This window comes from Lysobacter antibioticus, assembly GCF_000731095.1.
Lineage (GTDB): Bacteria > Pseudomonadota > Gammaproteobacteria > Xanthomonadales > Xanthomonadaceae > Lysobacter > Lysobacter antibioticus_B.
Window position 1 is genome coordinate 1 of the sequence record NZ_JMTZ01000030.1, and the last position, 53,949, is coordinate 53,949.

A 53,949-nucleotide genomic window follows, 5' to 3' on the forward strand; every position below is an offset into this window, starting at 1 on the left:
CGTTGTCGTTGGTCACCGTCTTGACCAGGGTCAGCGTCGCCGCCTGGTCGTCGTTGTTGATGGTGCAGGTCGCGGTATCGCCGAAGGCGAGCGTCAGGCTGTTCGAAACGACCGGGGCGCCGCCGTTGACGACGCAGCTATAGGTGCTGGCGGTGTAGCCGCTCGGACCGCCGGTTTCGGAGAGGGTGTAGCTGCCCGGGCTGACCGGGGCATTGGTGACGGCGGTGGCGCCGGTGGCGCCGCTGATGTTGGTCGGGCCAGCCGCCTCCAGCGTCCAAGCCGTAGCAACCGCGGTGCCGCCGTTGTCGTTGGTGACCGTCTTGACCAGGGTCAGGGACGCCAGGATCGAGTCGCTGTCCGTCGCGCTGTTACACGGGGGATTGGCGACGTTACAGGTCGGATCGGTCACCCCGGTCGGGGGCGTCACGCTCGCGGTATTCACGGCCTGGGCATGCACCGGGTCCGCGGACAGCAGAAGGGAGGCCGCTAGCGCGACCGGCATGATCATGCGACGGCTGAACGCTGTCGCGAGGGCTTGGAATTTGGCGATCACGCTGTTTGCTCCCCGGTTGCCGTCGTGCCGAGCTCGTTGGCACGCGACGTGTTGCTAGCTAAGTGCTCGAAATGCTTCCCGGCCCCGACTACCCCTGTCGCCCGATCTGGCGCGACTGCTGCCTGCGTTACGTCGCAGGCGGCCATTGGACTCATCCTTCACATAAATGAATGGATGAGCCCCGATTGAAGAGAAGAACGGACACGGACATGCTCAGTGCGGCTGCAAAAACTGTGCCAGCCGTCTCACTTTTATGAAATCTGAAGATCTCAAAAAGCGGCTTGGTCTGGATGTGCCCCAAAGCGTCACTTTGGTTACTAGCGGCGCCAGTTGGCGCCAGCAGGGGCAAAGCGGATGGGAGAGCTATGTCTCCCCCGCGGCTGCAGCAGAGCGGCCGGCCGCGCTTGGGCCGGCCTGCGCCGTTGATTGTTTCAAATGAAACTTTTGTCTCGGTCCCGCGTCGAGCCATATCCCTCTCCCCTCTGAGAGTCCTATCGCTACAACTCGTTAAAGCCCCAACCCCTGTCCGCAGACGGGACCGATCTCGATGAAATCAGCCCTTTCGATAGTTAGTGTGCTTCCCGCTTGCGTTTAACAATCCACTAACCTCATCGCCCATTAATGTGACGATAAACACAGATTGCTCCGGAGTCACGGAATTTCGGTGACCGCCTGTCGGTTACATGCTTAGTTCGCTGAACCTCTATCAATAACTGAATGAGACGCCTGAACGGTTCAGCGAATGCCCGGGAAGAACCGGAGCGGCCTTGGAGATCGCGACCGCTAACCAAGCCCCGCCGGCGGCCCACGGCCAAGCCGCCCCGGCGGACTCGGGCAGCCAGTGAAACTTGAGGTGTCGGTCATGGCGTAAGCGGGCCGGTCCGACGGCCTCGGTCTCCGGCGGCAGCGCCTCTCAGGGCCGCTACGATCGCGACCCGACCGCAGTCTGCGAATGCCGAAGAGCGCACCCGTCGGCCGGCTGAAGTCGCCCTGGCCGGGAATCGCGCCCATAAAAAAGGGCGGCCCGAGGGCCGCCCTTCACACAACGCAGGAGATCCTGCACCCCGATAGGCGGTATCAGCCGCCGTTCTTGGCGCCGCCATTGGATTGGACCTTGGCGACGTAAGCCTTGTATTCGTCAGGCGTCAGCGCGCCGTTGGCATCGGCATCGGCCTGCTCGAAGACCTGACCCAGCGCCGGTACGGCAGCGGCCTCGGTCTTGCTCAGGTTGCCGTCCTTGTTGCCGTCGACGTCGGCCCAGCTTTTCTTCTGCGGGGCGGCGGCGGTCGGCTGGGCGGCGGAAGTCGCTGCTGCGTCCTGTGCACCGGTGGCCGCGGCGGCGGCGTCCTCGGTCGGCGGCGTCTGCGCGGCGGTCGTGGACTGTGCGAACGCGAGCGGCGCGGACAGCGAAGCGACCAGAGCCAAGGTACCGATCAGCGACTTGCGGGAAATCTGGTTCATGAATGTCTCCTGGAATGAGTTTGCTGTACTGCGCGGTCTCGACTGCCGGTGGCGCTTACCGCACGAGTCCACCTTGCCGCCGCGCTTCTGAACCGATCGGCGTCCGCAAGCGTTAAAGCTACGTTGGCTTAACCACAAGCGCGGCCGATGCCGTTAGGCCGTCGGCGAAGTGAGTTGCCGGAACACGGCAAAACGTGACCTGCAGCGCCAATAGACGGCGCGACGACGGCGCGCATTCGCTGAACACAACACAACCTTTACGAATGCGCAGGTCAACGCGATCGATGCGCTCTTCGCGCAGCCGCGCATTCATCGTTCAAGATCGGATTTATAGGCGGCGCAAAGCGCAGGCCGCGATGTCTCTATGCAGTCGCTGCGACGAAACGCAGCTCGCGCTGTGCCTGACTCGGTGCCGCCACGCTCAAACACAGCTCGGCCTCGCGCTCCAGGGCCTCGCGATCGGCGGCCTTGAGTGGCCTGAACGGGGCAATGCTCAAGGTCGCCGAGCGGGCGTCGCGCTGCAGCTTCCAGGTACCGGCGACGAAGCCGTCGACGAGGATCGTCGCCGCGACCAGGCCGTTGCGGGTGAAGATCGCGCCCCGCAAGGATTCGTCGAAGATGCGCGAACGCTCGGCGTGCGAGAGCAAGACATTGTCGAACTCGGGCAGCAACCGCGCCGGCGCCGGCGTAGTGAGGTCGGGACGCAGCGCATCGGGCAGGTCGAACAACTCGGTGCCGGCCTCGTCGCGAAACACCCGCAAGCCGGGGCGCAGGCGTTCGAGGCGCTCGCGCGTCGCCGTCAGCCCGGACCAAGTCGTCGCATCGCGTGCGCTGGCCGGGCCGAAGGCGCCGAGATAACGCAACAGCATCGCGTCGATCGCCGCCTCGTCGGCGTTGTCGTCTATCGACGCGCCCAGCCAATCGATCGCGGTGGCGAAACACGCGGGCTTATGCGAGTCCCACAGGCCCGCCGGGGGCACGTGCACCAAAGGCTCGGCGCCGCGCACCAACGAAGCCAGTGCGTTGGCGTCGTGATCGGGCCAATGCGCACGCAGCGCCTCGCCCAGCGCCGTCGCGCTGAGCGGCTGCGCGCGCAAGGCCTCGAAGCCGGCACGCCGCAACGTCGCCAAATCCAAACCCTGCAAAGCCCGCGCATGACCGCTCTGCAACGACAGCCGCTGCAACACCGGCTGCAACACCGGGCGCAGTCTTCGATAGTCCTGCGCGCTGACCAGATGCAAGGTGCCGCGCATCATCGTCGCGCGCACCACTTCGCGGGCCTGCATCGCAGCGGTCAGATCGTCCAGGGCGAAATCGCGCAACCGCGTCCACAGCCCCAGGTAAGGCGGATTGGGCGCCTGCGCCTGCAGGCCGAGCAGGCGCTCGACCATCGCCGGCACGGATTCGCGGCTGCGTTCGAGCAAGGACTGCCGCCCCAACAGCGCGCGGTTCAGCGCACGTGCGCTCAATACCTCGGCGGCAGCCTGCCTGGATTTGCCCGAACTCGCCGTCGCGACGCGTTTCGCGCTCGGCATCGTGGTCAAACCCCGCTCGAACGATGAACCGAGCGCATTGCCCCTCGCAGCGCCAAGGGCATTACGCCTCGTCTTCCGCGTAGACCGCCACGTGCGGCTGGCCGTCCTCGTCGAGACTGACCGCGACCACGATCGGCCGGCAGCAGACTTGGCAGTCTTCGATATAGCGCTGGTCGCCGGCGGAATCGTCGATGACCAGATCGATCGGCTCGCCGCAGTAAGGACATTGGACTTCGACGCTCGGCAACATGGCGATGCCCCGGTGACGGACTGCGCATAGCATGGTGCCGGGGCGATTCCTGCGTCCAGTGATTCCTCGTTCCTGACTGCGCCAGCGCATCGCGAGCGACCGTTCGTCGCCTGCGCCCGCGCGCTCACTCTGGACTAACCCGGCGCGGCGGAAGCTGATGACAATACGGCCCGGGCTGGCAGCAGCCTCTTGCCGGGCCGATGCGATCGGCGCCCTCGGGCGCCCCATGACGGCATGCGCCCATCAAGGCGAACCGTCCGCATCCGGAGATGCGACATGAAGACCCGCCACGTGTTCAGCACGCCCGACCTCGCCACCGCGCAAGCCGCCATGGATGCAGCGCGCGAAGCCGGCGTGCACGACGACGACATCCTGCTGATCGCGCGTTCCGACATCGAACTCAAGTCGATTCCGAACGATCGCAAGGAAGCCGATACCGACCTGATGTCGGCGGCGCTGCGCGGCGCCGGCTACGGCGGTGCCACCGGTTTGCTGGCCGGCTTGCTCGCGGTCGTGATCAGTCCGATCGGCCTGACCATCGCCGGCGCGGCGGCGGCCACCGTGGCCGGCGCCATGGTCGGCTGCTGGGCCTCGGCGTTGATGGGCTCGGCCCTGCCCGACCCGATACGGCGCAAATTCGACGCGCATATCCAGCAAGGCCGCATCCTGGTGGTGATCGACGGCGACCGCGACCTGCTGCTGCAAGCCGAGGCGCGGGTGCTGCGCAACGCCGTCGGCGCCGAACTGCTGCCCTTCGATTCGCTCAAGGCGTTCGCCTGAGCTCCAGTTCGCCGCCGCAGCGGCGGCGCGCTCACGACTTCGTAGCGTCCAGGCCTCATTGCCTGCGTGATCGCGTTTGCGAATCGCGGCGCCGCCCTTGCGTGCGCCGCGAACTGCCGATCCGGTCGCAAGACCGGCGGTTCTTCGATGGCACTCTCGGCCGGCCTCAAACCCACGCCTGCCGGACATCGGAGACCCACCATGAACCGCTCGATGCTCTCTCTCGTTTGCTCCACCGCGCTGCTCGGCGCCTTCGCCGCGCCCGCGGCCTGTGCCCTCGACCGCGCCAGAGCCGACAACGCCAGCGCGACCAGCGCGGCCGAATCGACCAAGGCGCTGCCGTTCACCGCGACCGAAGTCGCGCGCTTCAACGAACCCTGGGCGATGACCTTCCTGCCCGACGGCCGCCTGCTGGTCACCGAGAAGCGCGGCGTGCTCAAGCTGCAGACCATCGGCGGCAGCGCGCGCACCGTCAGCGGCGTGCCCACGGTCGCCTATGGCGGCCAGGGCGGCTTCGGCGACGTGATCCTGCATCCGCAGTACGCGACCAACAAATACATCTACATCAGCTACGCCGAACGCGGCAGCACCAGTGGCACCGCCGGTGCCACGGTCGCGCGCGCCAAGCTCAACATCACCTCGACCAGCGCTTCGCTGAGCGAACTGCGGGTGATCTGGCGCCAGCCGAAAGTCAGCGGCAGCAATCACTACGGCCACCGCCTCGCGTTCGGCCCCGATCGCAAGCTGTGGATCACCTCGAGCGAGCGGCAGAAGTTCGATCCGGCCCAGGACCTCAATTCCCCGCTCGGCAAGGTCATCCGCCTCAACGACGACGGCAGCGTGCCGACCGACAATCCCTTCTACGGCCGCGGCGGCGTCGCCGCGACGGTGTGGTCCTACGGCCATCGCAACCTGCTCGGCATCGCCTTCGATGCACAGAGCAAGCTGTGGATCCACGAGATGGGGCCGAAAGGCGGCGACGAAATCAACCTGATCGAACGCGGTTCCAACTACGGTTGGCCGCTGGTGTCGCAGGGCGATCACTACGACGGCACGCCGATCCCGCGCCACAGCACGCGCCCGGACCTCAACGCGCCGGAAGCCTGGTGGACGCCGGTGATCGCCCCGGCCGGCTTCGTCATCTATTCCGGCACCCGCTTCCCGGCCTGGGCCGGCAACGGCCTGATCGGCGGCCTGGCCTCGCAGGCCCTGATCCGCGTGCGCTTCAGCGGCAACACCGCCGCCGAAGCCGAGCGCTATCCGATGGGCAAGCGCATCCGCGAAGTCGAGCAAGGCCCGAACGGCGACGTCTGGCTGCTCGAAGACGGCACCAATGCGCGCCTGCTGCGGTTGACCCCGCTGTAAGCCCAGGCGCCGTGCCGTGGCCCTCTCCCGAACGCGGGAGAGGGCCACGGCCTTATTGCGCGGCCTTCAACACCGGCTTGCGCGTGCCCAGGGCGAGTTGATAACGCTGGTGCAGGGCCTGCACCTTGGCGATGTATTCCTGGGTTTCGCGATACGGCGGCACGCCGCCATAGCGCGCGACCGTGCCGATGCCGGCGTTGTACGCGGCCGCGACCAACATCAGATCGCCCTTGTAGCGCCGCATCAGGGCCTTGAGGTGGCGGGCGCCGGCGTTGATCGATTCGGTCGACGAGAACGGGTCGAGCACGCCATATTCCTTGGCGGTCTCCGGCATCAGTTGCATGACCCCTTGCGCGCCCTTGGACGAGACCGCCTTGGCATCGAAGCCACTCTCGGCATGGGCGATCGCGCGCAGCCAGGCATCGTCGACGCCGCTGGCCTTGGCCGCGGAACGGAACTGCGCCGGGAATTTATCGAGCTGGGCCTTGCCGACCTTGCCCAGGCCCGGATGCGCCGGCTCGCCGGGCGGCGTTTCCACGGTGAAACCCATCACCCGCACCGAACCGGGCAGCTTGCGCGTGCTGTACACGGTCTTGCCGTCCTGCTGGCGTTCGTAGAGGTTGCCGTTGATCACGCCCATCTCGCCCCACAGATTGGGCAGCTTGGCGGCGTTGTCGTCGAACTCCTTGGCGACGCAGCGCGAACCGGGTTCGGGCGCGGTGGCGAGGCTGACGGTGCCGTCGCGCACGCAGCGATACACGGTGCGCGCCTGCGCCTCCGCGGCCAGCGCGAACAGGACGACGGCAGCGACGACACGCAGGGCGGCGGACGGACGGGTGTTCATTCGCCGCGATTCTAGGCCCGCCGGCGGCCCGCGCCAGCGCCGAAGGTCAGGGCGGCGGCGCTGGGTTCACGATTGCCAAGATCGCGTTCAGCCACGAAAGCGGCTCGAACCCGGATCGCCCCTGGCGACCAGGCCGGCGCAACAGAAAGGGCGGCCTCGCGGCCGCCCTTCTGCGTTGGCTGGGGACGGCCATCGCTCGCGATGGCCGTCGTCCTGGAATCAGGTGCCCGAACCGTCTCCGCTCGCCGACGGAGCGGCCGCATCGGCCGGGGCGGCTTCGGCCGCCGGTGCGCTCGATGCCGCCGGCGCGTCGGTGGTCTCGCCCTTGCTGGCGCAAGCGGCCAGGCCGAGCACGCTGATAGCGGCCAGGCCGTACAGTGCGGTGCGAATGGTGGTCTTCATGGATGCGGTTACCTCCGGTGTCGTGTGAATCGAATCGATCGGATCGGTTGGATCGTCGTTGCTGCAACGCGTGCCGTGGTTCGTAGGCACGGACTGCACACTGCGGTCATCGCCATGAACGAAAACGCGCCGCGAAGTCCGCCGGCTACGTTTCTTTAACCAGCCCGCCGGCGATACGCGTTAGGCGCGGCCCGATGAACCGGCGAAAACGTGCGTCAGGCCTCATTCGTGCCTTCGGCGATCGCGCGACCGCGACTGAACGCAACAAAACGTTTACGAACCGGGCGCGCATTCGGCGCAGCTCGACGCTCCTCGATCGCATGGCGACGTTCGCACGCATCGGCCGGACCCCGCTGCGACCCGGCCCAGCCTGCTTATGCGCTTCGCTCCGGCCCACATGCCGCAGTGCGGATTGAAAGCGGCAGGCCGCAGGCACTAAGGTGCGACGAGATCGGCGCCGCATGCGGTCCGCCGCACCGCCACCGAGCGAGGGGAACCACCGTTTGAGCCAGCCGACGCCGCACGCGCCCGTTTCGTCCTCGCCCGCCGCCGCGGCCCCTGCTCCGGACGACGGTCGCCCCGGCACCGTCCGCGCCGTCAGCCGTTGGCAGATCGTCGGCCTGTCCATCAACGACGTGATCGGCAGCGGCATCTATCTGTTGCCGGCCACCGCCGCCGCCCTGCTCGGCCCGGCCAGTCTGTGGGCAGTGTTGCTGGCCGGATTCGCGGTGGCCCTGCTGGTGCTGTGCTACGCCCAGGCGGCGAGCTATTTCGACCAACCCGGCGGCGGCTATCTCTACGCCCGCGAGGCTTTCGGCCCCTTCGCCGGTTTCGAGGTCGGCTGGATGCTGCTGGTCACGCGCATCTCGACCGCGGCCTCTCTGAGCAACGGCCTGGCCGAGGCGGTCGGGCTGTTCTGGCCGGCGGCGAAAGGCGGGGTCGCCCGCGTGGCGGTGGTCGCCGGCTCGCTCGGCCTGTTGGTGTTGATCAACGTCATCGGCGTGCGCACCGCGGCGCGGGCCGGCGTGGCCCTGGCGATCGGCAAGCTGCTGCCGCTGCTGTTGTTCGTCGCCATCGGCGCGTTCTATTTCGATGCTTCGCTGTTGTCCTCGGACACGCCGATGCCGATGGATCACCTCGGCGAGGCGGCGCTGTTGTTGCTGTTCGCCTATGCCGGCTTCGAAAACCTGCCGGCGGCCGCCGGCGAATACCGCAATCCGCGCCGCGACGTGCCGTTCGCGCTGCTGACCATGATCGTCCTGGTCACCATCATTTATTTCACCGTGCAGTTGGTCGCGCTGGGCACCTTGCCGGGCATCGCCCAGTCGTCGAGCCCGCTCGCCGAAGCCGCCGCGCATTTCAGCGGCACCGGCTTGGCGCTGGTGCTGACGGTCGGCGCGGCGATCTCCATCCTCGGCACCAACAGCAATACGGTGATGATGGGCCCGCGCTATCTGCTGGCCTTGTCCAAGGATGGTTACGGGCCGCGCGCCCTGTCGGCGATCCATCCGCGCTTCCACACGCCGGCGCGTGCGGTGGTGCTGCTGGGCGTGGTCGCGCTGGCGCTGGCGCTGACCGGTTCGTTCCAGCAACTCGCCCTGCTCTCGGTGGTGGCGCGCCTGTGCACCTACATCGGCACCGCGGTGTCGGTGCTGGTGCTGCAGAAGCGTCATGGCAAGAGCGAAGGCGCGCTGCAACTGCCAGGCGGCCCGATCATCCCGATCGCGGCGATCGTGCTGTCGCTCGGCCTGCTCGCCAGCGCCAGCACCGCCAACCTGATCGCCGCGGCGATCGCGCTCGCGGTCGGCGCGGTGATCTACAAGTTCCGGCGCAAGCCCGAGGCCTGAGCCGCAGACATTGCACGCCGGCGGTTCGCCGCCGGCACGCCGCAGCGGCACCGGGAGGGGGCATCCGAAGCAGCGCTTGACCTCGACATTACTTGAGGTTTTAAGCTGCCCGGCATGTTCCCCAACCACCGACCTGCATGCATCCCAACATCAAACTCGCGCTGATCTACGGCAGCGCGCGCGAGGGCCGCTTCTGCGACGTCGTCGCCGAATGGACCCAACGCCATATCGACCGATACGGCGGTTTCGAAACCGTACCCATCGATCCCGCCGACTGGCCCTTGTCGGGTCGCGTCCTGCGCCAGGACGAAGCGCAACTGCAACAGTTGCGCCAGCGCCTGCACGCCGCCGATGCCTTCGTCATCGTCACGCCCGAATACAACCACGGTTACCCGGCGCCGCTGAAGGCGCTGATCGATGCCTGCTACGAACCCTGGCAGGCCAAGCCCGTCGCCTTCGTCAGCTACGGCGCCAGTTCGGGCGGCCTGCGCGCGATCGAGCAACTGCGCCAGGTCTTCGCCGAGCTGCACGCGGTGACCTTGCGCGACAGCGTCAACCTGGTCAGCGCCTGGCGCCAGTTCGGCCCCGACGGCGAACTGCACGAACCGCTCGCCGCGGGCAAGGCCATGACGACCATGCTGTCGCGGCTGAGCTGGTGGTCGCAGGCGCTGCGCGATGCGCGTTCGGCCACGCCGTACGAAGCCGCGGCCTGAGCTCGCTTATTGCAACGGCGGCGCCGGCGGCGGCGCGGGCGCGGGCGCGCCGTCCGGCAACTGCATGAGCTGGCGTTGCAGATCGAACAGGATCGCGGCATCGCCCGGCTGCCATTCGCGCGCTTCGTTGCCGCGGAAACGGCGATGGAACGCCGCCAGCGCCGCCCCGGGGTCGCGCAGGTCGTAGCCGACCAAACGCAACGCCGCCCAAGCATCGAAACCCGCGGGCGGTTCTGCAGGCATGGCGCGCGGCCACAAGCCGAAGCCGGCCTCGGCCAGGCGCCGCCACGGAAACAGCACGCTCGGGTCGGTCTTGCGCGTCGGCGCGAGGTCGCCGTGAGCGACGATCGCATGGCGTGGAATGTTCAGGCGCCGGGTCAGGTCGTCGAGCAGGCGCAGCAGGCTGTCGATCTGGGCCTGCTCGAAAGGTTCGCTGCCGTCGTTGTCGAGTTCGATGCCGATCGAGGCCGAATTGAGATCGTTGATCTCCCCCCAACTGCCGGCGCCGGCATGCCAGGCGCGCATCGTGTCGGCGACCAGTTGATAGATGCGTCCGTCGGCGCCGATCAGGTAATGGGCGCTGACCCGCCCCTGCGAGTTGCGCGTCTGCAGGGTCAGCAAGGCGCGCTCGGCGCTTTCCATCTGGGTGTGGTGCAGCACGATGAGCTGCGCGCCGCGCTCGTTGTAGTTAGGCGAAGCCTTCCACTGCGCGAGCGGATTGTGCGGCGGCGCGGTCGCGCAGGCGCCCAGGGCGAGGATCAGCGCTGCGGCGCACGAATGCAGCGGACGACGATAGGGCATGGACACGCGGTGGCGCTCGTGAGGCGATCGATGCGCCGATGATCGCGCGAGCCGGCAATCGCGGGCAAATGCTCGCGAGTGCGGCAAGATCGCGCCTTAGGCCGATTCGACCGCCTATTCATCCGCTGCGGCCTGCGCTTTGGTGACGCGCTCGCCAAAACGCCGGTACACGGGCGCCTACAGTGGCCGCCGGCATGGGCACTCCCCGCGCCCCGGCGCCGCCGGACCAGCGTGCCGCGCGGCGCCGGACGATTCGTCACGACCATTCGCCACGACAGGAGGATCACGCATGAAGCGCAAAGGTTTCGGACTCGTCGCCGCATTCGCCTTGGCCGCGTTCGGCTTCGGTTTCGGCATCGCCCAGGCGGCCTCGTCGGCGCCGGCCGACCAGGCACTGTGCAGCTACAAGATTTGTCAGGACCGCTGCGGCGGCATGCCGGGTTGGTACCCGGGCAATGGCCAGCCCTGTCGTTGCTGCGATTGAGCCGCGATAGCGACTAAAGCAGGCGATTGACGCAGGCGCTTGCCGCGCGGGTCGATCCGCGCGGCAAGCGGCCGATTACATCGTCGGCCGGCCTTGCTGGCGCAGCAACTCCGGATCCTGGCCGCGGGCCTCTTGTTCCTTGTGACGCTGCGATGCGGTCTTGCACACGCGCTCGACCCGGTTGCTGCCGATCGGCCGCACGCGCTCGCAAATCAACTTCTCCTCGTCGCTGCGCGCGGCCTGCGCGATCCAGGCCAGGTCGCCATGCGCACTCTCGCGTTCGCTCTCGCTGAGGTCCTCGTAACGACGGCCTTCGAGCAGCTTGACCAAGCGCTCCTGGCGCGTCGTCAGTTCCCTACGGGCATTCGCGTCGAGGCCGCCATAGGCGCCCTTGCCGGTCTCGACTTCGGTGCGAATCTGCTTTTGCTGCTCCAGCACGCCCTGTACTTCGAACGGTGCCCGGTCGGGCGAAGCCGTGGCCGTCGCGCAAGCCGCGGCCAGAATCAAGGTCGATAGAATCTTTCGCATGGTCCCTTATGCCTCGTCGATAACGGCGCGGACGCCGCGGGGCGACGAACCGTCCGGTTCGCCTTCCCTGTCATGGATGGTCGATGCCGGCGCCATCGCACATCGACGCCCGGCGTCCCGATCCTAATCGGGACGCCGGGCACACTCCATAGACTTTCGACCTAGGCGATTGTCCTAATCGGGCGGTTCGTCCGAAGATCCCGGCCGGCTCAGGGCTTCAGCCAGTTGTTCGACACCGCCAGCATCGACAGCAGCTTGACGCTGTCGCCGTAGTAGTCGCTGGGGCCGCTGGAGACGGTGTAGCTCCACAGCTTGTCGAGCCAGGCCTGGGCATTCGGGTCGACGGTCGCGGCGACCGCGAACGGCGCGGTGAAGAACATGCTGTTGTAGTTCTCGACCACCTGGCCATCGAGGCGATAGCCGCTGCGCACGCGGTTGGGATCGTTGCCGGCCTTGACCCGGATCCACTGGCTCAGCTTGCGCGCGGCGCTGCGCGAACGGCTGTCGCCGCTGACCGCGGCGTCGATGCCGATCCGCCACGGCACCCGTCCGGCGTTCCAGGAGTAATAGCCGTCGGTGTCGGCTTCGAGGAAGTTCGCCGGCGCCGGCTTGGCGGTCGTGTTGGTGTTGACGATGAAGTCCGGCACCAGGCCGGTGTTCGGCGCGTAACTGGTCTGCATCGTCGACAACAGGTTCTGGTGTGCGCCGAGCACGCCGGTCCAATAACTGTCGCCGAGCTTGCTGGCGAAGGAGCGGAAGTGGCCGAGCATCCAGTCGGAACTGCGGGTGGCGTAGTAATGCTTCGGCGTGTCGGTGCTGACCCAGTCGCCCAGGTTGACCAGCTTGGTGGTGGGATTGACGTTGCTGCGGCGGATCGCGGCGATCACCTTGCGCGCTTCGGCGGCGTAGTTGATCGCGCCGCTCGAACCCCATTGCAAGTCGGCCAGCAGCAGGGCGTAGGCGATGTCGAGATCGCCGTCGGTGGCCGAGTCCGGGTCGAGGATGTTGTTGCAACTGGCGTTCTGCGCCCAGGCCAGCAGGTCGCTGTCGTTGGAACTCGGATGGCCGCGGTTGTAGCGGTGCAGGCCGTCGAACAAGGTCTGTGCCTGCGGGTCTTCGCCGGCCATCATCACCGTGATCAGCATGCCGTAGCCCTGTCCCTCCGAGACCACGTAGGCGTCCTCGGTAGCGGCCTTGACCCGATACTCGCCGGCCTTGCAGGCCGGAACGAGGTAGCGCTGCTTCCAGGTGCGATAGAACGAGGCCGTGGACTGGTCGGCCGCGGCGCGGCCGACGCTCGGGCTCAGGGTGCCGCTGGCATAAGCCTGGCGATGACTGCCGAACGGGAAGTTGGGTGCGGCCGCGGCCGAGAACGCGGCGGTGGTGGCGACGGCGAGAGCGAGCGATTGCAGACAGCGTCGCAGCGAGGTGTGGCGCGTCGTCTTCGTGTGCACTGACATGGGTGTCTCCGAAGGTGGGGAACGAAGGCCTGGCGGGAACCGCGCGCGCACTTCGCCATTCGCCGCTCCGATTCGACGGCGCGGCATGGCTGGTGTTCGATGAACGGATCGAGTGCGGGCGCGGCGGCGTTACGCGTCCGACAACGCGCGATGCACCGCGCCGGACGCAGACCGAGGCTAGCGCGCGGTGCAGCGCAGCATTCGTTCAGACGTGACCGCGCGCGTGAATGCGGCGGGCAGGCTTCGCAGATCGACGATCGTCGTAGGCCTAGAGATAACTCAGCCAGCGATCGCGGCGCCGCGCCTTGACCCCGGCGAACCAGCGCGACAGCGGATACAGCGCCGCCAGCACGCCCAGCCACAGCCCGAATACCGCCGGCAGGCTCACCCCCCAACCCGATTCGGCGATGCGCCCGGCGTTGCCGAGAATGCCGACGAACACCGCCGCCGGAATGCCGCTGGCGACGCCGACCAGCAAGGCCAGGCCGTGCACGAGATAGATATGCAGCAGGTAGGTGAACAAGGGCGTGCGGCCGAATGCGAGCAGCACGCGCCGCAGCCAACCCGCGCAATGCTCCAACGCCAACATCGCCAACAGCGATACGCCGAGCGTGACCAAGGCATACAGCAGCGAAGGCGGGTACTTGGAAACGTTGACGAAGGCCATCGCATCGAAGAGCGGGTCGGCCTGGCGCTGCCACGCCGAGGGATCGCCGAAGCCGATGCCGGCACGCAGGATCGCGAACGCCGCCAGCATCGCCAGCGCGAGCGCGGCGACGACGCGCCGGCGCCGCGGCGCATCGAACAAGAACAGCGGGCCGAGGCCATAGCCGAGGCAGAGGATGCCGACCCAGGGCAGTGCCGGATAGGCGACGAAGCCTTCGAGGCCGGGCACCGCGCCGGGCCGCATCGCCAAGGTCCACAGCGGCGCCAGCGCCCCCCATCGGCTCGGGTCGAATCCCGCCAGCAAACCGTGCCCGGCGATGATGACGATGCCAAGCGCAAGCACCGCCGTGCGCGGCAGCCAGATCAAGGCCGCCATCGCCACCATGCCGACGCCGATCGCCCAGATCACCTGCAGGAACAGGAACGGCCAGACGAAGTTGAAGCCGAACACGATCACGGTCAGTTCCAGCACGATCAGCCACAGGCCGCGGCCGAGCAGGAACCGTGACTGCGCCGGACGCGGATAAGCGCCGCCGGCCTGTTGCAGGAAGATCGACACGCCGGCTAGCAGGACGAAGCTGGGCGCACACAGGTGGGTGACCCAGCGTGTCGCAAACAACAACGGCGTGGTCTTGGCCAGGTCGGTCGGACTGAACACGAACGCCTGCCAGTGGAAGTAGTCGCGCACGTGGTCGAGCACCATCAACGCGATCACCAGACCGCGCAGGGCATCGACCATGTCCAGGCGCGCTGCGCCGAGGCGGGGCGGGCCGAGAGCGGACGAGGGCGAATCGGCATCGGGCCGATCCGATGCGGCGACGGTAGACGGCGTACTCGGCATGGCGGCGGCTTCCGATGGCCTGGCCGCGAGCATAGCGCCTGCGCGGGCCCGCCACCGGCACCGGCCGCACCGTTACCGCGGCCCTGGCCGGCGCCATCGCGGCGCCGGCCAGACCGGTTTACTCCTTGCGGATGGCGTGGCCGCCGAATTCGTTGCGCATCGCCGCCAGCAGCTTGTCGGCGAAGGAGTCCTTGTCGCGCGAGCGCAGGCGTTCGAGCAGCGAAGCGGTGATCACCGGCGCCGAGACGTTGAGATCGATCGCCTCGGCGACGGTCCAGCGGCCTTCGCCCGAGTCCTCGACATAGGGCGCGATGCCGTCGAGCGAAGGGTTCTTGGCCAGCGCGTCCGAACTCAGGTCGAGCAACCACGAGCGCACCACGCTGCCGTGCCGCCAGATCTCGGCGATCTGGTGCAGGTCCAGGCCGAAGTCGGCCTTGTGCCCCATGATCGCGAAGCCCTCGGCATAAGCCTGCATCAGACCGTATTCGATGCCGTTGTGGACCATCTTGGTGAAGTGGCCGGCTCCGCTGGGCCCCACCCGGCCCCAACCGCGATCCGCGGCCGGCGCCAGCGTCTCGAAGATCGGACGCAGGCGTTCGACCGCGGCTTCGTCGCCGCCGATCATCAGGCTATAGCCTTCCTTGAGGCCCCAGATGCCGCCGCTGGTGCCGGAGTCGACATAGTGCAGACCGTGCTCGGCGAGTTGGGCGGCGCGCCGCATGCTGTCCTTGTAGTTGGAGTTGCCGCCGTCGACCACGCTGTCGCCGGGGGCGAGCAAGGGCAGCAGTTCGGCCAGGGTCGAGTCGACCACTGCGCCGGCCGGCACCATCAGCCAGACCGCGCGCGGCGCCGGCAAGGCCGCAACCAGTTCGCGCAGGGAAGCAGTCGCCTCAATGCCGCGCGTCACCGCCTGCTCGCGCGCCGCCGGACCGGGGTCGAAACCGACCACTCGATGTCCGCCGCGCACCAGTCGTTCGGCCATGTTGGCGCCCATGCGCCCCAGACCGACCATGCCCAGATCCATGATGTCTCCTTTGTTGTATTCGGACGGCAGGCGCCGCAATCCATCGGGTTCCGGTGCGCGTTGGCGACCGGGTCGACGCCATTGTCGCGTCTGCGATGCAAATCGGGTGTGATCGCCTAGAAGATGGACGCAAAGCGAAACGTCGCAATCGCAGCATGCGCAACGCTCCGGTCCAGCATCGACACGACCTGGCGCCGACACGAACCTCGGCGCCTCATCGATCGCATCGGCCCGATCGCGCCGCCGATGCGGCGATCTAGTCCTTGCCGGTCTTCGCCCGCTGGCGCATCTGCATCGCCTCGAACACCGCGATCGCCGGCGCGCTCGGCTGGTCGACGGGGATGTCGTGCGAGCTGTTCTCGATGATGACCCGCTTGCCCAGGCGCGTGGTGCCGATCAAGGCGGTGTGGGTCTGCTCGCGGGCCGCGCTGAGGGACTGCTGGTCTTTCGGCGAGGCGCCCGGATAAGGCCGGTCGGCGCTCAACACGATCACCGGCTTGCCGTCGTGGCGTTCGCTCTTCGGCACCGGCCCGTCGTACAGCGCGCCGCGGTGTTCCGAGGCCGAGATCAACCCGGCCCAGAACGCCGGCTTGGAACGCCAGGCGAGGATCGCCGCATTCAAGCGTTCGCTGTAGTTCGGATTCGGCCCACGCAGACAGGACTTGAGTTCGGCCGGCGGCGTCGCGGTCAGCCGACCGTCCCGCGCGCCCTGTTCGCAGCTGCGGTACATCGCCAGCATCTTCGGCGCGATCTCGGCTTCGCGTTGGGCATAGCCGGGGGAAAATTCGGCGACGTTCTGCACCGGCGGGTCGACCAGCACCAGCGCCGCCACCTGCTTGGGATAGCGCTCGTCGAAACGGCGCACCACCTGACTGCCATAGGAATGGCCGATCAGGATCAACGGTGTATCGAGGTCGGCCGCCTCGATCAAGGCATGCAGGTCGGCGACGTCGGCATCGAGATCGCGCGGCAGCGGGCCGGGGTCGCTGTAGCCGACGCCGGCGCGGTCGTAGGCGCAGACGCGGTTGCGTTCGGCGATCAGCGGCTGCGCCTTGGCCCAGGACAGCGAATCCGCAGCGAAACCGGCGTCCAACAGGACCGTCGGCTCGCCCTGACCGCTGCAGCGCAGATTGAGATGGCGCCCCTTGCCGATGTCGACCCGCTGCGCGGGTTCGGCGTAGGCGTCCAAGGCCAGATCCGGAACGGCTTTCGCTGTCGGCCCGGGCGGCGCATCGGCCGCGCCGGCCGCCCAGGCCACGGTCGCCAGCAGCGCCGTCGCCAGCCTGCCGCAGGTCTTGTTCGGACTGCTCATTACCGCCCTCGCCTTCGGTCAATGAAGCGGCGATGGTAAGCAGGAGTGCGCCGCAGCGAGATGGGGGCCGCGGCGGCCGAGACAGATGCGATTCAGTTCCGCAGCACTGCCCGGATGCGCCGACGGCAGCTGCAAAAAATATTTTCGCGAACGTGTCGATCCGGCGGTCGCCGGTTCGTCGTCATTACAAGAGCGCGGCTTCGCAACACGCTACGACACCGGACGGCCGCCGCTTCCCATAACGACATCCCCAGGAGATACCCCGATGCGCTTCATGATGCTGATGATTCCCAAAGGTTACGAATCCGCCGCAGCCGGCACCTTGCCGAGCGCAGAAGCGGTCGAGGCGATGATGGCCTACAACCGCGAATTGCAGGAGGCCGGCGTGTTGATCGCGCTCGACGGCCTGCACCCTCCGTCGATGGGCGCGCGGGTCAGCTTCGCCGGCGGCAAGCCCAAGGTCACCGACGGCCCGTTCCCGGAAGCCAAGGAAGTGCTGGGCGGCTACTGGATGATCGATGTCGCCTCGCGCGAAGAAGCGATCGCCTGGGCCACGCGCTGCCCGGGCTCGGACAACGAGACCATCGAAGTGCGTCAGGTCCAGGAGATGGAAGATTTTCCCGAAGACGTGCAGCAGGCCGCCGCAGGCTTCGAGCAGTTGCAGAATCGCGGCATCCTGAGCCCCATCCCTTCCCTCTAAACTTAAGCAGACACCCGCATGTTCAAGATCATCTTGCTCGTCATCGTCGTACTCGTCGTCGTGTTCGCCATCATCGCCGCCCTGCAGCCATCGAAGTTCCGCATCGCCCGCAGCATCGTCGTCGATGCGCCGCCCGCCGTGGCCTTCGCCCAGGTCGAGGATTTCCGCATATGGCCGGCGTGGTCCCCGTACGAGAAGCTCGACCCCAACCTGCAGCGTCGTTACGAAGGCCCGGCCATCGGCGAAGGCGCGATCTACGATTGGGCCGGCAACAAGGACGCCGGCGAAGGCCGCGCGACTGTACTCGAAAGCCGGCCCGGCGAACGCATGCGGATCCAGCTCGCGTTCCGCAAGCCCTTCCAGGCCACCAACCTCGCCGAGTTCGCCTTCAAGCCGGTCGGCGACAAGACCGAGGTGACCTGGTCGATGAGCGGCGAGAAGAACTTCATGTTCAAGGCGGTGGGCTTGCTCATGAACATGGACAAGGTGCTCGGCGCTCAGTTCGAGGACGGCCTGAGGCAACTCAAGAGCATCGCCGAAGGCCAGGCGCGCGCCTGAGCGCGCCAGTCCGGCAACGGATTACCCACGAAGGCCGCCGCGATGCGGCCTTCGTCGTTTCGCGCTCCGATCAGGCGATCTCGCGACCCGCGCCGGCTTGCCAGATCCGGTACCAGTCCTCGGCATCGAGCTCGATCGACAGCGCCGCGACCGCATCGCGCAGGCCCTGGACGCGGCCGCTGCCTGTGATCGGCCACGGCCGCGACGGATGCCGCAGCAACCAGGCATAGGCCATCGTCGCCACCGAGGCGCCGTAGCGTTCGCCGAGCGCGGCCAACACCTCGTGCACGCGTACGGCCTGGGCATCGCCCTGGCTGAACAAACGCCCGCCGCCGAGCGGCGACCAGATCATCGGCCGCATTCCCAGGGTCTGGCATTGGTCGAGCGTGCCGTCGTCCAGCGCCGCCAGATGCAGCGGCGAGAGTTCGACCTGGTGCGTCGCCAGCGAATGCCGCGAATGCAGCAGCGCCAGTTGCGACGGCGAATGATTGGACACGCCGACCTGCAGGACTTTGCCGGCCGCCTTGAGCTCGTCGAAACAACGGCCGAGCGCATCAGCGTCCATCAACAGGTCGGGGCGGTGGATCAACAACAGGTCGAGGCGATCGGTGCGCAGCGCGCGCAATGAATTCTCGACCGAAGCAATCACGTGCTCGGGCGAGGTGTCGTAGGACTTGACCCGGTGCGACGGGCGTTGCGCCGAAGTCAACTTGATTCCGCACTTGCTGACGATCTGGATGCGCTCGCGCAATCCGGGATTCGCCGCCAGGGCCTCGCCGAACAAGGCCTCGACGCCGTAGTCGCCGTAGATGTCGGCGTGGTCGAAGCTGGTGATGCCGAGATCCAGGGCCGCGCCGATCCAGTGCAGGCGTTGCTGGACGTCGAAATTCCACTCGGCCATGCGCCAGGCGCCGGCGACGATCGGAGACAGGAACGGATCCGGATGGGACATGGGCGGGGGCCGAAGTCGAAAGACCCCAGTCTAGGGGGTCGCCCGCGGCGGCAGAAGTCCGCACCGCCTCGGCGATCAGGCCGGCTGCCGCTCGACCAGTTCGCCCGCGCGCGCATGCACCTCGTCGAACACCGCCTCGAGACCCGGGTGGACACCACGCACGCCGGCGACGACCTGCGCCGACCAATCGAAATAATCCTGCTTGCGTTGCGCCGGCCAATCCGCCGGCGGTTGCGCGAGCAGATCGCGCAAGTTGCAGATCTTGTCGGCCAGCTTGATCAGCTGGGCCTCGCGCGACAGCTGCGGCGCGTGCTCGATCTGCAGGCGCTTGCGCTCGGCCTTGGGCAGCGACTTGTCGTCGCTGACCTCGAGCACGATGGCGGCGATACGCGCGCCGAACGCCGCTTCGATCTCGGCCGCGCTGGTCTGCGTGTCCTCGACGGTGTCGTGCAACAAGGCCGCGCACAAGGCGTTCGCGTCGTCGACGCCGCCTTCGTTGGCCAGCACGTCGGCCAGGGCGATGGGGTGATTGATGTAGGGCGAGGCCTCGGCATCGCGGCGGCGTTGATGGCGGTGGCGCTCGGCCGCGAAGGCGGCGGCGCGAATCAACAATCCATGGGTCGTGTGCATGAGCTGCTCCTTGCAGGTCTCCGCCCAGCGGCTCGCGCCACGCAGCATCGGCTGCGCGGCGGGAATCGGAAAGGGGACGGCGACGGGTCGTTCGCGGGCTGCGAACCGGCACGGCCGCTGCGGCCATTATAGACCGCCGCAGCCGCGCCGGTCCCGGCGCAATGTTTCCGCTGAGAAACGCTTGCGCGCCCTCGCTGCGCTTACGTAGCCGCGACGGCGGCGAGCGCCTCGATCTCGAACAGCATGCCGTCCAGCGCCAGTCTCGGCACCGGAATCAGGGTGCAGGTCGGGCGGTGCTCGCTGCCGAAGGCCGCGGCCAGTTCGGCGCCGAACGTATGCAGGCGCGCTTCGCTGTGATCGACGATCAACACGGTCAGCTTGACCACGTCCGACGGCGATGCGCCGGCCGACCTCAACGCGATGACCAAGTTGTGCATGGCCTGGCGCACCTGCGCCTGGAAATCGTCGGCGAGCGCGCCGTCGGCGGTTTCGCCGCCCTGCCCGGCGACGAACACCCAGCGCACCGCGCCGGCGACTTCGGCCACGTGCGAGTAACCATTGGGGGCGGGATCGTAGAGACCGGCCGGGTTGCTGAGGATCAGGACCGGCTTCGGGTTTGCAGCGTTCATTGCGATTCCTTCGATGTGGGGTTATCGAGCTGCGGTCGATCGCCGTCATATTCAATACGACGGTCAGTGCGGCGCTTCGACTCGCTCTCTAGCTCACGACGATTCACTGCATCGGTCTGTGACATCCGCCGGCTCGGCTGGTCTCGTCAGCGTGGCCATCGGCCTGCATCGATGGCTGGATGCAGACGAAGCCCGCGCCTTCTTTGCTCCCTTTGGTAACGGGGCCACGCCCGAAGCGCACGAAGCCCGGCACGCCGGCGCGTGGGGATTTGCTTCAGCCGATGAGGCGACAGAGAGAGCAAGAGCAAATCCCCCCGCCCCCCTCAACAAAGGGGGAGTGCGGTGTGGATCGGGCAGCGTGGCGTCGGGCAGGAGCCTGCGTCCCGACGAAGGTTTCAGGGCCTGTCGCCGACATTCAGCGCAAAGCCTTCGTCTAGCCAACCGGTGATTCCGCCGGCCATCAGCTTGACCGCCAGGCCCAGCTGAGCGAGGCGCACCGCCGCGCGCGCCGCGCCGTTGCAATGCGGCCCGGCGCAATAGACCACGAACAGGGTCGAGGGCGGGTACGCGCTCATCTTCGAGGCGATGATCTTGCGGTGCGGCAGGCTGATCGCGCCCGGCAAATGGCCTTTCGCGTAAAGCGCGGGGCTGCGCGCGTCGATCAGGACGAAACCGGGCGCGCCCGATTGCAAGGCTTCGTGGGTATCCCAGCAATCGGTCTCGAAGGCGAACTGCGATTGAAAGTGCTGCAGGGCCAGCTCGGACGCAGCGGCAGGGATCTCGGTGACGGCGTTGCGCATGGCGGGTTCCGGGAAACGATGGGAGGAGGTGCAGCCATTGTCGGCGCGGCCGGCTCCGGCCACTATTGGCAGGAATGCCAAGCATCGATCAAATCATGCCGAAGTCGACACCCCGCCCCGGCCCCACCAACCCGCGCGTCGCCGTGCTCGCCTACGACGGCCTGTGCGCGTTCGAATTCTCCTGCGCCGCCGAGGTGTTCGGTTTGGCGCGGCCAGAACTCGGCGCGGGCTGGTACCGCTTCGAGACCTGCGCCGCGCAACGCCGCCCTTTGCGCGGCCAGTACGGGCTGAAGATTTCCGCCGATGGCGGACTCGACCGCCTGGTGCGCGCCGGTACGGTGATCATTCCCGGTTGGAGTTCGATCGATGCCGCGGTGCCGACACGCATCGTCGAAGCGCTGCGCGAAGCCCATGCGCGCGGTGCGCGCCTGCTGTCGATCTGCTCGGGCGCGTTCGCGCTCGCCGCGACCGGGCTGCTCGACGAACGCCGCGCGACCACGCACTGGCGCTATGTGGACGCCCTGCGCGAGCGCTATCCGCGCATCCGTGTCGATCCGAATGCCTTGTACATCGACGAAGGCAGCCTGCTGACCTCGGCCGGCAGCGCCGCCGGCCTGGACTTGTGCCTGCACCTGGTACGCCGCGATTGGGGGCCGAAGATCGCCAACCACGTCGCCCGCCGCCTGGTGATCCCGCCGCACCGCGAAGGCGGCCAGGCCCAGTACATCGACCGCCCGATCGAGCGCGAGGCCGACAACGCGCTGTCGCCCTTGCTCGAACGCATGCGCAAGCGCCTCGCCGAACCGCTGCCGGTGGCGGTGCTCGCCGACATGGCCGCGATGAGCGAACGCAACTTCATGCGCCGCTTCAAGCAGAGCACCGGCATGACTCCGGCCGACTGGCTGATCCAGGCGCGCGTCGACCGCGCGCGCGAACTGCTCGAAACCACGGCCTGGGCGATCGACCGCATCGCCGGCAGCACCGGCTTCGGCAGTGCCATCACCATGCGCCATCACTTCCGCCGCAAGCTCGGGCTGAGCCCGCGCGATTACCGCGAGCGCTTCGCCCGCGACGCCTCAGCGGCTGCGAACCGCTAAGTCGCCCTAACCCGCATCGACCCGGTTAGTCGCGCAACACGCCGGCGGCCTCCAGCCAACCCCGCAGCCCCTCGCAGTCGCGATAGCGCAAGCCGCGCGCGCCCAGTGCCACCGCGGCGGCGACGTTGTCGGGGTCGTCGTCGACGAACAGCGCCTGCCGCGCCTCGACCCCGGCACGGGCGAACGCCGCACGGAAGATCTCCGGCTCCGGCTTCAGCAAGCCGAGTTCGCTAGAGTTGACCACGGCGTCGAAGCGTTCGCTCAGCCCGAGCGTCTGCAGGTCGCGCGCCAGCCGCGTGGTCGCATTGCTGACCAGGACCAGGCGCAGATCGGGACGGCAGTCGTCGAGCAAGGCCATGACCTCGGTATCGAGCTGTCCGCAAGGCTGCGACCACTGCCCGACCGCGGCCTCGGCCTCGCTGCCGGGATAGCTCGCACGCAGGCGCTCGGCCACTTGCTCGCGCCATTGCTCGTCGGTAATGCGGCCGGCCAGCGCCTGGTCCAGCAAGGCCGGCACGAAGGCGATGCGCCGCAGGCTGCCGATCGGCAGGCCGTGGGCGATTTCGATCGCATCGTCGCTGGCCGGCCATCGGCGCAGCACGCCGTCGAAATCGATCAACAACGCCGCATAGCCCGGCGCCTGGGCCGTAGCGAGGCCGTGGTCGTTCATGCCGCGATTATCCGCGCGTCCGCGGCGACTCGCCACGGGCAGCGACGCGATGAATACGACGCGGCAAACACGCGCCCGCGCGCGATCAGGCCTTGCGCGGCGGCATGCGAAACTTGCGCCCACCCTTGAGCAAGCCCATGACCGCGTCGTGGCATTGCGTGCAATAGAAGCCGCGCTCCTGGCCCGAACGCGGGTCCAGGTTCTCGTGCGGCTCGACGCAGTCGGGCAGGTAGGGACGAATCGACTTCATGTCGAGCACCGCGGAGTAATACACCCATTCGCGGCATTGCTCCGACCAGGCCTGGCCGCGAAAGCCGACCGCAATGCCGGCCGCGGCCAGGGCGTGTTCGAGCGGGCGCAGGTGTTCGCAGACCATGCTGCGATCTTGCCCGACCGCGGCGGTGAGTGTAAGCCGCGGCCCTCAGTCGCCCGGATGCGCCGGATGAGTCTGGATCTGCCGCGACAATGCCTGCTCGAAGGCCCGCCCTTCGTCCAGACGGCGGTCGATCTCGGCCATCGGCAGCCAACGCCCTTGCGCGAACACGCCGGCGATCTTGGCGACGTTGTGGAGGTCGGCCAGCGGGTCGGCGTCGAGCAACACCAGATTGGCGCGCTCGCCCTCGCGCACCGCGCCGCTGCCGCTTTTGGGGTCGAACAGACGATGCGCGTTGATCGAGGCCGCGCGCAGCACCTCGATCGGGCGCAGGCCGATCTCGCGCAGTTCGATCATTTCCTGCTGCACCGAGACGCCGAAGGCCAGGCCCGGCAGGGACGCATCGGTGCCGACCGTCAGCGGCACGCCGCGTTTCCACAACTGCCGGGTCAGCACGCGGGCGAAGTCGTAGCCGGCCGAGAAAGTATCGGCGCCGTCCTGGTCGCGGAATGCCTGGCTCAGGTAGCGGTTGGCCGGCGGCGCCCAGTCGATGCGGGTGACCGGATCGACGCGCGCCGCCCAATCGCCCGGCACAGGCGGCACCGCGCGCTGCACGTACATGCCGACGATGGTCTTGAGCGTGACCAGGGTCGGCGTGACCGCGATCTTGCGTTCGGCGACCGCATCGGCCAGCACGTCGAGGTCGCGCGGCGCCAGATCGGAGCCGATGCGCGCGTAGCGGGTCAGCTCTTCGCTGTGGGCGATGTTGTCCATCGGATGGGCGAAGGCGAAGGCGCGGTCGGCGCAGCTCGCGCAACCCAGCTCGGGCAGATGGCCGCTGGTGATCATGCCCTGCCGCCCGGCCTCGTCGACGACCGCTCGATAAGTCTCGCGGTTGAGGAACTGATAGGGCTTGATGAAATCGTAGCCGCGCTCGCGCGCCTGGCGCACCGCCGCGGCGCCGTCGGCGGCAGTGGTCGGCGCCTCCGGCTTCGAGGCCGGCACCGTTGCGGCCGGTTGCACAGCGACCGCAGCGCGCGGGCCGTTGATGCGCTTGCCGACATACAACTGCGGCCCGGCGATACGGCCGGCGGCGATTTCCTCGCGCAGCCACAGCAGGTCTTCGTCGCTGCGCGCGCCACCGCCGAGATTGGCCGCGCCGGTCACCCCGGCCTTGAGCAAGCCGAGCATCACCTGGCGGTCGTAGCGATGCGCCGACCCAAGATCGAGCGTGGAGATCCTCGGGTCCTTGCTGTCGCGGATCGCGCCTTCGTTGGCGAGGTGCACGTGCGCATCGACGAACCCGGGCACCAAGTACTTGCCGCGTCCGTCGATGGCGGTCGCGCCATGCGCTTTCGCCTTCGCGCCCGGTGCCAGGATCCGCACGATGCGGCCGTCGCGGATCAGCACGCTGCGGTGCGGCAGCACCTCGTCGGTATCGGCCGGGATCACGGTGACGTCGGAGACCAGCCAGGTGCCGGCCGCTTGCGCCGGGGCCGTGTCGGCGGCGCCGGCGGCGGTCGCGCCCGCAGGATTCGTGGCCCCCAAGGTCAAGGCCAACAAGTAAGCGATCATTCCCGACTCCTGGCTCGTTCTCGTGCCGATGATCCGTCGACGATAATAGGCGGCCGATCCGGCGGCATCGGCCGCAGGTCGCACGCGGACCGGCACGCCCGCGCCAACGACAGATGCACGGACCGGCGCCAGGGTTGAAAGCGCTCGCCACCCTAGCTCTCGCCACCCTAGCTCCCTCCGCCCCTCGGTTCGGCCGCATCCGCAAGCGCTCGCCCCGGCTGCCGCGAAAACGGCGGGCGGCGGTCTCGGATATCCTCCTGTCCGGAGCTGCGCCTCCGCTTTCTCCGGCAACAGGTTCGAGTCATGCAACACGCCACTCATCGGGTTCATCGCAACGGATTCATCGCGTCGACCGAGCGGGCACCGTCGTGAAAGACAAGATCGTCGTCTTCACCGGCGCCGGCGTCAGCGCCGAGAGCGGGCTCAAGACCTTCCGCGACATGGGCGGACTCTGGCACGAGTACCGCCTCGAAGACGTCGCCTCGCCGCAGGCCTGGCAACGCGATCCGGCCACCGTGCTGCGCTTCTACAACGAGCGCCGCAAGGGCGTGCTCGCGGCGCGACCGAACGCCGCCCACCTGGCCATCGCCCGGCTCGAAGAGAAGTACGAGGTCGTGGTGATCACCCAGAACATCGACGACCTGCACGAACGCGCCGGTTCGTCGACGGTGATCCACGTGCACGGCGAAATCCTCAAGGCGCGCAATACCGTCGCGCCGGAACGGATCTATCCGCTCAAGCGCCCGCTGATCGAACTCGGCGACCTGTGCGAACGCGGCAGCCAGCTGCGCCCCGACGTGGTCTGGTTCGGCGAAGCCGTGCGCCACATGGACCAGGCCGAGGCGCATTTCTCGACCGCGGCCAAGGTGCTGGCGATCGGCACCTCGTTGAGCGTCTACCCGGCCGCCGGCCTGGTCGCGTATGCCCCGTTCTCGGCCGAGCGCTGCTTCGTCTCGCCCGAGCTGCAGGAGGTGCCTCGCGGTTATCGCTTCCTGCAAGGCACGGCGACCGCGGTGGTACCGCCGTTGGTCGAGGAATGGCTGCGCTGAGCGCGAGTCGATAACCCGCTGATCGATAGATAGCCGGCTGATCGATAGCCGGCCGGCAGACCCTCATGGCCCCGTCCGCCAGGTAATCGCGACCGTCCACGCAGAACCTGCGCCGCCGTATGGATTCGTCGCGCGCGACCTTCTAGACTCGCTGAATGCGCGTCTCCCTACTCGCCGAACGCAGCATCTCCGCCACGCCCGAGGCGGTATTCGCCTTGGCCCTGGATCCTGAGCGCTTCCCGGCCCTGTTCGAAGGCTACGGCCCGATTCCCGGCCTGCGCCGCATCACCCCGCTGGCGCCGCCCGCGGTCGGCAGCATGCGCACGCTGGAGAACCAGGACGGCTCGCGCCTGATGGAGCGCATCACCGCCTTCGATCCGCCGCGCCGCCACGCCTATACCTTGAGCGGGTTCCGCGGGCCGCTGGCCTGGCTCGCGCGCGAAGGCCACGCCGACTGGACCTTCGCCGCCGAATCGATCGAGCGTTCGGCCGGCACACCGACCTCCACCCGCGTGCTTTGGCGCTACGACTTCGAGCTGACCAATGCCCTGGCCTGGCCGTTCGCCTGGCCCTTGCTGCACGGCTTCATGCAGGTGGCGATGCGGCAATGCCTGGAACGCATGGCCGAGGCCCTGGAAACCGCCTGGCGACGGGAGCGCGATTGATGCAGGAGTGGATACTGCTGGCGATGGCGCCGGTCTTCCTGCTGCTGATCGGCGTCGAGGCCTGGTATTGGCGCAAGCGCCGGCCGGAGCAATACAGCCTGCGCGACACTCTTTCGAACGCGGCGCTGGCGCTGATGCACCAGGCCAGCGACGCCATCGCCTGGCTGCTGGTGATCGGCCTGTACTACGCCGTCTACGCCCACCGCCTGTTCGAACTGCCGCCGGCGTCGTGGTGGACCATCGTCGGCTTGTTCGTCGCCCAGGATTTTTTCTATTACTGGTTCCACCGCAGCAGTCACCGCGTGCGCTGGCTGTGGGCCTCGCACGTCACCCACCATTCTTCCGAACGGCTCAACCTGTCGACCGCGTTCCGGCAAAGCCTGACCTATCCGATTTCCGGCATGTGGCTGTTCTGGCTGCCCTTGGCCTGGATCGGTTTCGAGCCCCGCCATATCGTCGCGGTGGTCGCGATCAACCTGGGCTTCCAGTTCTTCGTCCACACCCAGGCGGTCGGCAAGCTCGGCTGGTTCGAGAAAGTCTTCAATACGCCCTCGCATCACCGCGTCCACCATGCGCGCAACCCGCAGTACATCGACCGCAATTACGCTGGTGTGCTGATCGTCTGGGACAAATTGTTCGGCACCTACACCGAGGAAGACGCGGACGTGCCCTGCGAGTACGGCATCGTCGGCCAGGTGCGCGGGCACAACCCGATCCGCCTGACGTTCCACGAATGGGTCGCGATGTTCGGCGACGCCTGGCGCGCGCGCGGTCTGCGCGGTGTGGTCGGACAGTTGTTCGGGCCGCCGGAGCGGGCGCTGTCGCATACGCAACCGCGCGACTGACGGCGCCCTGCCGTCCGACTCCGGCGGCGACGCTCAACGACCGCCCGGCGAAAGTCCGAAATAGGCATAGGCCGCCGACACCGCCAGACCGAGCCAGGCCTGGCCGTGGGTGGTCAGCACCGGCAGCCCCTTCGGGTGGTACAGCCCGACCATGAAGGCGGTCAGCCCCGCGCCGATCCATACCAGCACGAACGCCACCGAGACGATGGTGACCGTGCGCACCGCGCCGACCGAAGCGCCGGAATCGAGCACGCGGGTCCCGGGCGCCTCGCCCGGCTTGGCGATCGCGAGCTCGGCGATGACCAGCGCCGACACCAGGCCGCCGATCACCGAAAACGCCTGGGCCATGCCGTCGTTGAACACCGTGCAGTTGGGGGCGCCGCCGCAGTTCACCACCTCCACCGCCACGGTGATGAGGTGCACGTAGACGCCGAGCAGGATCACCGAAATCAGGCCGCCGAAGATCCTGTGCATGGTCCACTCCTGCTCGGGCGCCTGGCGGCGCGATCTGGTCGACAGAAGGGAACCTACGCAGGGCGGGCACCCGACGCGGCATTGCGCGATGTCTCGGCGGACCTGTCCGACCGCCTGCATCCGCATTCCCCTGTCCGGCGCGACGACCGCCGCGCCTACCTGATCGAACGCAGTCGCGGCGCGGTGTAGGCCACCATGCTTCGCAATGGGGGCTGGTGCTCAGTCGTGGGTGTCGCCGGACAAGGGCGTGGCGCGCATCGAGGTGCGCTGCTCGAACGCATCGAACCAGGCGACCAGGCGCGGGCGCCCCTCGCGGAAGTCCGGCAACTCGCGGAATTCGAGCCAGCTCAGCGCGGTGGCGACGGCAATGTGGCCGACGTGGACTGGTGCATCGACGTCCAGCTCCTGTTCCAGCCAGTCGTAGCTCTCGATCAGTTTCTCGGTATAGCCGTCGCGCAAGGCCGGATAGCGCAAGGCTTCCGGACGGCGCACGGTTTCCCAGCGCACCTTGATGCCGGCGTCGGCCAGGCCCTGCGCGACCGCCTGCAAGCGCAGCGCATGCCAGCGCGCCTCGCCCTGCGCGGGAATCAGCGGCCGGCCGTCGTGCAGGGTGTCGAGATAGGCGCAGATGATGTCGGAATCGAAGATCGCCGGCTCGCCGGCGCGGATCAGCACCGGTACTTTGCCGAGCGGGTTCTGCGCATACACCGCTTCGTTGCGCAGGGTCGGGCTGGTCTCGTGGTGCACGACCTCGATGCGCCCGGCCAGGCCGGCTTCGTGGGCGAACACGAGGGCCTTGCGCGCGTACGGCGAGTGAGTCTGATAGAGCAGTTGCATGAGGAGGCCTTTACGGGATGACCAGGTGAGTGAAAGACAGCGCGCACAAAAGACTGCGTGCACGTACCGGCTTGGCGTCGTTACGCCGCAAACGCTGCGGAAGCTGGTGGTAAGCGCGGCTCGCCGGCATCGTGGAGCAGTTGCGCGACCACCGCGGTGATGCGGCGCGCGCTCGGCAGGTGCAGGAATTCGTTCGGCCCGTGTGCGTTGGACTGCGGCCCGAGCACGCCGGTGACGACGAACTGCACCTGCGGGTAACGCTCGCCGAGCATGGCCAGGAACGGAATGCCGCCACCACCGCCGATCAAGGCGCTGGGCCGGCCGAAGGCGAGTTGCGAGGCGCGCTCCAGGCTGGTTTCGAGCCAGGGCGAGACCGCGGGCGCATGCCAGCCCGGGCTGGTGAAATCGATCGCGAACGAGACCTCGCTGCGATACGGCGGGTCGGCTTCCAGCAAGGTTTTCAGGCGTCGTCCTGCAGCCACCGGATCCAACGTCGGCGGCAGGCGCAGGCTGAGCTTGAGCGCGGTGAACGGCTGCATCACCGCCGCGGCCTGGGCCACCGTCGGCACGCCATCGAGACCGGTGATCGCCAGTTGCGCGCGCCACGCGCGGTTGAGGGCGAGCTCGGCCGGCAGTTCGCTGACCGCCCGGGTGTCGCGATGGAACGGGAAGCTCTCGACCAATCCCTCGCCCAGGGCCGCCGCCGCGGTCTCGGCCTGGGCACGGCGTGCCGGCGGAATCTCGGCCTGGAACTCAGCGATGACCTCGCCGCTGTCGGCGTCTTCGAGCCGCGACAACAAACGCCGCGCAATACGGAAACTCGACGGCACGATGCCGGAGGCATCGCCGGAGTGCACGCCGTCGTCGAGCACGCGCACGCTCAGGGTGCCGGCGACTTGGCCGCGCAAGGAAGTCGTCGTCCACAACTGCTCGTAGTTGCCGCAGCCGGCGTCCAAGGCGACGAGCAGGCCCGGTACGCCCAGACGCGGCGCGAGATGCTCGATGTACGCCGGCAGATCGATGCTGCTGGATTCCTCGCTGGCCTCAATCAGGATCATGCAGCGCGGATGCGCCAGGCCTTGCTCGCGCAAACCGAGCACGGCGGCGATCGCAGCGAACATCGCATAGCCGTCGTCGGCGCCGCCGCGGCCATACAGGCGATCGCCTTCGAGGCTCGGCGCCCAGGCGCTGCGCCCCATCGCCCAGCCCGCCATCGGCGGCTGTTTGTCGAGATGGCCGTAGATCAACACCGGCGCGCCGGCGCTGCCGACCGCCGGCAGGTCGATGAAGATCAGCGGCGTACGCCCGGGCAGGCGCAGCGCTTCCACGCTCGCGCCCGCCACCTCGCGCAGGCGCTCGCGCACCCAGCCCGTCATCAGCTCGACCGCGCGCTGCATATGGCCGTTCGCGTCCCAGTCGGGGTCGAATGCCGGCGACTCGCAGGGAATCGCGATGTACTCGCACAAGGCCGGCAGGATCTCGGCCGGCCAGATACGATCGACGAACAGTTGCAGCTTCGGAAAATCCATGACGTCGCCTCGGGATGAGGCGAAAATGCTAGCGGCGCGGCCGCGCGCTTTCGCCGCGATCGGCCACTGCCGCTTGCGGTTTTTCGGCGGACTCGCCCACTAAGATGCCCGGACCATGAAACTAGACCGCTTCGACCGCCAATTGCTCAACCTGGTCCAGGAGGACGCCGGCCAGACCGCCGAGCAACTCGCCGAACAGGTCGCGCTGTCGCCGTCGGCGATCCAGCGCCGCCTGCGGCGCATGCGCGAGCAGGGCGTGATCGTGCGCCAGGCGGCGGTGGTCGACCCCAAGCAGGTCGGCAAACCGACTTTCTTCATCGTCGCCTTGCAGGTCGAGCGCGAGCGCCCGGAATTATTGGCGCAGCTGCGTCGGTGGCTGGCCGGCGAGGAACAGGTGCAGCAGGTCTTCTACGTCACCGGCGAGGCCGATTTCGTGCTGGTGGTGACCGCACCCGACACCGAAAGCTACGACGCACTGATGATCCGCATGGTCGGCGAGAACCCCAACATCAAGCGTTTCACCACTAATGTCGCCTTGAGCCTGGTCAAGCGCGGCCTGACGATTCCGGTCGCGCTCGACGACGAGGAATGAAGGCGCGCCCCGGCTGAGCGCCGGCGCGCCCGTTTTCGCCGCGCACCGATGCGCATGCGCGGTTTAGCCGCAAACATCGCCCCGATTCGCGGCGCACCCTCGCGCGGCCGCCGCCACACTGGCGCCATGACCACCCCCTGGATGATCGACCCGGCGCAACTGTGGCCGGACTACCGCCCGACCCGCTTGCTGGAACTGCCGGCGCTCGCGCGCCGCTGCGGCGTCGCCCATGTTTTCGCCAAGGCCGAGAACGAACGCCCGCTCGGCAACTTCAAGTCGCTCGGCGGCATGACCGCCGGCCTGCGCGCGCTCGCCCGCGCCACCGGCGCCGAATCGCTGGATGTCTTGCAACGGCACTGCCGGCAGGGCCCCGCGCCGATGAAATTGATATGCGCGAGCGACGGCAATCATGGCCTCGCCGTCGCCGCGGCCGCGCAACGCGTCGGCGCCCGCGCCAGGATCTATCTGCCCATCGCAGTGGACGAACGCCGCGCCGCGCGCATCGAAGCGCTCGGCGGCGACGTCGTCCGCGTAGACGGCAGCTATGACGATGCCGTGCTCGTCGCGGCAACCGCAGCCGGGCGTGGCGAAGGCGTGTTGATCGCCGACACCAGTGGCGATGCCGACGACACCGTCGTCGCCGATGTCATGCACGGTTACGGCCTGCTGACGCGCGAGCTCGCCGGGCAGTGGCCCGACCACGCCGGCGGGCCGCCGAGCCACGCCTTCGTCCAGGCCGGCGTCGGCGGCTTGGCCGCGGCGGCGGGCCGCCGAGCCACGCCTTCGTCCAGGCCGGCGTCGGCGGCTTGGCCGCGGCGATGGCCGACGGCCTGCGCTCGCAGTTGTGCGCGCCGGCCCGCATCGTGGTCGTCGAACCCGGCTCGGCCGCGTGCGTGACGCGTGCATTGGAAGCCGGCGAGCCGGTGACTGTCGATGGCGATCTGCACACCTCCGCCGAGATGCTGTCGTGCGGGCTCGCCTCCGCGCCGGCATTGGCGGTGTTGCTGCGTCACGGTGCACGCGGTTTGAGCGTCGACGAATCGATGTTGCGCGATGCCATCGCTGCCCTGCGCGAGGCCGGCGGCCCGGACAGCACCGCATCCGGTGCCGCGGGACTCGCCGGCCTGTTGCGCGCCTCGGCCGATCCCACGCTGCGCGCGGCGCATGCGCTCGATGGCGACAGCCGGGTGTTGTTGGTGATCAGCGAAGGCGACGCCGCGCTTCGCGACTGACGCCGGCGATACCGGATCGATCAAACTTTCAGGCAATCGATCAGGAACTCGACCGTCGCCCGCACCCCGGGCAGTTGCCCGCGCCGGTGCGGCATCACCAAGGTCGTGGCGACGCGCCCGGCAATCCACTCCGGCAGCACCCGCACCAGCCGACCGCTGTCGAGCTCGGCACGGCACATCCGCTCCGGCAAACAGGTGATGCCGAGCCCGGCCACCGCCGCGGTCGACAGCACCCGGCTCTCGTTCGCGGTCATCCGCGCGATCGGCGCGACCTGGACACTGTCGCCGTCGTCATTCGACAGATTCCACATCGTGGCCGACGACTGCCCGGTCAACAGCGCATCGTGGGCAACCAATTCCTGCGGCGTCGCAGGCCAACCGCACTCGGCCAGATACGACGGCGCGGCGACCAACACGATCGATTCGACCAGGGCCTGGCGCTGGATCAGGCCCGAGTCCGGCAAGGGCGCGAAGTGGCTGCGCACAGCGATGTCGTAACCCTCTTGCACCAGGTCGACGAAACGGTCGGTGACGTCGAGCTGCACGTGCAGGCGCGGATAGGCGCGCGCAAGCGCTGGCAAATGCGGCGCCAGATAGTCCTGCGCGGTCGGCACGCCGGCGGTGATGCGCACCTTGCCGCTGGGCTCGGCGACGCGGCTGCGCACGACTTCTTGCGCCGCTTCGGTCTCGATCAAGGCCGCATGCGCATGCTCGTGAAAAGCGCGGCCGGTTTCGGTGAGGGTGAAGCTGCGCGAAGTGCGATGGATCAGGCGCACGCCGAGTTCGTCTTCAAGCGCGGCGACGCGCTTGCTGACCGTCGACTTGGGCACGCCGAGCCGGCGCGATGCCGCGGCGAAGCCGCCGTGCTCGACCGCGGCGGCGAACAGGACCAGATCGTTGAGATTCAGCATGCGGGCAAAGTACACATACAGAGACTTTGCGTCCACTTTTGACCGACTACACAGCCAAAGTCCACACAAATACAGTGAGCTCACCCCGCAAGTCGGGCCTACCCCTCACTGGAGAAACTCATGTCCCCGATCCTTTATTACGGCGTTCCGTCCGGCTGCTCGTTCGGCTCCATCGTCGCCCTCGAATGGTCCGGCCTGCCTTATCGCCTGGTCCGGGTCGAAATGCCCGAGATGATCCACACCGGCGCCTACCGCGCGATCAACCCGGTCGGCGAGACGCCCTCGCTGATGAGCGCGAACGGCGACGTGGTCGTCGAGAGCATGGCGATCCTCAACCACATCGGCGCCCGCGCCGTCGCCAGCGGCATCGCCTTCGAGCAGGGCAGCCGCGGGTTCGACGAGCTCAACCGCATGCTCGCCTTCCTCAACACCACCTTCTTCAATGCCTTCAGCTCGCTGTGGCATGTGCTGGAACACGAAGTGGACCCGGCCACCAAAGCCGCGCTGACCGAGTACGGCCGCGCCAAGGTCGAGCGCGCGCATGCCGAACTGGAAAAGATGCTGGGCGATAAGCCCTGGCTGCTCGGCGAACAGCGCACCTTGGCCGACGCCTACTTCATCGGCATCGCGCGCTGGACCAAGTACCACGCCGTCGTCGACCGCCGCAATTACCCGAACCTGCAGCGTCTGTACGACAAGCTCGAAGCCGACCCGGCGGTGATCTTCGCCCATGCCATTGAAGACCAACGCCCGGCAACGAGCAGCGGCGGTTTCGAGGGCGAGATCGGCCTGGAAGCGGCGGCCGGGTTGAAGCGCGCGGCTTGATGGGGATTGATTGGCGGCAACGGCGGCAGAGTCGTTGCCGCTGTTTCGGAGTGCAGAGCAAATCCCCCCTGCCCCCCTTTTTCAAAGGGGGGGGCGACCTCGGTGGGTCGAATCGCTCTGGAACTTAGACTTCGCTGGGTTGGCCCGCTCTGGAAGTTAGATGGCGGAAGCTCGCGCCTTGCTGTCCAGCGCTGGTTTCTTCCAGCGATAGCTGCACCCCACTCACCCCGCTAATGCCGTAGCCCCCTTTTAGAAGGGGGCGGCGACCGCACAGCGGGCGCGGGGGATTTGCTGTTGCTGTTGCTGTTGCTGTCGTTGCTGTTGCTGTCGTTGCGGTTCCCGCGGCCATAGCCGCAGCAAACAAACCCGCGTCGACCGACAGCCGCAGCCTCAAGCCTGCGCTTCGGCCCGCACCAGCGCCCTGCGGCCGCGCGGGCGGCTCGGCCAGGCGTGGCGCAGGATGCGCCAGACCACTTCGCCGAACTGACGCGGCAAGGAGCCGGTGTCGTAATGCTGGCCGTAGCGGCCGCAGATATCGCGCACTTCCACCGCGATCGCGGCGTAACGCCAGGCCGGGATGTCGGGGTAGAAATGGTGTTCGATCTGATGGCTGAGGTTGCCGGTCATCAGGTCCATCCACTTGCCGCCGCTGAGGTTCGACGAGCCGCGCAGCTGGCGCAGATACCAATGGCCGCGCGATTCGTTGCGCACCGATTCCTTCGGGAACACTTCCGCGTCGTGGGTGAAATGCCCGCAGAAGATCACCGTATAGGTCCACAGGTTGCGCATCACGTTGGCGACCACGTTGCCGAGCAGCACCGGCAGGAAGAACGGACCGGCCAGCAGCGGAAACAACACGTAGTCCTTGAGCATCTGCTTGCCGATCTTGCGGCCGACCGGCACGAACTTGCGCCACATCGCCTTGTGCTTGGTCTTGCCGGTCAGCCAGCGGCCCAGGCGCAGATCCTGTATCGCCACGCCCCACTCGAACAGCAGCGCGAACACCACGGCGATGAACGGCTGGACGAGATAGAACGGCCGCCAGCGTTGCTCGGGGAACAGACGCAACAGGCCGTAGCCGATGTCGTCGTCCATGCCGCGCACGTTAGTCCAAGTGTGGTGCTGGTAGTTGTGGGTCCTGCGCCAGTTGTCGCCGGTGGCGACGATGTCCCACTCGTAGGTCTTGCCGTCCAGGTGCGGGTCGCGCATCCAGTCGTACTGGCCGTGCATGACGTTGTGGCCGACTTCCATGTTTTCGAGGATTTTCGACAGGCCCAGCAGCAAGGTGCCGAGGATCCACGCCGGCACCATCATCCAGGTCACGAATGCGCCGCCGAGTGCCAGGCCCAGGGCGCCGACATACAGGAACAACCGACCGAACAACCCTGTGTAGCGCACCGATGCGACGACACGGCGGATGTAGGCGGCGTCGACGCCGCCGATCTGGGCGACGGTGCGCGCGCGCAGCGCGTCGAGCTCTTCGCCGAAGCGGTCGAGTTCCTGCGGGGTCAACACGCGATTGCGGAAAGTACGGGTCATGGACGGATCACAGATCGAGGACGAGGTCGCTGCCGGCGCTGTTCACGCACAGACGCAGCGCGGAAACCGGTTCGTCCTGGACGTCGCCGGTGTGCAGATGACGAGTGCTGCCTGAGCTCTTGCCGCAGGAGCAGGTGTTGCACAGGCCCATGCGGCAGCCGGACGCGAGCTTGAGGCCTTCGGCTTCGAGCGCGGTCAGCAGCGATTGGCCGCGCGGCAGTTGCAGGGTGCGGCCGCTGCGCGCCAGGGTGACTTCGACGGTGCCGCTTTCGTCGAGCGTGCGCGGCGGCGGGGTGAAGGCTTCGGCCGCGAACGAGCGCGCCTGGGTCTGCGACAGCGCGCGTGCACTGTCGACGAAACCGCCGGGGCCGCAGGCATAGACCTGGCGCGAGACCAGATCGGGTACTAATCCGGACAACAAGGCTGCATCGATGCGGCCCGCGGCTTCGTCCGCATGCAGCGGTTCCTGGCGGGTCAGCAGAAAGCGCACGCGGAAGCCGGGGTGCTCGGCGGCGATCGCGCGCAGCTCATCGACGAAGCACAGCTCTTCGCGACGGCGCGCCCAATACAGCAGGGTCAGTTCGGCCGGCATGCCCTTCGCCGCCAGCTCGCGCACCATCGACATCAAGGGGGTGATACCGCTGCCGGCGGCCAGGAACAACCATGCGCCGTCGGCGCGCTCGGGCAAGGTCATCTCGCCGAAGGCCGCGCCGATTTCGAGGACGTCGCCGACCTGCGCGTGCTCGTGCAGGTAACGGCTGAGCTTGCCGCCTTCGATCGCCTTGACCGTGATCGCGATGCGGCCGTCGGCGCGATGCGCCTGCGCCGCGCTGTAGCTGCGAGACACCAGGGCGCCGTCGATGCGCGCACCGATCATCAAATGTTGGCCGGGCCGGCAGCCGGCCCAGTGCCGGTTCGGCACCAGCAACAGGGTCACCGCGTCGGCCGAAGCAGCCTCGCGGGCGACGATGCGCGCCAGCGGACGCTCCCAGCTCCAGGTCGGATGGAAGCGAGAGGCCCAGAAATCAAAGACTTGCGGCGCCACCAGCGGCGCAATCAGGCGCTTGAGGCGACTGTGCGGGCGGGCGCGGGAGGGACGAAGAGCAGCGTTCATGGCGGCACTATACACATATGAGCACAGATGTGTGCACAACCGTATATTAATTCCGTGCCGGGAGTATCATGTTCGCCATCGTCCTGGTGCCAGCCCCGTGAGCCAACGCCTCCATTCAGACATAGATGTCGATTCGCACCCGGGCCGCAAGGCGACGATTTCGCGCGAGGACCTGATCGCCGCCGCGCTCAAACTCATCGGGCCGCACCGCAGCGTGTCGAGCCTGAGCCTGCGCGAGGTCGCCCGCGAGGCCGGCATCGCGCCGAACAGCTTCTACCGCCAGTTCCGCGACACCGACGAACTCGCCGTGGCCCTGATCGACCTGGCCGGCCAGTCGTTGCGCAAGATCGTCGGCGAGGCGCGCCACCGCGCCGCGACCCGGCGCAGCATCGTGCGCAGTTCCATCGAGGCTTTCATGGAACAGTTACGCGCCGACGACAAATTGCTGCATGTGTTGTTGCGCGAGGGCACGGTCGGCTCGGACGCCTTCAAGCGCGCGGTCGACCGCGAGCTGTCGTTCTTCGAGGAAGAACTGCGCGTCGACCTGATCCGCCTGGCCGCGATCGACAAGATCACCCTGCACGAACCGGCCCTGGTCGCGCGCTCGATCACCCGCCTGGTATTCGCCATGGGCGCCACCGCGATGGACATGCCGCGCGAGAAAGACCACGAACTCATCGAACAGATGAGCACGATGGTGCGGATCATCCTGGCGGGATCGCGGGCGATGGCGGCGGTGGGGAAAGCGGCGAACGCTGAAAATTAGCGCTCTACGCAACGGCTTCGAGCCGACGCTTTGTTGATTCGAACGTTGTCGGCAGCGAGGCCTGGGCACACTGCGAGTGCGTGGTCGTCGATTTCGATACGGCGCTACTGCGGACCAGTTGCATCCTTCGGATCGCACGCGCCCGGGATGCCTACCGACTCGAACGCAGGCAACTTCAATCTGGACGCAAGCGCGTCGTACTCGGCAGCTGACAACGGCCCGGCTACGCTTGGCGTCGGATAGACGCCGCTCGCGAACTCCTGTTTGCGTACGACGAAATAACGTTCGCCCGCATCTTGCGCACTTGGCTGCTGTCTCGCTCCGATGAATTGCGGACTGTCGGCGATCGCCGAGACGCAGGCGTCGACGACCGGAACCGACGTGTTGGGATGAACCCGATACGACAGCTTGCTGTTCGAAGGCTCGTCGATCCACAACACCGCATACGCACCGGACTCCCACTCCAGGCGTGAATCGAATGCGCCGCAGCCGGCAACGACGAGCGCCGCAGCGCAAAGCGTCGCGATACGACCTGCTGCGATCACGCACGCCTTCGACGGCTTGGAACCGCCTTCTGCCATGAGATCCATCGGTGGGTCCTTCCATTCGCTGATGGGCAATTGTCGGCCGGCCCTAAGGAGTCTTCGTGAGGTCAAAGCCGCCCAACACTAAGCCACCCCGGAAACAATTCCGGCTTCGGTGTCGGAACTCGCGCGCCCGCTGGCGATGGCGCTGCCGTCGGTGGTCAAGCACTTGGCGGTGCTCGAATCCGGCGGCATCGTGGTGTCGGAAAAAGTCGGGCGCGTGCGCACCTACCGCATCGCACCCGATGCGCTGGCCGACGTCGAAGCCTGGGTCGCCGCCCGCAAGGCGCAATTGAACCGTCAGTTCGATGCCCTCGCCCGCTATTTGCTCGAAGGCGAATCCGGCTCAGGAGATTTGCGATGAACCCACGCTCGACCGTCCACACCCAATTCGTCATCGAACGCGAGTTCCCGGCCTCGCCGGCGCGCACTTTCCGCGCCTGGTCCGACCCGGACGCCAAACGCCGCTGGTTCGTCTGCCACGACGACATGGCCAACGCCGGCTACGAACTCGACCTCCGCCCGGGCGGCAACGAACTCAACCGCGTCGTCACGCCCGCCGGCATCGTGCACCTGTTCCAGGCCCGATTCTTCGATATCGTGCCCGAGCAACGCATCGTCTATGCCTACGACATGCACGTCGGCGAACGCCACTTGTCGATCTCGCTGGCGACGGTCGAGTTCGAAGCCGGCGGCGCCGGCACGCGCATGCGCTTCACCGAACAAGTGGTGTTCCTCGACGGCTACCAGGACCGCGAGGAACGCATCCGCGGCACCGGACTCGGGCTCGACCGGCTCGCGCTGTTGCTGCACGAGCCGGCCGCCGCCCACTGAACCCTCAGCGCAGCGGCAAGGCGATCGGCCGCAGCGGCGCGGCATCGCCGCCGCGGATCTTCAGCGGCCCGCCGATGAAGGCGAACTCGTAGACCTTATCGCGCGACAGTTCTTCCAGCGCGACCAGTTCCATGATCGGCACGCCGTGCTGGGCCAACATATAGGTATGCACCGGGATGTAGTCGCCGGCGACCTCCGAGGGGAAAGTCTCCAGGCTCAGGTTGTCGGCGCCGACGATCATCGCCCCGCCGTCCTCGACCAGGAACTTGGCCGCATCCAGGCCCAGTCCGGGCGGGTTGGCCATGTAGCCGCTCGCGTCGCCGAAGCGCTGCATGCGCCCGGTGCGGATCAACACGATGTCGCCGCGCTGCAGGCGGACCTTCTGCTTGGCCAGCGCGTTCTGCAGGTCCTGGCGTGTGATGCGGTAGTTCTCCGGCAGCATCGGCAGCCCCTGCGCCGCGGCCACGTCGAGCAGCACGCCGCGCGCGATCAGGGGCGGGAATTTCTCGATACCGGTCTTCTTCCAGCCGCGATCGCCCAGATGCTCGTCGGCGCTGAAACCGTTCCAGATCTTGCCGTCCAGGCCGAAGTGGTTGAGCGCGTCGATGTGGGTGCCGCTGTGGCTGTACATCGAGAACGCCGCGCCGGTGTAACTGACCCTGTGGTTCATCTCGCGGCCCACGGCCATCGGGTCGTCGACCACGGTGCCGCGCGGGGTGTGGGTCATCCAGAACTGATAGTGCGGGTCGCCCGCGGCCTGCCAGCTCGGCATGCCGATGTAGTAGTCGGTGGCCAGGTCATAGGCCTTGCGGCCGTCGACCCGCGACAGGATCGCCGCGCGCGACTCGGGCGTGATCAGGTTGAGCCGGCCGATCTCGTCGGCCGGCCCCCACTGGCTGATGCCGACGCCTTCGGCGGCGTGGGCGGACAGAGCGGCGATCGCACCGAGGGCCAACAGGCCCAGGCGCGGCAATAGGCTACGCAGTTTCATTTCGACTCCTGAGGCGCGCCGGCGCTGTGGCCGACGCATGAAGGGAAGCACCGACGGACCGGCGCTCGGCGAGCGCGGCAAGGTACGGAACAGGCCCCAGGATGCGCAAGCCACGGCGAAGGAAACAGCGCTGCGGCGTTGCGACAGTTTTCGCTGCGGGTCAGGAATGCGCGGCGAGCGCAGCCGGCAGGCGTTCGGCCAGGAAGTCGACGAAGGCGCGCACCTTCGGTTGCAGATGGCGCGAAGTCGGGTACACGGCGAACACCTGGCGCGGCGCGAACCGGTACTCGGGCAAAACCTCGACCAAGGCGCCGCTGGCCAACGCCGGCGCCGCCAGGAACGACGGCAAGGCGCCTATGCCGAGGCCTGCGACCAGCAGATCGCGCAACACCAGGCTGTTGCCGACCGTCGCCCGCGCCGGCCATTGCACCGACACCGGCCCCTGCGGCCCTTGCAAGGGCCATAAGCCCGGCGGCTCGGCCAGGCTGTAATGCAGCAGCGAATGCCGATGCAGTTCGTCGGGCGACGCCAGCGGCGGATGCTGAGCCAGGTAGGACGGCGCCGCGCACAGCATCTGGCGGACCGAACCGAGTTGGCGCGCGATCAGCGATGAATCCTGCAGCTGTGCGCGCAGCCGGATCGACACGTCGAAGCCTTCGCCGACCGCGTCCAGCAATCGGTCCTCCAGGGTCAGGTCCAGGGTCAACTCGGGGTAACGCAGCAGGAACTCCGCCACCAGGGGCGACAGCGTGCTCAAGGCGAACGACACCGGCGCGTTGACCCGCAGGCGCCCGCCGACCTGCTGCGATTGCTGGCGCACCGAGGCCTCGAGCGCATCGAGCTCGTCGAGCAGCCGCACGCATTCGCGGAAATAAGCCTGGCCGGTCTCGGTCAGGCTCATGCGCCGCGTGGTGCGCTGGATCAACACCGCGCCCAGATGCGCTTCGAGCGTACGCAACTGCTTGCTGAGCCCGGCCGGCGAAACGCCGAGATCCTCGGCCGCCTTGGCCAGACCGCCGAGCTCGACGATGCGGCGGAACGAACGCATGAGGGTGAAGGCATCCATGGAGGGCGAGACTGAGAACGGAGGACCCGCCATTGTCCGCCTCATCGGCCAGACCGGCCAGACGAAACTGTCGTGGCGGCCAATCGACTAATACGTTTCTTCGTCTCGCGCTTCCGCCGCTTCTTCCTCCCGCTCCTGGGCCAAGGCCTCACGCTCCTCGGAAAAACTTTCGCATCCTTCGCGGAACGAATTTGAATCCCCCCCACATTCCGACGCATCGGTTACATCGTTGTCTTGCGCCCACTGGAATCCAGCTTCATGACCGGAACAATCCTCCGTGCAGTTTTCGAATACCGGCTCCTCGACTTCGCTGGCATCGACATCCTCCGGTTCGGCCCCTATGTCCCGTGATTCGTAAGCAGCGCTCTCCTCATAGTCGCAGTCTTGATAGCGCCCGCAGGCACTTCCACCGCCCCCGCAGCCAGCAAGGATAAAAACCAGAAAAATCGCGATTGGTTTCATGCCACCCTCTTCGAACAATCAGCTCAGTCGACCCGCACCGGCATGGTCGGCAGCTAACCTTCGAGCACGAACTCGATCGGCACCCGGGTCAAGGCCTGCGCAGGCACGCCGCCACGCGTCGCCGGCTCGAACAGCCAACGCTTCATGACGACCTCGCGTGCGGCCAGGTCGAGCACCCGATGGCCGCTGCTGTGCACGATCGACACCGACAGCGCCTTGCCGTCGACCCCGACCAAGACTTCGACCTCGACCACGCCGCTGAGGCGGTTGCGTCGTGCCTGCAGCGGATAGGCCGGAGCGGGCGCGGCCAATATCCGCAACACCGTGTCGGCGAACTCGGGCATGCCGGCTGTCTCGGGCGTCATGACCCGACCGAACACATCCGGCACGATCGGATCGGATGCCGGGACGGGGCTGACCGACGAACGGATCGCGCCCTGGGTCGTCATCAGTCTGCGTTCGCGCTCGCGCGCCTGCCCGCGCTGCCAGCCGAAACCGCAGCCGATGATGGGCGGGTCGATACGCGGCATCGCAACGGTGACGATTTCATCGTCGCCGGGGCCTATTGCGGAACGCAGGGGATCGGTGACCGGCAAGGACAGCAACACCAACAAAGCCGCATGCACGGCGACGACACCGGCGATGACCACGGCCCGCGACAGGCTGAGCCCGGAACCGCAACGCAAGACCCCAGCACCTTCCATAAGCCGCCCCCTCGACTGCCTTGGCCGGGAAGCGCAAAGCCGCTTCCACGCCGCCAAAATGCGCGCTTGCGGCCACGCTTGCAACCACCCCGGATAGGCCGAGCGACGCCTCGTCTCGCCGATCTATGCATCGCGACGGGACATCCCTGCCCCGTCGCGACGCCGGCCAAAACCGCGCCGCAACCGCCGCCGCTCTACAGGGGAGACCAGCGACGGCCGCGGTGCGGCCCGAACTCACTCGACCTTGACCAGACCGCGCCAAGTGTTGCGGCCGCCGTGCATCACGTCGTCGCCGCTGCCGAACCACCAGCCGTTCCAGTTGAGGATGTCCTCGTCGTCCTGATGGACCCAGCCGCGCGCCAGCGCGTACTTGCTCGGCATCGACTGCGGGCCGAACACGCCATAGGCGAAGCCGAGTTTCGGGAAGCTCGACATGTGGCCGAGCCAGGACGAGGCGCCGCCGTCGAAGTGGCAGTAGCTGGTGAACCAGGTGTTGTAGACGCGGAAGTTCGGGAAGATCACGCCCGAGGAGCTGTTGGCGTTGCGCCAGATCTCGTTCTCCTGCACGCGGGTGTAGCGGCGCGCACCCGAGGGGCAGAACACGCCCATGTTGAGCACCGCGTAATCGTGCTGGTTGCCGGTACTCGGCAAGGGCCGGAACGACAGCGCGCGCACGGTGTCGACCTTGCAGAAGCGCCAGGTGGTGTTGCCGCCCGAAGACGTCGCGCCGATCCAGCCGCCGCGGCCATTGGCGTTGCGGCGGTCTTCGTCGTCCATGTGGATCTGCGACCAGGAATAGCCGCTCGGGCAGTAGTTGCTCTGCGGAATCACGCCGACGCTGAACAAGCGCGGCTCCAGCCAGCTCCACCAGCGCAGCAGGCCCTTGGCGGCGGTCTTGGACGAGGCGTAAGGCACGAAGAATTCTTCGCCCTCTTTCTCTTCGATCACGCAGGCGCCGTCGAAGCCGAGCACCGCGCAATAGCTCAGCGCCACGCCCTCGCCTTCGGCTTCCATGAATTTCTCGACATCGACCTGGCCGCTGTCGGGATAGCGCCGATCCAGGTCTTCGAGGATCGAAGCGAATTTCTTCACCTGCGGCGGCGTCGGATCGGTGGCTGCAGCCAGCTCCCATTCTTCCTTGGGGCTTTCCTGTTCGGACTCTTCCGCCCAGGACGACAACGGCAGGCCCACGACCAGGGCGCACAGCGCAGTGACCAGCACTTTCTTGTTCATGACATTCCTTTGAGTTGATGGCGCATGGCGAGCAAAGCCGGCAACGGCGCCCGATCGAAACGCAAAGGGACGACACGCCCGAGTCGACGGCCCGACGGTCGGCTTGCGCCGGCAGCGGCGCACGACGCACGCCGTTCGAACCCGAGACCACCGAATCGGCGCGCAACCGCGCCGGCCCGACCACGCTAGGCAGTCGGCGACGAGGTTTCGAGGAAGAATGTGGGAACGAATCGGGCGCCGGCGGGAACGCTTCCGATGCAACGTGCGCTACGGCGAATCTGAAGCGCGATGGATGTCGCGCTCGTTCATCGGCTGCGATGCGAAACGGCAGAAAGCAGCGGCTACACCTTCATCGCGGGCGGGCGCTGATATTCGGCTTGCTGCTGCGCCAAGCTTTGATCCTCACCGCGCTGGACCTGCAAGGCCTCGAGCTTCGACAACGAGTCCTGCACTGGCGTCATTGCCGCCTGCTGTCCGGTTACCTGCGCCCGCAGATGCGCCGGGTCGTTCAACGCGCCAGCGACCGCGAACACGTGCCGGCCCGAGCCATCGGACGCGGGATGCCCGACCACGACGTGATCCGGCTTGCCGATGCCGCCCTGCCGGCACTCGACCGCAAGGCAGGCGGCGATGCGGTCGAGGTCCTGGGCCGGCGGCACCGGGCCGTGCTGGGCGAAAGCATCCGGCAAACGATCGCGAATGGATCGGATGACGGGGCTGTCGACCGGTGCCTGCGGTAGTGCATCCGGCCTGGCACCGCCGGCATCCGCGCCAGCGCCGCGTCCTGCGGGGCCGAAAAGCAACATCCCAGGTTCCATGTGATCCAAGCTGTCCGGCGCGCGCCGCTCCGGCTGGGGATGGGTCACCTGCCAACCGTCTTGCGTCAGCGAATAGTCCACACCTTGAGTGGTGTTCATCGTCAGGACGCCGTCGCGGTCGACCCGGACGCTGGCCATTTCCATTCGCGCCTGCTCGTTCGCGCCAGCGATCGCGACCGCCGTGGCCGGCGCCCCTTCCTCGAACTGGGCGAAGATCCGACCGCCGCTGGCAGGGTCTCGCATCATCGCATCGAGCAACTGCGAGTCCGTCCTGGAGTTGAAGTCCTGAGTCAGGCCGACGTCGCCCTGGCTGTGAACTTGCTCGCGCCAAGCCCGACTGAGGGGGCCGTCGCCCAGCTCCAACGAATTCATCAAGCGCACCGCCGACAGCGCCGCATCCCGCCCACTCACGACACTTTCGCGATTGGCCGGCGCCCGGGCGCTATGGTCTGCGATCCAGTCGCTCAGCCCCTGCGAAGTCGTTTCGTTCTGCCGCAAGTGCGAAATCAGCTCGCGTCCCCGCACTTCGCCCTGATTGAATCGCTTGGCAGCCATCGTCACGATTTCCGCCACCTGACCCGGATCGGTCCGATTGAGCTGCTGAAGCCACGAAATCTGCGAAAGAGGCTGCCCGACGCTCTCCCACTTGTACGCGATCTGCTCGCGGTCCAACCCGTTGACGAATTCACGTCCCGGGTCGGAACGCAGGTATTCGTTCAACCGGCTTTGCTCGTCGCGGCTCAGGGCGTTTCCAGTTTGCCCCGGTACTTGCAAGCGTGTGCTCAGCGAAGCGATTTCGGCCGGTGTGAACGCATCGTCGCCGCGTGCCCATTGCTGATAGCCGGCCAGCAGTTCCGGCACCTTTTCCCGTCGCCCGGGTTGGCCGAAGTCCCACTGCATAAGACCGACAGACCAACCCGAAGCCGCGCTGCTATGGCTCAGACGATAGGCCGGCAGCGTATTGACCTCGCTGCCGCGGCCTATGGCGTTGTACGCGATGGCTTCAAAAGTGGTGCGATCCAACGGGTTATAGACATACCGGCTCGGTTCATCGCTCATGGTCTCCATCCTCCAGAGGCTTCAATCCTTGAATCAGCGTGTTCATTTCCTTGATCCGCGCCTGGGTCAGACGCGCTCTGCAGGCTTCGGCCAGATCGCCGATGTCCTTGCGTGCGGTGCCGGCGTAGAACTGCTCGGCGGTGCAATGGCTGTCGCGATACGTGCGCCACGCCGTGTTGGATTCGGCGAAGCTCTGCTTCATATCGGCCAGATAAGCCCGGTCCCACATCTTCAGACCGCCATAGGTCTTATCGGCCAGTGCATAGGCGTCGGCCTCCAGCTTGGCCAGTTCCCCACGCAGGGCATACATCTCCTTGTAGGGGGCGCAGCGTAGGTCGCCGGTGGCGCACTGCCGGTAGTCCTCCGACAGAGCGAAACATTCCTCGCGCGCGTCTATGTCACCGATCGCCAGGCAGTCGTCGCCCGGCTGGTAACGCTGGGGTTTCGGCGCAGTTGGGCTGTTCGGCGCCCCGCTCTGCTGTGTCACCGTGGGTGGGGCCGCCGCGGCGCAACCAAGCAGCAGGAACGCCACAGCGCCCGCGATTGCGGAGACGGCGCTTGCCGGCCACCGGCGATTCCGATGCCCCTTGTCGAAAGATTGGATCGGCATACGTGTCCTTTCGCTAGGCACCGCCGTCCTCACGCGAACCACGCTGGGACGACTGGTACAGATCCCGTGACCGGTTGTGCCAGTGAAACATCGGTTGGCAACGAGAAACACCTTTATCGCGACTGGCGAGGCTTGGCAATCAGAAAAATCTGACCCCGGCACGACACGTTAATCGAGCATTGATTCAGTTCGGCACCTGCCAGCAACCAGCTCCTGCCTTCACCGCTCAGGCCTTGGCCCGCAACGTGCTGGCCGGCAGCCTGGCCTCCAGGCGGGCGATCGTGCGCTCATACGCCTCCACCAACGGGCGCCAGGCTTCGTCGGGCTCGGACCACCATGCGACCTCGGTGCCGCACCAACCATCGCCGAAGGCAATGCCGTAACGAACACCATCGAGGCCGAACCGGGCGGATGGAAGGAACATCGGCAGGGACAGGGCCGTGAATCCCGCCAGCAGTGCATTGGCCTCGGCCGGGTCGATCCTGGCTTCGACCCCGTAGATGTCCGGATCGGCGGCATCGAGCACCAGCCCGCGAAACCCCAGCCCGCACAAGAGCAAACGAAAGTTGCGCTTGTTTCGCGATGCGAAGCTCGACCGAGCCTGACGAGCGAACGAGTCGCGCGAGACTTCGCAAACAAAAACGGCCGCGGGGAGCGTCGGCTCCACCGCGACCGTTTCGTCGTCGGCGCTGCGTGAGCAGTGCCGACTATTGCCGGGGCATTACTTCGCCGGACGCTGATCCGCCGTCTCGTCGCGCTGACCGCGGAACTCGGAATCCTCGCTCCAGTTCGGCCAGCGCCGGGAGTTGGCGAGGTCGTTGCCGAGGGTGTAGAGGATCTGCAGGTCGCGGGCGATGCCGCCGAAGGTCCAACTGGCCTCCCACTCGTCGGCCGGCTGGTGATAGCGGTCGCGGGTGTAGGCCTCTTCGGCCGCCTTACCGGCGGCGGTGCCGCCCTCGACCTTGTCTTCGCCCGAGCCGAACGAAATCGCCGGGACGCCGCGCTTGGCGAAGGGGAAGTGATCGGAGCGGAAGAAGTGGCCGGCCTCGGGCTTCGGGTCGGTGACGTAGTTGAGGTTCCAACGCTGGCCGGTGGCGATCAACTCGTCCAGCAGCTCCTGCTTGGCGCTGCCGGAGGTGGTGAAGTCGCGCGCGACGCCGCCCGGGTCGAAGGCATCCATGTTGATCACGGCGACGGTCTTGGCCAGCGGATACAGCGGCTTGGAGGAGTAGTACTCCGAACCGAGCAGGCCCTTCTCTTCGGCGGTGACGGCGAGGAACACCACCGAACGTTGCGGGCGCTTGCCCTTGGCGAAGGCGCGGCCGAGTTCGATCAGCGCGGCGATGCCGGTGGCGTTGTCGACGGCGCCGTTGTAGATCGTGTCGCCCTTGGCGTCGGGCGCGCCGACGCCGAGGTGATCCCAGTGCGCGCTGTAGATGACGGTCTCGTCGGACTTCTTGCTGCCGTCGACGCGGCCGACGATGTTCTGCGAGGTGATGACTTCGCTCTTCACCGCGTAGTTGGCCGACAGGGTCACGCCCTTCAGCACGACCGGCTTGAAGTCGCGCGTCTGCGCCTGCTTCTTGAGTTTGTCGAAGTCGAGGCCGGCGCTCTTGAACAGGCTCACGGCGAGGTCGCGCTGGATCCAGCCTTCCATGGTCGGGTGAGCGCTGCCGGGCTCGTCGCGGACCACATCGAACATGGTGTTGGTGTTGGAGTTCTTGACCGTGGCCCAGCCGTAGGATGCCGGCGCGGTCTCATGGACGATCAGCAGGCCGACGGCGCCGCGGCGCGCGGCTTCCTCGAACTTATAGGTCCAGCGACCGTAGTAGGTCATGGCCTTGCCGCCGAACTCGCCTTCGCCGGTCTCGAAGTCCGGGTCGTTGATCAGCACGACCGCGATCTTGCCCTTGAGGTCGACGTTCTTGAAATCGTCCCAGTTGCGCTCGGGCGCGGTGACGCCATAGCCGGCGAACACCAGCGGCGCGTTCTTGATCGCCACGGCCTTGGAGCCGTCGAGCGCGGCGCGCACGGCGATCTCGTTGCCCTGGGTCAGGGCGCGGGCCTTCTTCTTCACCGTGACCGACAGCTTCGGCGTGCCCTCGATGTCCGAGCGCAGCAGCGGCACGGCCTGGGTCCACAAGCGCTTGTTGCCCTGCGGGTCGCCGCCGGGCTGCACGCCGGCCGCCTTGAGCTGGGCGACCACGTAGTCGATGGTCTTGGTCTCGCCGGCGGTGGCCGGGCCGCGGCCTTCGAACTCGTCGGAGGACAGCACCTTTACCTCTTCCGACAGGCGCTTGGCGTCGAAGGTCGGCGCTTTCGGCGGCTTGGGGGCTTTGGCGGGCTTGGCGGCGATGGCCGGCAGCGAAAGGACGGCGGCGCAGAGCACCGCCAGCGGTGTGGCGATTGGCAACTTCATGGAGGGGCCCTCGGATGGTCCGGCCGATACTAGCCAGGAGGGCGTGATGGGTCCATCGGCCATTGGGCATCTTGCGGCCTGGATCGGACAGGCCGCCGTCCGACGGGTAGGAGCGGCGCGAGCCGCGACCGTGGGCGACCAAGCGCGACGCGGGCCATGATTCGCGTCGCACCGGCAGCGCTCGAATCGGCGTGGGAATCGGCTTGGCGTGGGTCGCGGCTTACGCCGCTCCTACAGGGGCCGCACCGGCATTTTGCAGGAACGGCGTAAGCCGCGACCGCGCAGCGTGACGACGCTACGAAGGGCGGGATTCACTCGATACTCGCAATGCAGCCCCCGCCCTCGAGCGATCGCGATCGCAGCCTCGCCTACGGCAGCGCCAACACCAACTTCCCGAACTCGGCCACCGCCGGCGTGCAGCCGCCCGGACGGCGCAACAGCACGAACTGGGCCGGCGGCAGCGGCGGCAGGCCGTATTCGCCGTCGACGATGCGCATGCCGGGCACGACGTCGTCTTCCACCATCACGGTGATCCCCAGGCCCGCCGAGATCGCGGCGTTCAAGCCTTGCTGGCTCGGCGATGTGAACATGACATGCCACTCGACCGCGGTGCCGTCGAGCGCGGAAACGCCGACCTGCCGATTGATGCACGGCGAGGGAAAGAATGCAAACGGCAGCGAGCGGCCGGCGGCGATGTCGAAGCTGTCGGATGCGACCCAGACGAAACGCGTGCGCCGCAGCACCGTGTCGGCGTCGTCGCCGGGCAAGGCGATGACCACGGCGAGATCGAGTTCGTCGGCATCGACCATCTGCCGCAGGTCCATGCTCATGCTCACGCTGACGTCCATGCGCACGTTCGGGAACGCGCGGGTGAACTGGCACAGCAGGTTGGGCAGGCGGTCGCCGATGAAGTTTTCCGGCACGCCGAAACGCACCGCACCGGTGATCGGCGAAGGCTGGAAGCGCCGCGACAGGGCATCGAGCGATTGCAGAATCTGTTCGGCGTGACGCAGGAAGTCTTCGCCGTCTTCGGTCAGGGTCAATCGACGGGTGGTGCGATGGAGCAGTGCACGGCCGACGTGCTCCTCCAGGCGCCGGATCTGATGGCTGACCGCGGATTGAGTCAGATGCAGGCGTTCGGCGGCGCGGGTGAAACCGCCGGCATCGTTGACCGCGATGAAGGTGCGCAGCAAGGTCGGATCGAAGTCCATGGCCGCCAGGGCTCGGCCGATTCATGACGGCCTTTAATTGATTCTACAAAATTAAATCATTTCCCTCATGAGTCCGGCTCGACCAGAATGAGCGCCATCGCATCCGGCGAGGCGGTCGCGGCGGCCGGCCCGCTGTAACGCTTTCGATTCCCGCGAACGCGTTGGCTCGCCGCGAAGCCGTCGCTCGCCGCACCGCTCCACCCCACCGCCCCCATCACGCGACGCCGCGCGGCATCGCGGCGCGTCCGCTCGCGCCGACGTTTCGGCGCTGCGCTTCGCCTTCGATCGGTCTATCCCCATCCACCTTCGAGCGCGCCGCAATGAGTCTGCCGTCATGAGCCTGTCCCGATCCGCCAAGAACCGCCTCGCCCTCGCAGCGGTCAGCCTGGCCGCACTGATGTTCGGCCTGGAAATCTCCAGCGTGCCGGTGATCCTGCCGACGTTGGAACGCCAACTGCACGGCGATCTGCGCGACATGCAGTGGGTGATGAACGCCTACACCCTCGCCTGCACCACCGTGTTGATGGCGGCGGGCACCTTGGCCGATCGCTACGGGCGGCGGCGCGTGTTCGTGATCAGCGTGATCGCGTTCGGCCTGACCTCGCTGCTGTGCGGCCTCGCCGAGAGCATGCCGGTGTTGATCGGCGGACGCTTTCTGCAGGGCCTGGCCGGCGGCGCGATGCTGACCAGCCAGTTCGCGATCCTCTCGCACCAGTTCCGCGACGGCCGCGAGCGCAGCCGCGCGTTCGCGGTGTTCGGCATCGTATTCGGGTTCGGCCTGGGTTTCGGCCCCATCATCGGTGGCGCGATCGTCGCGCTGTCGAACTGGCACTGGGTGTTCCTGGTGCACGCGCCGCTGGCGCTGCTGACCTGGTCGATGATCGCAGCAGGCGCGGAGGAATCGCGCGAGGCGCAGTCGCACCGGTTGGACATCGGCGGCTTGTCGACCTTGTCGTTGGCCGTGTTGGGACTGACTTACTACATCACCCAGGCGCCGGAGTCGGGCTATGCCGATCCGATCCTGTTGGGCGTGCTCGCGTTCGCCGCATCGAGCCTGATCGCGTTCGCGTGGGTGGAAAAGCGCCATCCGCACCCGATGTTCGATTTCGGCGTGTTCCGCATCCGCGAGTTTTCCGGGGCGATCATGGGCTCGATCGGCATGAACTTCAGCTTCTGGCCGTTCATGATTTATCTGCCGATCTACTTCCAGAGCGCACTGGGCTACGACACGGTGACTGCCGGCCTGGCCTTGCTGGCGTACACGCTGCCGACCTTGGCGATGCCGCCGCTGGCCGAGCGCTGGTCGGCGCGTTATCGGCCGGCCTGGATCATTCCGCTGGGGCTGTTGGCGATCGGCCTGGGCTTCATCGCGATGCGCTACGGCAGCGCGGTGGACGGGGCGAGCTGGATGACCATGCTGCCGGGCGCGCTGTTGGCCGGCTGCGGCCTGGGCCTGACCAATACGCCGGTCAGCAACACCACCACCGCCTCGGTGCCGGCGTCGCGCACCGGCATGGCCTCGGGCATCGACATGAGCGCGCGCCTGATCACCCTGGCGATCAACATCGCCCTGATGGGCTTGATCCTGGTCGCCGGCATCGCCGCGCATCTGCGCTCGGTATACGGCCCGATGCTGGGTGCGGCGCTCGACGGCGCGCAGCTGCGGGCCCTGGCCGGACGCGTGGCGGCCGGCGATGTCGGCGCGCTGGGCGGTCTGGCACTGTCGGGCGATGCGCAGACGGTGGCGCGCGAGGCCCTGGTTCACGGCTTCGGTTGGGTGCTGTGGTATGGCGGCATCGGCGTGTGCGTGCTCGCCGCACTGAGCCTGATCATTTTCGCGCCCATGCGCAGGGCCGGCGCGCAAGCGGCGCAGGCCCCGGCCTGCGGCGGCTAGCCGGCGAAGCGCGGCCGCTGCATCAATAGAACGCGATGCCAGGCCGCAGCGCGAACTGGAAGATCAGCAACTGTGCGATCACCAGCGACAGCACACCCGCGATCGAGGACGCGGGCTCGGCCTGTCCTATGCGCCGTGGCTGGGCGCACCAGGCATAGGCCTGCAACCAGAACACGCCGATCACGAACTCGGCGACCGGCACGATCGCGACCTGGTCGAGGCTGCCGGGCACTCGCATCGCCACGATCAGCGGCAAGGCAAGCAGCGCCGGCAAGGTGGCCATGCGGAACATGAAGCCGCTGCGCCGCCCCGGCGTGGCGACCTCGGCCGGATCGCGCGCCAGCGCCAGCAAAGGCGCGGCGAAGCGGATCGCGATGGCGGCGATGACGACCAGCGCGATCAGGCCGGCGACCAGCTTGGTGGTATCGGCCCATTGCAGATAGCCGAAGGCCATGCCGACGTCGTTCTGCGGCAGGACCGCGCCGACCACCACCTGCGGCAGGGACTGGAAAAACCCATGGAAGGCCATCCAGATCGCGAACAGCCGCGCGGTCTCGGTGCGCGGAGGGCGCAGCTTGAGCCAGGCCACGAAGCCCAATGCAGTCAACAAGATCGCCAAGGCACCGGTGCCCTGGAACAGGTGGGCGAGCGGGTTGTCGCCGGTCCAGTTGTGATTGTTGTGGTACAGCGTCGCCCGCAATCCCGGGGTCAAGGCCTTGGGCACGACCAGGAACAATTCCTGGATGAAGAAGATCAGACTGAAACTCAACGCGTACAACAGGCTGGAATGAAGCGTGCGCTGCCAGCGCCATGGACCGCTCGCTGCCGCTGCGGACGCGACCGAACGGCTGCGCCACACACCGATCGCCCCGAACAGGATCGGAGCGGCGACGATGACGGTCAGCGAGGCGATGAGGATCAGCTGGGCGTAAGGATTCATGCGGCAGACTCCGGTACCAGTCGCTGTAGATGCGCGGGATATGCGATCGGTTGCAGATGAACAGGCCTAAGGCATCGAACGCGGGCCCTGGCGATCCAAGCATCACTCGCTGAAGCGCGCTCTGTAGCCCTTGGGGCGACGTCCTGCCCACCCCGCACATCGCCGGGGTAGCAGCGGCACGAGCCGCGACCGCCATGCATCGACCTCGCAGCGCAATATTCGCAATTCCGTCACAGGCCATCGGCGAAATCGTTCGATGCCGCCTCGCTCCCTGCCGCCGCCGCAAGAAAATCTTGTACCAGCCCTTAGAAAACTTCGTTTGTCGGCACCGATCAGGCTTCCAATAATCGGTGACCCACAGGAGACCCCCTATGCATCGACGCGACTTCCTGCAGTGCGCCAGCGGCCTGCTGCTGACCGCCGGCCTCGGCCCCCATCTGAACGCATTCGCCAAGACTGCGGTCACGGCGCCGACCAGCCATTGGAGCGCGCAGTTGCGCGTACTGGAAAAGAACAGCGGCGGGCGCCTCGGCGTCGGCATGCTCGACACCGGCAGCGGCCAGCATTTCGATTGGCGCGGCCGCGAACGCTTCCCGATGTGCAGCACCTTCAAGTTCCTGCTGGCTGCGGCGGTGCTGCGCGAGGTCGAACGCGGCAAGTTCGATCTGGAAAAGAAAATACCCATCGCCAAGAGCGACCTGATCGCCTACTCGCCGGTGACCGAGCCGCTGGCCGGTTCCAGCGCCAGCGTCGCCCAGCTGTGCGAGGCGACCATGACGCTGAGCGACAACACCGCAGCGAATCTGCTGTTGCCCTTGGTCGGCGGCCCCGCCGGCTTGACCGCGTTCCTGCGCGGCATCGGCGACCCGACCACGCGCCTGGACCGCAAGGAGCCGGAGCTCAACAGCGCCATCCCGGGCGACCCGCGCGACACCACCTCGCCGCTGGCGATGGTCGCGACCATGCGCAAGCTGTTGCTGCAGGACGGGTTGAAGCCAGCTTCGCGGCAACAGCTCACCTCCTGGCTGGTCGCCAACCGCACCGGCGACAAGCGCCTGCGCGCCGGGGTGCCGAAGGGTTCGCGCGTCGGCGACAAGACCGGCACCGCCGACACCACCAGCAACGATCTGGCGATCATTTGGCTGCCGGAACGCGCGCCGATCCTGCTCACCTGTTATCTGACCGGCTCCACGCTCGACGGCCCCGGACGCGATGCGATCCACGCCGCGGTCGCTCGCCTGGTATTCGGCCCGGTCGAGCCGAGATAAACCCGTCGGCGCGACCCGATCGCCCGCCGCCGCGCCGTTCGGCGCGATGGTGGGCGATCAAATGCAGAGTCGATCAGGCGCTGGCCTGCCAATGCGAGCGCAGTTCCTCATTGAACTCCGCCCAACGCTCTTCCGGGAAGAAGATCCGCGCGCCTTCGAACTCCACGCGCTTGCGGGTTCCGGGAATCGCATCGGCCAACCACTGCGACCACTTCGTCGGGAAGAACACGTCGTCGATGCCCCAGGCGATCAAGGTCGGCGCCTGCAGACGCTTGAGCTGGCTCTCGATCGCGAGGGTGTGCGCATTATCGAATGCGGCGAGGAAACGCTGCAGATCGCGGGTACGCTGTTCGCTGCGCAGCAGGGGCCGCAGATAGGTTTCGATGCTCTCGTCCGACAAGGACTGCGGGTCCTCATAGGCCAGGCCCAGGGCCTGCGGCGAACGGTACACGCTCTTGTCGTCCAACATGGCGTTGAGCGTATCGCCGAGCCCGCCGCCGGCCGCCATCGCCAGGAACGGCTTGAACGCTTCCGGCGGCCAGTTGTCGTGGGTATCGCAATTGGTCAGGGCGAAGCTGCGCACGCGCTGCGGATGCAGGGCGGCGAAGATCTGCGCAATACCGCCGCC

At 67.4% G+C, this 53,949-nt stretch carries 59 protein-coding genes (1 of these 59 only partly in view); 20 read left to right on the plus strand and 39 right to left on the minus strand.

Translation table 11 applies throughout. The annotated features are described in order from the left end of the window. The 5 genes from EX88_RS23700 to EX88_RS0110630 form a co-directional block, all read right to left on the minus strand. On the minus strand, positions 1-427 hold a 427-nt coding region (locus tag EX88_RS23700; protein WP_430536907.1), incomplete at its 3' end, for a hypothetical protein. Positions 428-1,630: 1,203 nt separating this feature from the next. Further along, positions 1,631-2,014 carry a hypothetical protein gene (locus EX88_RS0110620; protein ID WP_031371971.1) on the minus strand — a complete coding sequence of 128 codons (384 nt, stop codon included), beginning with the start codon at positions 2,012-2,014 and terminating at the stop codon, positions 1,631-1,633. 118 nt (positions 2,015-2,132) lie between these two features. Then, positions 2,133-2,327, minus strand: coding sequence for a hypothetical protein (locus EX88_RS25930; RefSeq protein WP_152566217.1), 195 nt, complete (start codon positions 2,325-2,327; stop codon positions 2,133-2,135). Positions 2,328-2,376: 49 nt separating this feature from the next. Beyond that, positions 2,377-3,549 (minus strand): winged helix DNA-binding domain-containing protein, encoded by a 1,173-nt coding sequence (locus EX88_RS0110625; RefSeq protein WP_051884929.1) that lies wholly within the window; start codon positions 3,547-3,549, stop codon positions 2,377-2,379. Positions 3,550-3,610: 61 nt separating this feature from the next. After that, positions 3,611-3,799 carry a CPXCG motif-containing cysteine-rich protein gene (locus EX88_RS0110630; RefSeq protein WP_031371973.1) on the minus strand — a complete coding sequence of 63 codons (189 nt, stop codon included), beginning with the start codon at positions 3,797-3,799 and terminating at the stop codon, positions 3,611-3,613. 276 nt (positions 3,800-4,075) lie between these two features. Between EX88_RS0110630 and EX88_RS0110635 the strand changes: the two genes are divergently transcribed. Both EX88_RS0110635 and EX88_RS0110640 read left to right on the plus strand, forming a co-directional pair. After that, the gene (locus EX88_RS0110635; protein WP_031371974.1) at positions 4,076-4,579 is read left to right on the plus strand and encodes a hypothetical protein; all 504 of its coding nucleotides are present in this window, start codon (positions 4,076-4,078) and stop codon (positions 4,577-4,579) included. 201 nt (positions 4,580-4,780) lie between these two features. Continuing rightward, positions 4,781-5,944 (plus strand): PQQ-dependent sugar dehydrogenase, encoded by a 1,164-nt coding sequence (locus EX88_RS0110640; protein ID WP_031371975.1) that lies wholly within the window; start codon positions 4,781-4,783, stop codon positions 5,942-5,944. A gap of 52 nt (positions 5,945-5,996) precedes the next feature. Here the strand turns inward: EX88_RS0110640 and EX88_RS0110645 are convergent, their stop codons facing one another. Both EX88_RS0110645 and EX88_RS26675 read right to left on the minus strand, forming a co-directional pair. After that, complete coding sequence (locus EX88_RS0110645) at positions 5,997-6,788, minus strand: lytic transglycosylase domain-containing protein (protein WP_031371976.1); 792 nt, start codon at positions 6,786-6,788, stop codon at positions 5,997-5,999. Positions 6,789-7,007: 219 nt separating this feature from the next. Further along, positions 7,008-7,190, minus strand: a complete 183-nt coding sequence (locus tag EX88_RS26675) for a hypothetical protein (RefSeq protein WP_031371977.1) — start codon at positions 7,188-7,190, stop codon at positions 7,008-7,010. 503 nt (positions 7,191-7,693) lie between these two features. Here EX88_RS26675 and EX88_RS0110655 point away from each other — a divergent pair. Continuing rightward, entirely contained in the window at positions 7,694-9,037 is a 1,344-nt protein-coding gene (locus tag EX88_RS0110655) for an amino acid permease (protein ID WP_051884931.1), read from the plus strand. A 137-nt stretch (positions 9,038-9,174) separates the two neighbouring features. Next, entirely contained in the window at positions 9,175-9,750 is a 576-nt protein-coding gene (locus tag EX88_RS0110660; protein WP_031371979.1) for an NADPH-dependent FMN reductase, read from the plus strand. Between the two features lie 6 nt (positions 9,751-9,756). On the opposite strand, the gene EX88_RS0110665 is transcribed toward EX88_RS0110660, so the two are convergent. Beyond that, positions 9,757-10,551, minus strand: a complete 795-nt coding sequence (locus tag EX88_RS0110665) for an N-acetylmuramoyl-L-alanine amidase (protein WP_031371980.1) — start codon at positions 10,549-10,551, stop codon at positions 9,757-9,759. A 289-nt stretch (positions 10,552-10,840) separates the two neighbouring features. Between EX88_RS0110665 and EX88_RS0110670 the strand changes: the two genes are divergently transcribed. Beyond that, positions 10,841-11,035 carry a hypothetical protein gene (locus tag EX88_RS0110670; RefSeq protein WP_031371981.1) on the plus strand — a complete coding sequence of 65 codons (195 nt, stop codon included), beginning with the start codon at positions 10,841-10,843 and terminating at the stop codon, positions 11,033-11,035. A 75-nt stretch (positions 11,036-11,110) separates the two neighbouring features. Here the strand turns inward: EX88_RS0110670 and EX88_RS0110675 are convergent, their stop codons facing one another. From EX88_RS0110675 to EX88_RS0110695, 5 genes are all read right to left on the minus strand, one after another. Next, positions 11,111-11,563: a hypothetical protein gene (locus tag EX88_RS0110675; protein WP_031371982.1), complete on the minus strand. Its 453-nt coding sequence runs from the start codon at positions 11,561-11,563 to the stop codon at positions 11,111-11,113. Between the two features lie 209 nt (positions 11,564-11,772). After that, the gene (locus EX88_RS0110680) at positions 11,773-13,023 is read right to left on the minus strand and encodes a glycosyl hydrolase family 8 (RefSeq protein WP_051884933.1); all 1,251 of its coding nucleotides are present in this window, start codon (positions 13,021-13,023) and stop codon (positions 11,773-11,775) included. Positions 13,024-13,291: 268 nt separating this feature from the next. Then, positions 13,292-14,530: a DUF1624 domain-containing protein gene (locus tag EX88_RS0110685; protein WP_051884935.1), complete on the minus strand. Its 1,239-nt coding sequence runs from the start codon at positions 14,528-14,530 to the stop codon at positions 13,292-13,294. A gap of 118 nt (positions 14,531-14,648) precedes the next feature. Next, positions 14,649-15,554 carry a phosphogluconate dehydrogenase (NAD(+)-dependent, decarboxylating) gene (gnd, locus tag EX88_RS0110690; RefSeq protein WP_031371985.1) on the minus strand — a complete coding sequence of 302 codons (906 nt, stop codon included), beginning with the start codon at positions 15,552-15,554 and terminating at the stop codon, positions 14,649-14,651. Positions 15,555-15,810: 256 nt separating this feature from the next. Beyond that, positions 15,811-16,866, minus strand: a complete 1,056-nt coding sequence (locus EX88_RS0110695; protein WP_031371986.1) for an alpha/beta fold hydrolase — start codon at positions 16,864-16,866, stop codon at positions 15,811-15,813. A 265-nt stretch (positions 16,867-17,131) separates the two neighbouring features. Between EX88_RS0110695 and EX88_RS0110700 the strand changes: the two genes are divergently transcribed. Further along, positions 17,132-17,566 (plus strand): YciI family protein, encoded by a 435-nt coding sequence (locus tag EX88_RS0110700; protein ID WP_031371987.1) that lies wholly within the window; start codon positions 17,132-17,134, stop codon positions 17,564-17,566. 18 nt (positions 17,567-17,584) lie between these two features. After that, complete coding sequence (locus EX88_RS0110705; protein ID WP_031371988.1) at positions 17,585-18,124, plus strand: SRPBCC family protein; 540 nt, start codon at positions 17,585-17,587, stop codon at positions 18,122-18,124. A 70-nt stretch (positions 18,125-18,194) separates the two neighbouring features. Here the strand turns inward: EX88_RS0110705 and EX88_RS0110710 are convergent, their stop codons facing one another. From EX88_RS0110710 to EX88_RS0110725, 4 genes are all read right to left on the minus strand, one after another. Beyond that, a complete protein-coding gene (locus EX88_RS0110710; RefSeq protein ID WP_031371989.1) occupies positions 18,195-19,076 on the minus strand; it encodes an aldo/keto reductase in 882 nt (293 codons plus the stop codon). A 75-nt stretch (positions 19,077-19,151) separates the two neighbouring features. Continuing rightward, positions 19,152-19,706: an HD domain-containing protein gene (locus tag EX88_RS0110715; protein ID WP_031371990.1), complete on the minus strand. Its 555-nt coding sequence runs from the start codon at positions 19,704-19,706 to the stop codon at positions 19,152-19,154. Between the two features lie 200 nt (positions 19,707-19,906). Next, positions 19,907-20,335, minus strand: coding sequence for a RidA family protein (locus tag EX88_RS0110720; RefSeq protein ID WP_031371991.1), 429 nt, complete (start codon positions 20,333-20,335; stop codon positions 19,907-19,909). Positions 20,336-20,730: 395 nt separating this feature from the next. Further along, positions 20,731-21,135 carry a rhodanese-like domain-containing protein gene (locus EX88_RS0110725; RefSeq protein ID WP_031371992.1) on the minus strand — a complete coding sequence of 135 codons (405 nt, stop codon included), beginning with the start codon at positions 21,133-21,135 and terminating at the stop codon, positions 20,731-20,733. Positions 21,136-21,230: 95 nt separating this feature from the next. On the opposite strand from EX88_RS0110725, the gene ftrA reads away from it, so the two are divergent. Beyond that, positions 21,231-22,232, plus strand: a complete 1,002-nt coding sequence (ftrA, locus tag EX88_RS0110730) for a transcriptional regulator FtrA (RefSeq protein WP_031371993.1) — start codon at positions 21,231-21,233, stop codon at positions 22,230-22,232. 25 nt (positions 22,233-22,257) lie between these two features. Here the strand turns inward: ftrA and EX88_RS0110735 are convergent, their stop codons facing one another. The 3 genes from EX88_RS0110735 to EX88_RS0110745 all read right to left on the minus strand — a co-directional run bounded on the left by EX88_RS0110735 (position 22,258) and on the right by EX88_RS0110745 (position 24,850). After that, positions 22,258-22,902 carry an HAD-IA family hydrolase gene (locus EX88_RS0110735; protein WP_031371994.1) on the minus strand — a complete coding sequence of 215 codons (645 nt, stop codon included), beginning with the start codon at positions 22,900-22,902 and terminating at the stop codon, positions 22,258-22,260. A gap of 85 nt (positions 22,903-22,987) precedes the next feature. Next, positions 22,988-23,278 (minus strand): hypothetical protein, encoded by a 291-nt coding sequence (locus tag EX88_RS0110740; RefSeq protein ID WP_051884936.1) that lies wholly within the window; start codon positions 23,276-23,278, stop codon positions 22,988-22,990. Between the two features lie 45 nt (positions 23,279-23,323). Beyond that, complete coding sequence (locus EX88_RS0110745) at positions 23,324-24,850, minus strand: amidohydrolase family protein (RefSeq protein ID WP_031371996.1); 1,527 nt, start codon at positions 24,848-24,850, stop codon at positions 23,324-23,326. 368 nt (positions 24,851-25,218) lie between these two features. Here EX88_RS0110745 and EX88_RS0110750 point away from each other — a divergent pair, with 368 nt between their 5' ends. The 3 genes from EX88_RS0110750 to EX88_RS0110760 all read left to right on the plus strand — a co-directional run bounded on the left by EX88_RS0110750 (position 25,219) and on the right by EX88_RS0110760 (position 27,409). Then, the gene (locus tag EX88_RS0110750; RefSeq protein ID WP_031371997.1) at positions 25,219-25,899 is read left to right on the plus strand and encodes an SIR2 family NAD-dependent protein deacylase; all 681 of its coding nucleotides are present in this window, start codon (positions 25,219-25,221) and stop codon (positions 25,897-25,899) included. Positions 25,900-26,054: 155 nt separating this feature from the next. After that, positions 26,055-26,564, plus strand: coding sequence for an SRPBCC family protein (locus EX88_RS24495; protein WP_051884937.1), 510 nt, complete (start codon positions 26,055-26,057; stop codon positions 26,562-26,564). After that, positions 26,564-27,409 carry a sterol desaturase family protein gene (locus EX88_RS0110760; RefSeq protein ID WP_031371999.1) on the plus strand — a complete coding sequence of 282 codons (846 nt, stop codon included), beginning with the start codon at positions 26,564-26,566 and terminating at the stop codon, positions 27,407-27,409. Before EX88_RS24495 ends, EX88_RS0110760 begins: the two co-directional genes overlap by 1 nt. A gap of 33 nt (positions 27,410-27,442) precedes the next feature. Here EX88_RS0110760 and EX88_RS0110765 read toward each other — a convergent pair whose 3' ends face one another. The 3 genes from EX88_RS0110765 to EX88_RS0110780 form a co-directional block, all read right to left on the minus strand. Then, complete coding sequence (locus tag EX88_RS0110765; protein ID WP_031372000.1) at positions 27,443-27,883, minus strand: hypothetical protein; 441 nt, start codon at positions 27,881-27,883, stop codon at positions 27,443-27,445. Positions 27,884-28,102: 219 nt separating this feature from the next. After that, the gene (locus EX88_RS0110775) at positions 28,103-28,720 is read right to left on the minus strand and encodes a glutathione S-transferase family protein (protein ID WP_031372001.1); all 618 of its coding nucleotides are present in this window, start codon (positions 28,718-28,720) and stop codon (positions 28,103-28,105) included. An 80-nt stretch (positions 28,721-28,800) separates the two neighbouring features. Next, positions 28,801-30,249 (minus strand): M20/M25/M40 family metallo-hydrolase, encoded by a 1,449-nt coding sequence (locus EX88_RS0110780; protein WP_036148585.1) that lies wholly within the window; start codon positions 30,247-30,249, stop codon positions 28,801-28,803. A 115-nt stretch (positions 30,250-30,364) separates the two neighbouring features. Here EX88_RS0110780 and EX88_RS0110785 point away from each other — a divergent pair, with 115 nt between their 5' ends. The 3 genes from EX88_RS0110785 to EX88_RS27335 all read left to right on the plus strand — a co-directional run bounded on the left by EX88_RS0110785 (position 30,365) and on the right by EX88_RS27335 (position 32,073). Further along, positions 30,365-30,841 carry an Lrp/AsnC family transcriptional regulator gene (locus EX88_RS0110785; protein WP_031372003.1) on the plus strand — a complete coding sequence of 159 codons (477 nt, stop codon included), beginning with the start codon at positions 30,365-30,367 and terminating at the stop codon, positions 30,839-30,841. Between the two features lie 126 nt (positions 30,842-30,967). After that, positions 30,968-31,738, plus strand: a complete 771-nt coding sequence (locus tag EX88_RS27330) for a pyridoxal-phosphate dependent enzyme (RefSeq protein WP_161786110.1) — start codon at positions 30,968-30,970, stop codon at positions 31,736-31,738. Continuing rightward, entirely contained in the window at positions 31,660-32,073 is a 414-nt protein-coding gene (locus EX88_RS27335) for a pyridoxal-phosphate dependent enzyme (RefSeq protein ID WP_051884941.1), read from the plus strand. Before EX88_RS27330 ends, EX88_RS27335 begins: the two co-directional genes overlap by 79 nt. A gap of 20 nt (positions 32,074-32,093) precedes the next feature. On the opposite strand, the gene EX88_RS0110795 is transcribed toward EX88_RS27335, so the two are convergent. After that, positions 32,094-32,984 carry a LysR substrate-binding domain-containing protein gene (locus EX88_RS0110795; protein WP_031372004.1) on the minus strand — a complete coding sequence of 297 codons (891 nt, stop codon included), beginning with the start codon at positions 32,982-32,984 and terminating at the stop codon, positions 32,094-32,096. A gap of 120 nt (positions 32,985-33,104) precedes the next feature. Between EX88_RS0110795 and EX88_RS0110800 the strand changes: the two genes are divergently transcribed. Next, the gene (locus EX88_RS0110800) at positions 33,105-33,809 is read left to right on the plus strand and encodes a glutathione S-transferase family protein (RefSeq protein WP_031372005.1); all 705 of its coding nucleotides are present in this window, start codon (positions 33,105-33,107) and stop codon (positions 33,807-33,809) included. A gap of 390 nt (positions 33,810-34,199) precedes the next feature. On the opposite strand, the gene EX88_RS0110805 is transcribed toward EX88_RS0110800, so the two are convergent. Further along, positions 34,200-35,348 (minus strand): fatty acid desaturase family protein, encoded by a 1,149-nt coding sequence (locus EX88_RS0110805; RefSeq protein ID WP_031372006.1) that lies wholly within the window; start codon positions 35,346-35,348, stop codon positions 34,200-34,202. Between the two features lie 7 nt (positions 35,349-35,355). After that, complete coding sequence (locus tag EX88_RS0110810) at positions 35,356-36,462, minus strand: ferredoxin reductase (RefSeq protein ID WP_031372007.1); 1,107 nt, start codon at positions 36,460-36,462, stop codon at positions 35,356-35,358. A gap of 97 nt (positions 36,463-36,559) precedes the next feature. Between EX88_RS0110810 and fabR the strand changes: the two genes are divergently transcribed. Continuing rightward, the gene (gene fabR, locus EX88_RS0110815) at positions 36,560-37,228 is read left to right on the plus strand and encodes an HTH-type transcriptional repressor FabR (RefSeq protein WP_031372008.1); all 669 of its coding nucleotides are present in this window, start codon (positions 36,560-36,562) and stop codon (positions 37,226-37,228) included. 104 nt (positions 37,229-37,332) lie between these two features. Here the strand turns inward: fabR and EX88_RS0110820 are convergent, their stop codons facing one another. Further along, complete coding sequence (locus tag EX88_RS0110820; protein WP_031372009.1) at positions 37,333-37,818, minus strand: hypothetical protein; 486 nt, start codon at positions 37,816-37,818, stop codon at positions 37,333-37,335. 109 nt (positions 37,819-37,927) lie between these two features. Between EX88_RS0110820 and EX88_RS0110825 the strand changes: the two genes are divergently transcribed. Together EX88_RS0110825 and EX88_RS0110830 are read left to right on the plus strand one after the other, a co-directional pair. Further along, on the plus strand, positions 37,928-38,176 hold the full coding sequence (locus EX88_RS0110825; RefSeq protein ID WP_051884943.1) for an ArsR/SmtB family transcription factor: 249 nt from the start codon (positions 37,928-37,930) through the stop codon (positions 38,174-38,176). Further along, a complete protein-coding gene (locus tag EX88_RS0110830) occupies positions 38,173-38,646 on the plus strand; it encodes an SRPBCC family protein (protein WP_031372011.1) in 474 nt (157 codons plus the stop codon). The genes EX88_RS0110825 and EX88_RS0110830 overlap by 4 nt, the downstream gene beginning before the upstream one ends. 4 nt (positions 38,647-38,650) lie before the next feature. On the opposite strand, the gene EX88_RS0110835 is transcribed toward EX88_RS0110830, so the two are convergent. The 10 genes from EX88_RS0110835 to EX88_RS0110885 all read right to left on the minus strand — a co-directional run bounded on the left by EX88_RS0110835 (position 38,651) and on the right by EX88_RS0110885 (position 49,219). Further along, the gene (locus EX88_RS0110835) at positions 38,651-39,637 is read right to left on the minus strand and encodes a cyclase family protein (protein ID WP_031372012.1); all 987 of its coding nucleotides are present in this window, start codon (positions 39,635-39,637) and stop codon (positions 38,651-38,653) included. A gap of 160 nt (positions 39,638-39,797) precedes the next feature. After that, positions 39,798-40,703: a LysR family transcriptional regulator gene (locus tag EX88_RS0110840; protein ID WP_031372013.1), complete on the minus strand. Its 906-nt coding sequence runs from the start codon at positions 40,701-40,703 to the stop codon at positions 39,798-39,800. Between the two features lie 87 nt (positions 40,704-40,790). Next, positions 40,791-41,165, minus strand: a complete 375-nt coding sequence (locus tag EX88_RS25240; protein ID WP_152566218.1) for a hypothetical protein — start codon at positions 41,163-41,165, stop codon at positions 40,791-40,793. 53 nt (positions 41,166-41,218) lie between these two features. After that, positions 41,219-41,851, minus strand: coding sequence for an energy transducer TonB (locus EX88_RS24505; RefSeq protein WP_161786112.1), 633 nt, complete (start codon positions 41,849-41,851; stop codon positions 41,219-41,221). Between the two features lie 252 nt (positions 41,852-42,103). After that, positions 42,104-43,102: a hypothetical protein gene (locus EX88_RS0110860; RefSeq protein WP_031372015.1), complete on the minus strand. Its 999-nt coding sequence runs from the start codon at positions 43,100-43,102 to the stop codon at positions 42,104-42,106. 341 nt (positions 43,103-43,443) lie between these two features. Continuing rightward, positions 43,444-44,979, minus strand: a complete 1,536-nt coding sequence (locus EX88_RS0110865) for an XVIPCD domain-containing protein (protein ID WP_152566219.1) — start codon at positions 44,977-44,979, stop codon at positions 43,444-43,446. Beyond that, the gene (locus EX88_RS24510) at positions 44,969-45,589 is read right to left on the minus strand and encodes a lysozyme inhibitor LprI family protein (RefSeq protein WP_051884947.1); all 621 of its coding nucleotides are present in this window, start codon (positions 45,587-45,589) and stop codon (positions 44,969-44,971) included. The genes EX88_RS0110865 and EX88_RS24510 overlap by 11 nt, the downstream gene beginning before the upstream one ends. A gap of 226 nt (positions 45,590-45,815) precedes the next feature. Next, entirely contained in the window at positions 45,816-46,256 is a 441-nt protein-coding gene (locus EX88_RS0110875; protein WP_152566220.1) for a hypothetical protein, read from the minus strand. Between the two features lie 54 nt (positions 46,257-46,310). Then, on the minus strand, positions 46,311-48,008 hold the full coding sequence (locus tag EX88_RS0110880) for a M28 family metallopeptidase (RefSeq protein WP_031372019.1): 1,698 nt from the start codon (positions 48,006-48,008) through the stop codon (positions 46,311-46,313). Positions 48,009-48,376: 368 nt separating this feature from the next. Continuing rightward, a complete protein-coding gene (locus EX88_RS0110885; protein ID WP_031372020.1) occupies positions 48,377-49,219 on the minus strand; it encodes a LysR family transcriptional regulator in 843 nt (280 codons plus the stop codon). Positions 49,220-49,553: 334 nt separating this feature from the next. On the opposite strand from EX88_RS0110885, the gene EX88_RS0110890 reads away from it, so the two are divergent. Beyond that, positions 49,554-51,113 (plus strand): MFS transporter, encoded by a 1,560-nt coding sequence (locus EX88_RS0110890; protein WP_031372021.1) that lies wholly within the window; start codon positions 49,554-49,556, stop codon positions 51,111-51,113. A gap of 22 nt (positions 51,114-51,135) precedes the next feature. Here the strand turns inward: EX88_RS0110890 and EX88_RS0110895 are convergent, their stop codons facing one another. Beyond that, the gene (locus tag EX88_RS0110895; protein WP_051884949.1) at positions 51,136-52,053 is read right to left on the minus strand and encodes a hypothetical protein; all 918 of its coding nucleotides are present in this window, start codon (positions 52,051-52,053) and stop codon (positions 51,136-51,138) included. Positions 52,054-52,424: 371 nt separating this feature from the next. On the opposite strand from EX88_RS0110895, the gene bla reads away from it, so the two are divergent. Next, a complete protein-coding gene (bla, locus tag EX88_RS0110900) occupies positions 52,425-53,321 on the plus strand; it encodes a class A beta-lactamase (RefSeq protein WP_036148590.1) in 897 nt (298 codons plus the stop codon). Between the two features lie 73 nt (positions 53,322-53,394). Here the strand turns inward: bla and EX88_RS0110905 are convergent, their stop codons facing one another. Continuing rightward, positions 53,395-53,949 carry the 3' portion of an alpha/beta fold hydrolase gene (locus tag EX88_RS0110905; RefSeq protein WP_031372024.1) on the minus strand. 312 nt of this gene lie beyond the right edge of the window, so only the last 555 of its 867 coding nucleotides appear in the window; its start codon lies off the right edge, out of view; the stop codon is at positions 53,395-53,397.

Coding starts and splice junctions, on each gene's coding strand:
- EX88_RS0110620 (WP_031371971.1), bottom strand. CDS start 2,014: ATGAACCAGATTTCCCGCAAGTCGCTGATCGGTACCTTGGCTCTGGTC.
- EX88_RS25930 (WP_152566217.1), bottom strand. CDS start 2,327: ATGAATGCGCGGCTGCGCGAAGAGCGCATCGATCGCGTTGACCTGCGC.
- EX88_RS0110625 (WP_051884929.1), bottom strand. CDS start 3,549: ATGCCGAGCGCGAAACGCGTCGCGACGGCGAGTTCGGGCAAATCCAGG.
- EX88_RS0110630 (WP_031371973.1), bottom strand. CDS start 3,799: ATGTTGCCGAGCGTCGAAGTCCAATGTCCTTACTGCGGCGAGCCGATC.
- EX88_RS0110635 (WP_031371974.1), top strand. CDS start 4,076: ATGAAGACCCGCCACGTGTTCAGCACGCCCGACCTCGCCACCGCGCAA.
- EX88_RS0110640 (WP_031371975.1), top strand. CDS start 4,781: ATGAACCGCTCGATGCTCTCTCTCGTTTGCTCCACCGCGCTGCTCGGC.
- EX88_RS0110645 (WP_031371976.1), bottom strand. CDS start 6,788: ATGAACACCCGTCCGTCCGCCGCCCTGCGTGTCGTCGCTGCCGTCGTC.
- EX88_RS26675 (WP_031371977.1), bottom strand. CDS start 7,190: ATGAAGACCACCATTCGCACCGCACTGTACGGCCTGGCCGCTATCAGC.
- EX88_RS0110660 (WP_031371979.1), top strand. CDS start 9,175: ATGCATCCCAACATCAAACTCGCGCTGATCTACGGCAGCGCGCGCGAG.
- EX88_RS0110665 (WP_031371980.1), bottom strand. CDS start 10,551: ATGCCCTATCGTCGTCCGCTGCATTCGTGCGCCGCAGCGCTGATCCTC.
- EX88_RS0110670 (WP_031371981.1), top strand. CDS start 10,841: ATGAAGCGCAAAGGTTTCGGACTCGTCGCCGCATTCGCCTTGGCCGCG.
- EX88_RS0110675 (WP_031371982.1), bottom strand. CDS start 11,563: ATGCGAAAGATTCTATCGACCTTGATTCTGGCCGCGGCTTGCGCGACG.
- EX88_RS0110680 (WP_051884933.1), bottom strand. CDS start 13,023: ATGTCAGTGCACACGAAGACGACGCGCCACACCTCGCTGCGACGCTGT.
- EX88_RS0110685 (WP_051884935.1), bottom strand. CDS start 14,530: ATGCCGAGTACGCCGTCTACCGTCGCCGCATCGGATCGGCCCGATGCC.
- gnd (WP_031371985.1), bottom strand. CDS start 15,554: ATGGATCTGGGCATGGTCGGTCTGGGGCGCATGGGCGCCAACATGGCC.
- EX88_RS0110695 (WP_031371986.1), bottom strand. CDS start 16,866: ATGAGCAGTCCGAACAAGACCTGCGGCAGGCTGGCGACGGCGCTGCTG.
- EX88_RS0110700 (WP_031371987.1), top strand. CDS start 17,132: ATGCGCTTCATGATGCTGATGATTCCCAAAGGTTACGAATCCGCCGCA.
- EX88_RS0110705 (WP_031371988.1), top strand. CDS start 17,585: ATGTTCAAGATCATCTTGCTCGTCATCGTCGTACTCGTCGTCGTGTTC.
- EX88_RS0110710 (WP_031371989.1), bottom strand. CDS start 19,076: ATGTCCCATCCGGATCCGTTCCTGTCTCCGATCGTCGCCGGCGCCTGG.
- EX88_RS0110715 (WP_031371990.1), bottom strand. CDS start 19,706: ATGCACACGACCCATGGATTGTTGATTCGCGCCGCCGCCTTCGCGGCC.
- EX88_RS0110720 (WP_031371991.1), bottom strand. CDS start 20,335: ATGAACGCTGCAAACCCGAAGCCGGTCCTGATCCTCAGCAACCCGGCC.
- EX88_RS0110725 (WP_031371992.1), bottom strand. CDS start 21,135: ATGCGCAACGCCGTCACCGAGATCCCTGCCGCTGCGTCCGAGCTGGCC.
- ftrA (WP_031371993.1), top strand. CDS start 21,231: ATGCCGAAGTCGACACCCCGCCCCGGCCCCACCAACCCGCGCGTCGCC.
- EX88_RS0110735 (WP_031371994.1), bottom strand. CDS start 22,902: ATGAACGACCACGGCCTCGCTACGGCCCAGGCGCCGGGCTATGCGGCG.
- EX88_RS0110740 (WP_051884936.1), bottom strand. CDS start 23,278: ATGGTCTGCGAACACCTGCGCCCGCTCGAACACGCCCTGGCCGCGGCC.
- EX88_RS0110745 (WP_031371996.1), bottom strand. CDS start 24,850: ATGATCGCTTACTTGTTGGCCTTGACCTTGGGGGCCACGAATCCTGCG.
- EX88_RS24495 (WP_051884937.1), top strand. CDS start 26,055: ATGCGCGTCTCCCTACTCGCCGAACGCAGCATCTCCGCCACGCCCGAG.
- EX88_RS0110760 (WP_031371999.1), top strand. CDS start 26,564: ATGCAGGAGTGGATACTGCTGGCGATGGCGCCGGTCTTCCTGCTGCTG.
- EX88_RS0110765 (WP_031372000.1), bottom strand. CDS start 27,883: ATGCACAGGATCTTCGGCGGCCTGATTTCGGTGATCCTGCTCGGCGTC.
- EX88_RS0110775 (WP_031372001.1), bottom strand. CDS start 28,720: ATGCAACTGCTCTATCAGACTCACTCGCCGTACGCGCGCAAGGCCCTC.
- EX88_RS0110780 (WP_036148585.1), bottom strand. CDS start 30,249: ATGGATTTTCCGAAGCTGCAACTGTTCGTCGATCGTATCTGGCCGGCC.
- EX88_RS0110785 (WP_031372003.1), top strand. CDS start 30,365: ATGAAACTAGACCGCTTCGACCGCCAATTGCTCAACCTGGTCCAGGAG.
- EX88_RS27330 (WP_161786110.1), top strand. CDS start 30,968: ATGACCACCCCCTGGATGATCGACCCGGCGCAACTGTGGCCGGACTAC.
- EX88_RS27335 (WP_051884941.1), top strand. CDS start 31,660: ATGGCCGACGGCCTGCGCTCGCAGTTGTGCGCGCCGGCCCGCATCGTG.
- EX88_RS0110795 (WP_031372004.1), bottom strand. CDS start 32,984: ATGCTGAATCTCAACGATCTGGTCCTGTTCGCCGCCGCGGTCGAGCAC.
- EX88_RS0110800 (WP_031372005.1), top strand. CDS start 33,105: ATGTCCCCGATCCTTTATTACGGCGTTCCGTCCGGCTGCTCGTTCGGC.
- EX88_RS0110805 (WP_031372006.1), bottom strand. CDS start 35,348: ATGACCCGTACTTTCCGCAATCGCGTGTTGACCCCGCAGGAACTCGAC.
- EX88_RS0110810 (WP_031372007.1), bottom strand. CDS start 36,462: ATGAACGCTGCTCTTCGTCCCTCCCGCGCCCGCCCGCACAGTCGCCTC.
- EX88_RS0110820 (WP_031372009.1), bottom strand. CDS start 37,818: ATGGATCTCATGGCAGAAGGCGGTTCCAAGCCGTCGAAGGCGTGCGTG.
- EX88_RS0110830 (WP_031372011.1), top strand. CDS start 38,173: ATGAACCCACGCTCGACCGTCCACACCCAATTCGTCATCGAACGCGAG.
- EX88_RS0110835 (WP_031372012.1), bottom strand. CDS start 39,637: ATGAAACTGCGTAGCCTATTGCCGCGCCTGGGCCTGTTGGCCCTCGGT.
- EX88_RS0110840 (WP_031372013.1), bottom strand. CDS start 40,703: ATGGATGCCTTCACCCTCATGCGTTCGTTCCGCCGCATCGTCGAGCTC.
- EX88_RS25240 (WP_152566218.1), bottom strand. CDS start 41,165: ATGAAACCAATCGCGATTTTTCTGGTTTTTATCCTTGCTGGCTGCGGG.
- EX88_RS0110860 (WP_031372015.1), bottom strand. CDS start 43,102: ATGAACAAGAAAGTGCTGGTCACTGCGCTGTGCGCCCTGGTCGTGGGC.
- EX88_RS0110865 (WP_152566219.1), bottom strand. CDS start 44,979: ATGAGCGATGAACCGAGCCGGTATGTCTATAACCCGTTGGATCGCACC.
- EX88_RS24510 (WP_051884947.1), bottom strand. CDS start 45,589: ATGCCGATCCAATCTTTCGACAAGGGGCATCGGAATCGCCGGTGGCCG.
- EX88_RS0110880 (WP_031372019.1), bottom strand. CDS start 48,008: ATGAAGTTGCCAATCGCCACACCGCTGGCGGTGCTCTGCGCCGCCGTC.
- EX88_RS0110885 (WP_031372020.1), bottom strand. CDS start 49,219: ATGGACTTCGATCCGACCTTGCTGCGCACCTTCATCGCGGTCAACGAT.
- EX88_RS0110890 (WP_031372021.1), top strand. CDS start 49,554: ATGAGCCTGTCCCGATCCGCCAAGAACCGCCTCGCCCTCGCAGCGGTC.
- EX88_RS0110895 (WP_051884949.1), bottom strand. CDS start 52,053: ATGAATCCTTACGCCCAGCTGATCCTCATCGCCTCGCTGACCGTCATC.
- bla (WP_036148590.1), top strand. CDS start 52,425: ATGCATCGACGCGACTTCCTGCAGTGCGCCAGCGGCCTGCTGCTGACC.